Source organism: Mangrovibacterium marinum, from assembly GCF_003046625.1.
GTDB classification, from domain to species: Bacteria; Bacteroidota; Bacteroidia; order Bacteroidales; family Prolixibacteraceae; genus Mangrovibacterium; species Mangrovibacterium marinum.
This window is the reverse complement of sequence record NZ_QAAD01000001.1, coordinates 1-57,671: the sequence shown is the minus strand read 5'-3', so window position 1 is coordinate 57,671 and position 57,671 is coordinate 1. Positions and strand designations below refer to the sequence as shown.

At 47.5% G+C, this 57,671-nt stretch carries 42 protein-coding genes and 2 tRNA genes (1 of these 44 running past the window's edge); 21 read left to right on the top strand and 23 right to left on the bottom strand.

Annotated features, from left to right (window positions below; translation table 11 throughout):
* On the top strand, window positions 1-262 hold the 3' portion of the coding sequence (locus C8N47_RS00245; protein ID WP_107820512.1) for a SulP family inorganic anion transporter. The gene continues 1,337 nt to the left of window position 1, outside the view; the window shows 262 of its 1,599 coding nt (coding positions 1,338-1,599); the start codon falls outside the window, past its left edge; its stop codon occupies window positions 260-262.
* Between the two features lie 68 nt (window positions 263-330).
* On the opposite strand, the gene C8N47_RS00240 is transcribed toward C8N47_RS00245, so the two are convergent.
* Window positions 331-1,098 (bottom strand): TIGR00266 family protein, encoded by a 768-nt coding sequence (locus tag C8N47_RS00240; RefSeq protein WP_107820511.1) that lies wholly within the window; start codon window positions 1,096-1,098, stop codon window positions 331-333.
* Between the two features lie 205 nt (window positions 1,099-1,303).
* Here C8N47_RS00240 and arfB point away from each other — a divergent pair, with 205 nt between their 5' ends.
* A complete protein-coding gene (gene arfB, locus C8N47_RS00235) occupies window positions 1,304-1,720 on the top strand; it encodes an alternative ribosome rescue aminoacyl-tRNA hydrolase ArfB (RefSeq protein WP_107820510.1) in 417 nt (138 codons plus the stop codon).
* Window positions 1,721-1,722: 2 nt separating this feature from the next.
* Window positions 1,723-2,361, top strand: coding sequence for a YiiX/YebB-like N1pC/P60 family cysteine hydrolase (locus tag C8N47_RS00230; RefSeq protein WP_107820509.1), 639 nt, complete (start codon window positions 1,723-1,725; stop codon window positions 2,359-2,361).
* Between the two features lie 14 nt (window positions 2,362-2,375).
* Here the strand turns inward: C8N47_RS00230 and C8N47_RS00225 are convergent, their stop codons facing one another.
* Window positions 2,376-6,038, bottom strand: coding sequence for a sensor histidine kinase (locus C8N47_RS00225; protein WP_107820508.1), 3,663 nt, complete (start codon window positions 6,036-6,038; stop codon window positions 2,376-2,378).
* Window positions 6,039-6,047: 9 nt separating this feature from the next.
* Window positions 6,048-6,521, bottom strand: coding sequence for a 23S rRNA (pseudouridine(1915)-N(3))-methyltransferase RlmH (rlmH, locus tag C8N47_RS00220; protein WP_107820507.1), 474 nt, complete (start codon window positions 6,519-6,521; stop codon window positions 6,048-6,050).
* A gap of 193 nt (window positions 6,522-6,714) precedes the next feature.
* Here rlmH and C8N47_RS00215 point away from each other — a divergent pair, with 193 nt between their 5' ends.
* Both C8N47_RS00215 and C8N47_RS00210 read left to right on the top strand, forming a co-directional pair.
* Window positions 6,715-7,107 carry a DUF4783 domain-containing protein gene (locus tag C8N47_RS00215; RefSeq protein WP_170111239.1) on the top strand — a complete coding sequence of 131 codons (393 nt, stop codon included), beginning with the start codon at window positions 6,715-6,717 and terminating at the stop codon, window positions 7,105-7,107.
* Between the two features lie 2 nt (window positions 7,108-7,109).
* Window positions 7,110-8,105 (top strand): YihY/virulence factor BrkB family protein, encoded by a 996-nt coding sequence (locus C8N47_RS00210; protein WP_107820505.1) that lies wholly within the window; start codon window positions 7,110-7,112, stop codon window positions 8,103-8,105.
* A 40-nt stretch (window positions 8,106-8,145) separates the two neighbouring features.
* Here C8N47_RS00210 and C8N47_RS00205 read toward each other — a convergent pair whose 3' ends face one another.
* The 5 genes from C8N47_RS00205 to C8N47_RS00185 all read right to left on the bottom strand — a co-directional run bounded on the left by C8N47_RS00205 (window position 8,146) and on the right by C8N47_RS00185 (window position 12,982).
* A complete protein-coding gene (locus C8N47_RS00205) occupies window positions 8,146-9,024 on the bottom strand; it encodes a rhomboid family protein (protein WP_107820504.1) in 879 nt (292 codons plus the stop codon).
* 3 nt (window positions 9,025-9,027) lie between these two features.
* The gene (locus tag C8N47_RS00200; RefSeq protein WP_107820503.1) at window positions 9,028-9,768 is read right to left on the bottom strand and encodes a rhomboid family intramembrane serine protease; all 741 of its coding nucleotides are present in this window, start codon (window positions 9,766-9,768) and stop codon (window positions 9,028-9,030) included.
* An 81-nt stretch (window positions 9,769-9,849) separates the two neighbouring features.
* A complete protein-coding gene (gene mutL / locus C8N47_RS00195) occupies window positions 9,850-11,751 on the bottom strand; it encodes a DNA mismatch repair endonuclease MutL (RefSeq protein ID WP_107820502.1) in 1,902 nt (633 codons plus the stop codon).
* Between the two features lie 9 nt (window positions 11,752-11,760).
* Window positions 11,761-12,057 carry a hypothetical protein gene (locus C8N47_RS00190; RefSeq protein ID WP_107820501.1) on the bottom strand — a complete coding sequence of 99 codons (297 nt, stop codon included), beginning with the start codon at window positions 12,055-12,057 and terminating at the stop codon, window positions 11,761-11,763.
* Between the two features lie 118 nt (window positions 12,058-12,175).
* Window positions 12,176-12,982, bottom strand: coding sequence for an ion transporter (locus tag C8N47_RS00185; protein WP_107820500.1), 807 nt, complete (start codon window positions 12,980-12,982; stop codon window positions 12,176-12,178).
* A 278-nt stretch (window positions 12,983-13,260) separates the two neighbouring features.
* Here C8N47_RS00185 and C8N47_RS00180 point away from each other — a divergent pair, with 278 nt between their 5' ends.
* From C8N47_RS00180 to C8N47_RS00165, 4 genes are all read left to right on the top strand, one after another.
* Window positions 13,261-14,799 (top strand): YifB family Mg chelatase-like AAA ATPase, encoded by a 1,539-nt coding sequence (locus C8N47_RS00180; protein ID WP_107820499.1) that lies wholly within the window; start codon window positions 13,261-13,263, stop codon window positions 14,797-14,799.
* Between the two features lie 123 nt (window positions 14,800-14,922).
* Complete coding sequence (locus C8N47_RS00175; protein ID WP_107820498.1) at window positions 14,923-20,484, top strand: alpha-2-macroglobulin family protein; 5,562 nt, start codon at window positions 14,923-14,925, stop codon at window positions 20,482-20,484.
* Between the two features lie 3 nt (window positions 20,485-20,487).
* On the top strand, window positions 20,488-22,842 hold the full coding sequence (gene pbpC / locus C8N47_RS00170) for a penicillin-binding protein 1C (protein WP_107820497.1): 2,355 nt from the start codon (window positions 20,488-20,490) through the stop codon (window positions 22,840-22,842).
* A 172-nt stretch (window positions 22,843-23,014) separates the two neighbouring features.
* The gene (locus C8N47_RS00165; protein WP_107820496.1) at window positions 23,015-23,680 is read left to right on the top strand and encodes an inorganic pyrophosphatase; all 666 of its coding nucleotides are present in this window, start codon (window positions 23,015-23,017) and stop codon (window positions 23,678-23,680) included.
* Between the two features lie 371 nt (window positions 23,681-24,051).
* Here C8N47_RS00165 and C8N47_RS00160 read toward each other — a convergent pair whose 3' ends face one another.
* From C8N47_RS00160 to C8N47_RS00140, 5 genes are all read right to left on the bottom strand, one after another.
* Window positions 24,052-24,546 (bottom strand): dihydrofolate reductase, encoded by a 495-nt coding sequence (locus C8N47_RS00160; protein ID WP_107820495.1) that lies wholly within the window; start codon window positions 24,544-24,546, stop codon window positions 24,052-24,054.
* Window positions 24,547-24,620: 74 nt separating this feature from the next.
* Complete coding sequence (locus C8N47_RS00155) at window positions 24,621-25,415, bottom strand: thymidylate synthase (RefSeq protein ID WP_107820494.1); 795 nt, start codon at window positions 25,413-25,415, stop codon at window positions 24,621-24,623.
* 150 nt (window positions 25,416-25,565) lie between these two features.
* Window positions 25,566-26,561 (bottom strand): substrate-binding domain-containing protein, encoded by a 996-nt coding sequence (locus C8N47_RS00150; RefSeq protein WP_107820493.1) that lies wholly within the window; start codon window positions 26,559-26,561, stop codon window positions 25,566-25,568.
* A gap of 205 nt (window positions 26,562-26,766) precedes the next feature.
* Window positions 26,767-28,263, bottom strand: a complete 1,497-nt coding sequence (locus tag C8N47_RS00145; RefSeq protein WP_107820492.1) for a NupC/NupG family nucleoside CNT transporter — start codon at window positions 28,261-28,263, stop codon at window positions 26,767-26,769.
* A gap of 22 nt (window positions 28,264-28,285) precedes the next feature.
* The gene (locus C8N47_RS00140; protein WP_107820491.1) at window positions 28,286-28,873 is read right to left on the bottom strand and encodes a bifunctional nuclease family protein; all 588 of its coding nucleotides are present in this window, start codon (window positions 28,871-28,873) and stop codon (window positions 28,286-28,288) included.
* 342 nt (window positions 28,874-29,215) lie between these two features.
* Between C8N47_RS00140 and rplU the strand changes: the two genes are divergently transcribed.
* The 3 genes from rplU to serS all read left to right on the top strand — a co-directional run bounded on the left by rplU (window position 29,216) and on the right by serS (window position 31,287).
* Window positions 29,216-29,527: a 50S ribosomal protein L21 gene (gene rplU / locus C8N47_RS00135; RefSeq protein WP_107820490.1), complete on the top strand. Its 312-nt coding sequence runs from the start codon at window positions 29,216-29,218 to the stop codon at window positions 29,525-29,527.
* 22 nt (window positions 29,528-29,549) lie between these two features.
* Window positions 29,550-29,816, top strand: coding sequence for a 50S ribosomal protein L27 (gene rpmA, locus C8N47_RS00130; RefSeq protein ID WP_107820489.1), 267 nt, complete (start codon window positions 29,550-29,552; stop codon window positions 29,814-29,816).
* 196 nt (window positions 29,817-30,012) lie between these two features.
* Entirely contained in the window at window positions 30,013-31,287 is a 1,275-nt protein-coding gene (gene serS, locus C8N47_RS00125; RefSeq protein WP_107820488.1) for a serine--tRNA ligase, read from the top strand.
* 592 nt (window positions 31,288-31,879) lie between these two features.
* Here the strand turns inward: serS and C8N47_RS00115 are convergent.
* Window positions 31,880-32,311, bottom strand: a complete 432-nt coding sequence (locus C8N47_RS00115; RefSeq protein ID WP_107820796.1) for an FKBP-type peptidyl-prolyl cis-trans isomerase — start codon at window positions 32,309-32,311, stop codon at window positions 31,880-31,882.
* Between the two features lie 426 nt (window positions 32,312-32,737).
* On the opposite strand from C8N47_RS00115, the gene C8N47_RS00110 reads away from it, so the two are divergent.
* Window positions 32,738-33,751 carry a glutamine synthetase beta-grasp domain-containing protein gene (locus C8N47_RS00110; protein WP_107820486.1) on the top strand — a complete coding sequence of 338 codons (1,014 nt, stop codon included), beginning with the start codon at window positions 32,738-32,740 and terminating at the stop codon, window positions 33,749-33,751.
* A 564-nt stretch (window positions 33,752-34,315) separates the two neighbouring features.
* On the top strand, window positions 34,316-35,452 hold the full coding sequence (locus C8N47_RS00105) for a pyridoxal phosphate-dependent aminotransferase (protein WP_107820485.1): 1,137 nt from the start codon (window positions 34,316-34,318) through the stop codon (window positions 35,450-35,452).
* On the opposite strand, the gene C8N47_RS00100 is transcribed toward C8N47_RS00105, so the two are convergent.
* Genes C8N47_RS00100 through C8N47_RS00090 form a run of 3 tightly spaced genes read right to left on the bottom strand, consistent with a single transcriptional unit; the run spans window position 35,449 to window position 38,735 of the window.
* Entirely contained in the window at window positions 35,449-36,297 is an 849-nt protein-coding gene (locus C8N47_RS00100) for an HAD-IIA family hydrolase (RefSeq protein ID WP_107820484.1), read from the bottom strand. The genes C8N47_RS00105 and C8N47_RS00100 overlap by 4 nt on opposite strands.
* A gap of 2 nt (window positions 36,298-36,299) precedes the next feature.
* Window positions 36,300-37,343 carry an aminoglycoside phosphotransferase/kinase family protein gene (locus C8N47_RS00095; protein WP_107820483.1) on the bottom strand — a complete coding sequence of 348 codons (1,044 nt, stop codon included), beginning with the start codon at window positions 37,341-37,343 and terminating at the stop codon, window positions 36,300-36,302.
* Window positions 37,344-37,382: 39 nt separating this feature from the next.
* Complete coding sequence (locus C8N47_RS00090) at window positions 37,383-38,735, bottom strand: glutamine synthetase family protein (protein ID WP_107820795.1); 1,353 nt, start codon at window positions 38,733-38,735, stop codon at window positions 37,383-37,385.
* 539 nt (window positions 38,736-39,274) lie between these two features.
* Between C8N47_RS00090 and C8N47_RS00085 the strand changes: the two genes are divergently transcribed.
* The 3 genes from C8N47_RS00085 to ilvA all read left to right on the top strand — a co-directional run bounded on the left by C8N47_RS00085 (window position 39,275) and on the right by ilvA (window position 46,717).
* Entirely contained in the window at window positions 39,275-41,464 is a 2,190-nt protein-coding gene (locus C8N47_RS00085; RefSeq protein ID WP_107820482.1) for a glutamine synthetase III family protein, read from the top strand.
* Window positions 41,465-43,341: 1,877 nt separating this feature from the next.
* Window positions 43,342-45,339, top strand: a complete 1,998-nt coding sequence (gene porE, locus C8N47_RS00070; protein ID WP_107820479.1) for a PorE family type IX secretion system protein — start codon at window positions 43,342-43,344, stop codon at window positions 45,337-45,339.
* 124 nt (window positions 45,340-45,463) lie between these two features.
* Entirely contained in the window at window positions 45,464-46,717 is a 1,254-nt protein-coding gene (gene ilvA, locus C8N47_RS00065) for a threonine ammonia-lyase (RefSeq protein ID WP_107820478.1), read from the top strand.
* Between the two features lie 344 nt (window positions 46,718-47,061).
* Here the strand turns inward: ilvA and C8N47_RS00060 are convergent, their stop codons facing one another.
* Complete coding sequence (locus C8N47_RS00060) at window positions 47,062-47,661, bottom strand: hypothetical protein (protein WP_107820477.1); 600 nt, start codon at window positions 47,659-47,661, stop codon at window positions 47,062-47,064.
* Window positions 47,662-47,754: 93 nt separating this feature from the next.
* Complete coding sequence (locus C8N47_RS00055; RefSeq protein WP_146161392.1) at window positions 47,755-48,333, bottom strand: hypothetical protein; 579 nt, start codon at window positions 48,331-48,333, stop codon at window positions 47,755-47,757.
* A gap of 802 nt (window positions 48,334-49,135) precedes the next feature.
* On the opposite strand from C8N47_RS00055, the gene C8N47_RS00045 reads away from it, so the two are divergent.
* Window positions 49,136-50,305, top strand: coding sequence for a MalY/PatB family protein (locus C8N47_RS00045; RefSeq protein ID WP_107820474.1), 1,170 nt, complete (start codon window positions 49,136-49,138; stop codon window positions 50,303-50,305).
* A gap of 218 nt (window positions 50,306-50,523) precedes the next feature.
* Here the strand turns inward: C8N47_RS00045 and atpC are convergent, their stop codons facing one another.
* From atpC to C8N47_RS00025, 4 genes are all read right to left on the bottom strand, one after another.
* Window positions 50,524-50,766 (bottom strand): ATP synthase F1 subunit epsilon, encoded by a 243-nt coding sequence (gene atpC / locus C8N47_RS00040; protein ID WP_107820473.1) that lies wholly within the window; start codon window positions 50,764-50,766, stop codon window positions 50,524-50,526.
* A gap of 17 nt (window positions 50,767-50,783) precedes the next feature.
* Entirely contained in the window at window positions 50,784-52,295 is a 1,512-nt protein-coding gene (atpD, locus tag C8N47_RS00035) for a F0F1 ATP synthase subunit beta (RefSeq protein ID WP_107820472.1), read from the bottom strand.
* Between the two features lie 113 nt (window positions 52,296-52,408).
* Complete coding sequence (locus C8N47_RS00030) at window positions 52,409-53,362, bottom strand: polyprenyl synthetase family protein (protein WP_211315994.1); 954 nt, start codon at window positions 53,360-53,362, stop codon at window positions 52,409-52,411.
* 53 nt (window positions 53,363-53,415) lie between these two features.
* A complete protein-coding gene (locus C8N47_RS00025) occupies window positions 53,416-55,848 on the bottom strand; it encodes an efflux RND transporter permease subunit (RefSeq protein ID WP_245915639.1) in 2,433 nt (810 codons plus the stop codon).
* 234 nt (window positions 55,849-56,082) lie between these two features.
* On the opposite strand from C8N47_RS00025, the gene C8N47_RS00020 reads away from it, so the two are divergent.
* The 3 genes from C8N47_RS00020 (at window position 56,083) to C8N47_RS00010 (ending at window position 57,343) form a co-directional block, all read left to right on the top strand.
* Complete coding sequence (locus tag C8N47_RS00020) at window positions 56,083-56,847, top strand: hypothetical protein (protein ID WP_107820469.1); 765 nt, start codon at window positions 56,083-56,085, stop codon at window positions 56,845-56,847.
* A 185-nt stretch (window positions 56,848-57,032) separates the two neighbouring features.
* A tRNA-Asn gene (locus C8N47_RS00015) sits at window positions 57,033-57,106 on the top strand.
* Between the two features lie 163 nt (window positions 57,107-57,269).
* Window positions 57,270-57,343 (top strand) — tRNA-Asn (locus C8N47_RS00010).
* Window positions 57,344-57,671: the final 328 nt, after the last annotated feature.

Below are 57,671 nucleotides of genomic sequence, written 5' to 3'. Positions count from 1 at the left end.
GCAGGATGATCCGGAAGAGGTAATTATCGATTTTAAAGAATCGCGCATTATGGATCAGTCGGCCATTGAGGCCATTAATAAAGTGGCGGAGCGCTACCAAAAAGAAGGAAAAAACATTCACCTTCGCCATCTGAGCCGCGACTGTACGCGTTTGATCCGTAAAGCCGAGAAGATTTGTGATGTGAATATTGTCGAGGACCCGAACTACTTTGTGGCCATCGACCACTATAAAAAATTGACCGGCCCAAATGCCGTGTCCTAGTTTTTTTATTATTTGGTTTAGCCCGGCCCTAATCTCCTTAGGGGCCGGGTTTTTTATATCCTGAAGTTTTAGTCTTGTAGAAACTGATTTAGCAAACCGCCCGATTCTTTCCGTTGGTTGCCTCCCCGGGGACTTAGCTCGCGGATCAGTTTGCGGATAGGCATCGATTGCAGCCACACCTTGCCGGTTCCCCGCAGGGTGGCCAGGAAAATACCTTCACCACCGAAGACCATCGAACGAAGGTTGCCGGCTTGTTCAACGCTAAAATCAATTTGGGGTTCATAAGCTACAATGCAGCCGGTATCAACACGCAGCACTTCGTTATTCAGCTGTCGTTCAATCACCGTTCCCCCGGCATGAATAAAGGCTTTGCCATCACCCTCCAGCTGTTGCATGATGAATCCCTCGCCACCAAAAAATCCCGCTCCCAGGCGGCGGTTAAAGGTGATGGATATTTTGGTGCCCAGGGCAGCACACAGGAAAGCATCTTTCTGAACAATGATGCGGCCACCCATGCGGGCCAGGTCAAGCGGAATAATTGTTCCCGGATAAGGAGCCGAAAATGCCACGTGTTTTTTACCCCAGCCCTGGTTGGCAAAATGTGTCAGAAACAGCGACTCGCCGGTAATCAGCCGAGATCCGGCGCTTAAAAGCTTGTCGAAAAAGCCAGCCCGCGGATTGGAGCCATCGCCTAGTTTGGTTTCGAAGCTAATACCATCTTCCATATAGATCATGGCACCGGCCTCGGCAATTACTTTTTCTCCCGGATCCAGTTCAACCTCAACTAATTGAACATCGTGCCCAATGATTTTGTAGTCAATTTCGTGTGATTGCATTGTTGTTTAATTTTTTTTGTTTGCTGTCCGAATTTATAAAATTGTTGCCCTTCCTCCGATAAAAATCGATGAATAGCCGTTAGAAAAAGGTAAACGATTACCTGGCTGCAGGGGCGCATATCAACGATTTTCAAACGACCATTCATCTTGAATTTAACCTGTAAATGCCCTTCAGCTTGCTTTATTGGCTTATCTTTGTCTACTCATGGAAAGTAAAATCGTTTGCATACCGGATCTAAGTCCGGAGTTTGTATTTCAGGCATCACGAAGCAGTGGCCCTGGAGGGCAAAACGTCAACAAGGTCAATTCGCGTGTTGAATTACGGTTTGATGTGGCGAATTCGATCTTACTGAGCGAAGTTCAGAAGACCATTTTGTTGACCAAGCTTGCTGGCCGGATAACATCGGAAGGTATTCTGATTCTGACCAGCCAGGAGGATCGTTCGCAATTGAAAAATAAGGAGCTGGTTGTGACGCGCTTTTATCAGCTGCTGCGCGAAGTGTTGAAGCCGGTTCGCAAACGCCGCAAGACACGACCAACCCGAGCTTCGGTGGAGAAGCGCTTGCAGCGCAAAAAGCAAAAGTCGGAACGAAAATCAAGCCGTGGAAAAATCAGATTTTAAAGATGAAAGTAAGTTTGAATATCATGAGCGTTGTTCTCTGTATAGCGCTCTTCTCGTGTAGCCATCCGACAAAGAAGATGAGCTTGCAATCCGGTGATTTATTATTTCAAGGTGCCAGCTCCGGTAAATTGTCGGAAGCGATTGATAAAGTGACTCAAACCCACGCTGAAACGCACTTCTCGCATGTAGGGCTGGTTGAACAGGCCGAGGATGGCAGCCTGTGGGTACTGCATGCCGACATCGAGGGAGGGTGCTGCCGTGTGAGCCTGAACGATTTTCTCGAGCCCGACGGAGATTCTCTGCAAACCGTTTGTTATCGGTTAAAGGAGCCCTGGCTGTCGGCCATAGAACCGGCATTGGACAAAGCCCGCAGCATGCTTGGCTTGCCCTATAATTTCAGTTACAAGCTTTCCGATTCGAGTCACTATTGCTCCGAGTTTATTTATAAGGCATTTCAGGATGCTGCTGTTTTTAAGCTCAAGCCGATGACCTTTAAAGATCCCCAAACCGGTGAGTTTTTTCCAACTTGGGTGGATTACTATGGCCGGCTGGGAATTCCGGTTCCCGAGGGAGAACCCGGTTGCAACCCCAATGGTATGGCGGCCTCCGATAAGCTGGAGTGCCTGGGCGAGTATGATTAGCCGATCCTTGCGGTTTAGCTGCTTTCCGTGTAGAGGGGCAGCTCCACATAGAAGGTTGTTCCCTGGTTGAGCTCACTTTCGAACCAGATTCTGCCGTTTGCCGACTCAACGATTTTTTTAACAATAGCGAGGCCTAATCCCATTCCACTCGATTTGGTGGTAAAGTTGGGCTGAAAAAGTCTGCCGCGGATGTCCTCCGGAATGCCTGCTCCGTTATCCTTCACCTGGATGATTGCCTGTGTTTCGTTACAGCTCAGCGCCAGCTCAACGAGCCCCTGTTCTCCGGTGGGGATCGATTGTATGCCGTTTTTAATCAGGTTGATAATGGCACGCGAAAGCTGCTCTTTATCCCCTTTAATCATCACGGTTGAAGGCTTGCAATCCAGCAGCTTAATTTGCATTGTTTTGCTCGAGTCAAAGAGTTCCGTCACCTGTTTCAGTCGTTCAGCAAGGTTGAAAACTTCATTCTTGGCATTGGGCATTTTGGCGAAGTTCGAGAACTCGGTGGCAATGCCCGAGAGGGTGTCAATCTGCTCAATAAGCGTTCGGGTTACGCGGTTAAAGATCTCGTCGTACTGCTCGCTGTTCGACGATTTGGCGCGCTGTAAATGCTGAATGTGAAGCTTCATGGGCGTGAGCGGATTCTTAATTTCGTGAGCAATCTGCTTGGCCATCTCGCGCCAGGCCATTTCCCGTTGGGTGCGTGCTAAAAGTTCGGCACTGTTGGATAGTTCTTCAACTTTGCGGTTATATTCCTTCACCAAGGCACCAATTTCGTCGTCGGCATTATAGCTGATCTGTTCGTTTTGCTTGTCCAGCTGCATCCCTTTCAGGCGTTCGCGAATCAGCGTTAGCGGGCGGGTAATCTGGTTCGCCAGCAGCAAGGCGACCACCACACTGATGAAGAACAGCAATACATACAGGTTGATAAAAGCAACAATGAAAGTGGTCACCTCCTGCCGCAGCTCATCCCCCCGCGTAAAATAAGGCAGGTTAATAAATCCGAGGTACTCGCCGCGGTTGTTGATGATCGGCTCGTAGATGGATAAGTACGATAAGTTGCCGATTTTCTCGGGCTGGGTGATGCTGATTTGATAGTTCTCGGTGAGTTCGTAAAATGCCTGGGCATCCATTCGTGCCGAGATAATCCCGCGGTTAAAAACTTCGGGTCGCGACGAGGCAATCAACTCACCGTTAAAACTGTAGATGTTAATATCGGTGCGGAAGATATTCGAAAGCTCACCCAGGTCCTGCCACAACCAGTCGAGCACATCAGGCGTAAACTGATCGACATTTTTCAGACGCAGATTAATTTCTTCGGCGATGGACTTCATCTTTTCGTTCAGGTCGTGCTGATGCTTGTTTTTGTATTCGCGCAGGTTGTAGTAAATGGTTCCGGAGGCCACCAGCAACAGCGAGAACAGAACGATGGCAATAATGGAAATCTGGATCCGGAACTTCAGGTCGTAAACCAGTGCCTGGTTGCGGTATTTCGCATTGCCGATCAGCACAATCAGCAGGATGAACACAAAATAGAAAACAAACAAATAGGGGAACGAGATCAGGTATTGGCCGAAGCCGAATGACTTGGTGCTGACGATGATGTAGTTGTCATTTCCCAGGTTGTAAATCAGGTGGTCGTAGCCATCCCAGCTACGCTGGCTAAGCTCTTTGCTGCTGTTGCCAATATTGTAGGTACTGATGTAGTAATTGTATTGGTAGTCGCCGCTGAGGTAAACCAGCTCGTTTTTGTAGTACTTGGCATACGAGAAGTTTCGGTAACGGCTGGGTTCCTGCAGCGATTTGTCGAGCAACAGCTCGGGGAAGCCAACGCCCTCGGGAAGTAATTTCGACTTCAGCTCGATAAAGATGGATTGTCCCAGGGGTTTGGAGGGAAGGGGAAGGGTAAAACGCCCGAAATACGAAATCCGCCCATCCATATTGTTCATGTAATAGAAGCTGGTTCCCGGGATCTCGGTGCCTGATTCTTCAATCATCTGCTCGAAAAACGGATAACAAGGTACCAGCTGATCGTCGGGCTGCACCAGCAAGCTGTCGTTGCCATCGCACACGGTGATCCAGGCATCGTACTTTTTAAAATAGCCGTTAAAGTAATTTCGGCTGATGTAGTCTTCCAGTTGCTGGTAGGCGTTGCCCAACAGTAAGGGAGGGATGACCGTGTCGACACTAAACTGTTGCTGTATTTCTTTTAAAAACACCTCGGCTGCCGGGTCGTGTTCCGAGTACTGGGTGATAGCCATCAGCCGCTGGGTTTGCTGACGGCGCGCATTGTTGTGCGATTGAATAATAATAAGCGAGAAAAAGGTGTACAGCGAAACAAAATAGATGATGAAGGAGAGCGAAAAGCGCTTTAGCTGCGTTTTCTGAAGCACAAACACCGAGAGATTCGTGATCAGATAAAGGGTGATGATATAAATTTCTGTCTGCTTGAGGTAGATACACAGCGTTCCGCAAATGATAATGAGCAACAGATGGGTATAAAAGAACAGCTTCCGGCGGATAATACGCTCGCTGTATTCAACCACTTGCAGGTTGATAATAAAGGCTGAGAAGAACAGCAAGGCAATGATGGAGTAGCCAATCAGACTGTATTTGTTAACGTCGTCGATCCGGTTCAGCTGAAAGGTGAAACTTGAATTGCGAATCAGGTTTTCGATCAGGAAATTAATTGTCAGGTAAAAAATCAGAATGAAGGTAAAGGCAGCGGTCAACTCCCATTTCTTCCGACTCCTCGAGAGGGTGAAATCTTTCGCAAAGTTAAAGCTCCAGAAAAACAGCAGAATGCTGAATAGCAACAAGTCGCCTAAGGACGGAAGCCAGCTGGAATAGGCATACAACGAAGGACCAAACAGACTGAACTGCTTGCATATTCCCGGAAAATGAAAGAGGATGCGCACCCAGTACAGGGCAAACAGCACCAGGCCTAAAATGAACACCCGCAGGATAAAATGCTCGTGTCGGAAGGACTTAAACATCTGTCGGGCAAAGATCAGGAAACACAACAAGGCCAGCAGATAGAACGATGCCGGCAGAATAAGGGAGCTGGCACGGATGGTCGTGTTGTTTTGCGGAACCAGCGAAAACAGAAACTTTCCGTTTCGATCGTGTACCGATGCACCAGTCGGACTTTCAGCCGGTTTTACCGCATAGTTTTCCGGCATTCCATATCCCGGATCAAAGTTGTTCCGGATAAATTCGTTCTCAATGGCATAGTTGTTTTTTATGTGGATGAGCCCGTAAATGGTGTACGCGTCGGCTTGTCGCTTTTCGAGGAAGAATACGCCGTTGGGCAGAAACAACAGCTTGCCGGCTTGCTCCTGATCCAGGATGCCCGAAAATGAGAAATGATTGCTCGACCAAAACAGTAATTCGTCGCCGCGGCTAATCAGAAAACCGAGCCCTTCCTGCTTGTAAGCCGGAAAAAGTTTGTTGAAGTGATTCTGAAGGTTCCCGCTGAACTCGGGCGATTCCAGCGTCTCCGAGATCTCGTCCATTGTATTTTCGAGCGTGCTCAATCGCTCCAGGAATACTTTTTCGAACTTCTTTTCCAATGGTAGCTCGTGATCTTTTTGCAGGGCAAACTCTTCGGAGATGATACCAAAGGCAAGAAGCAGGACTGCCAGCAGCAGAAAGGCATATTTTTGCAGGGTCTTCATAGTGGCGCTTTATTCATGATGATAGGGCTCACCACGCAGGATGGTCAGAGCCCGGTAAAGTTGCTCACAAAAAATAAGCCGAACCATCTGGTGCGAAAAAGTCATTTTCGAGAGGCTGACCTTTCCCGCAGCTGCCTGGTACACGGCTTGCGAAAACCCGTAGGGGCCGCCAATGCAGAATATCAAGGTTTTTAGTCCACCCAGCATTTTCTTCTCCAGGTAAGCGGCAAAGTCCACCGACCGGAATTGTTTACCGCCTTCATCCAGCAAAATCAGTTCGTCGCCCGGTTTCAGCTGCGCCAGTATCAGTTCTCCTTCTTTTTCTTTTTGTTGCTCTTCCGACAGGTTTCTGGTATTTTTTATATCCGGAATGATCTGATATTCAAAGGGCAGGTAGTGGGGGATGCGCTTTTGAAACAAATCGATGCCCTCATTTAAATATTTTTTATCAGTTTTACCGATAACAACCAGTTTTATCTTCATAGGTAGACGCGTTGGAAATTTGTTAACTTTACAAAGTTAAATATCTAAATTTACTATTTTCGGTTGTTTGGTACAATTTATGCTTCTATTGAGCGATTCGCTATTCGAAAAGATAGCGGTATTTCGGCAAGGAAACGATATTTATTGTAATTTGATTGTGTTAACAGCGCAGATAGAAAACTCAGAGGAAGGAATGAAACTGAAAATTAGAAAAATAACACTGGTGGTTCTGGCTTTTGTGTTCAGCACCATGCTCGGTATGGCTCAAATTCCCGACGACCTGGTCTTGAGCTTTAAAACCGGCAATGCGTCTACCTTATCAGGTTATTTTAACCAGAATATAGAACTTTTTATCCTGGAGCAGGACGATGTTTACAGCCGGGCACAGGCCCAACAAATTGTGTCGAACTTTTTTGCTCAAAACCGCCCCAACGGATTTTCAATAATCCACCAGAGTGGCAAGGAAGATTCGAAGTTCGCTATCGGAAAACTGTCAACATCGAAGGGCGACTACCGGGTTTCTTTTTTTGTGAAGAACGAAGGAGGAAAGCCTGTGATCCATCAATTGAGAATTGAAAAACAGTAGCGATGAACAACCGCTTACATCGGTTTAAGCGTATTTTTCTCACCTGGATGATCCGAGCACGTAAGGTGACTTTGCCTGGTTTCGACCGGGTGCCGCTTTACGATGTGATGCTGTTTTTTTACCGAAGTATCGAAAACGGAGCGATCACCACACGGGCCTCGGCCATTGCTTTCAGCTTCTTTCTGGCCATCTTCCCGACAACGATTTTCCTGTTTACCCTGATTCCCTATGTCCCGATTGAAAATTTTCAGGACGAGCTTTTTACGCTCATTCAGGGAATTTTGCCGCCCCACACCTTCGAGGCTGTCGACGAAACCATTAAGGATATCCTGACCCAACCGCGGGGAGGATTGCTGTCTTTCGGGTTCTTCATGGGGATGATCTTTTCGACTAATGGACTGGTGTCGATGATGAATGCTTTCGATGCCTCTTTACATATTTTCGAAACCCGTCCTTGGTATATGCAACGGCTGATGGCCATTGTCCTGTTAATGATTTTGGCCTTCCTGTTAACCATCGCCATTGGCTTAATAACCCTGGGGCAGCTAAGCATCAACTACCTGGATGCACACGATCTGCTGGGCGGTTCGTTTACCTATTATCTGCTGTCGGTGGGGAAATGGGTGGTCATTATTGCTTTGTTCTTTTTTGCCTATTCGTTTTTGTTTTACCTTGCCCCGGCCAAGAAAACCCGTTGGCGCTTCATCTCAGCGGGGGGAACTATGTCGACAATCCTAAGTGTTATTGTGCTGCTGGGATTTAACTATTACATTGTACGTTTTAGCCAGTATAACAAGCTGTATGGCTCTATTGGTGCCTTGCTGGTTGTGCTTCTTTTGCTATACTTGATCTCCCTGGTTTTGCTGTTTGGCTTCGAGCTGAATGCCAGTTTACTGGCTGCACGGCGAAGCGGCAAACGCTTAGTTAAAAAGGAAGAAGTGAAACGAATTATCCGGCGACGTTTTCGCTTAAAACGACGTAAAACCCACGACGATTAGCGGTGTTGGTTTTGGTCGACTGGCTTGATTTGCTGCGCTGCTATTTGCCCATTTTAAACAGCAGTTCTTTTTCCTCTTTGGTGAGTGAGTCGTAGCCCGACTTGCTGATTTTATCCAAAACGCGGTTAATTTCCTCTTGTTTTACATTTTGTTTGCGGTTATACTCAATGTCCATATTGGCCGAGTTTTGGTTACGATAGCTCACTTTTACCCGTTGTTTGGGCTTGAAGAGTTTTTGCAGTTTGTCGGACAAAAGGGTGATCACCGAAGTAAGATCGTGATTTTTGCGCAGCAGGTACACAAACAGAAAGCCCAGGAAAGCGCCTCCCAGGTGTGCCAGGTTGCCGCCCGCATTGGAGCTGGCAATGCCAATGGTATAAATCACGATGGAGAAAATCGCGACGTGCTTCATCTTCACTTGCCCGATAAACAGCAGGTTGATGGCATGGTTGGGGGCGTAGGTGGCTACAGCAGCAATAATCGCCAGTACCGATGCAGATGCACCTAACAAGCGCGAAAACTGCAAGTGATTGGCAAAAGCCGGGAACAGGTTGTAGCCCAGCAGGAAGAATATGCCGCCAAACAAACCACCCAGAATGTATACACCAAGCAGTTTCTTTTCATCGAAATAAATGAGGAAAATCTTGCCCATCCAATAGAGCCAGAGAATGTTGAAAAGGATATGCAGGAAGTCGAAATGCAGGAACATGTAGGTGAAGATGGTCCACGGGTGCTGCAATAGTGCCTCCTGCGAGGCCGGTAGGGCCAACCAGTTGATTAACCCAAAGTTCTCATTCATCAAAAAGAAGATCACATTAATCAGGCGTAGCAGTACAAATACCCCAATATTAACGTAGATCAGACGCGTAAGTACTGAACCTTTTCGGAACGATTCCTTTATTTCGTCAACGATGTTCATTTGCTAAAAGAAATGTTTGCTGTTTTTATTCCAGTATTTAATCAGCAAGTAGCCAAACAGGGCACCTCCAAGGTGAGCAAAGTGGGCAATATTGCTGGCCGACTGCGTGAAGCCCAGGTAAACCTCAATCAGGATCATTCCGGCAATGGCATATTTGGCCTTAATCGGGATAGGCGGGAAAATTAACATCAGCATGGTATTGGGGAATAACATTCCGAAACCAATCAGCACCCCGTAAACAGCGCCCGAAGCTCCTACGGTAGGGATGTTTAAAATTTCGTTCAGTTGTCCCATGACCGGGTCTTTATAATTTTGCCCTTGTTGCCAGATGTCGACCCCTTGCTGCATTACGAGGCTAAGCTTTTCCGGACTTAGTTGAGAAGCAAGAGATTGAAATTCGAGGTAGTTCACAAAGGTGTGCAGTGCGGCAGCTCCCAGGCCTGTTATAAAATAGAAGGCGAAGAAACGCTTGGGGCCCCACACATTCTCCAATACCCGGCCAAACATCCATAAGGCAAACATATTGAACAGCAAATGGGTAAACCCCGCGTGCATAAATATATGGGTTACCAGTTGGTAGGGTTTAAATGCCGGCGATCCAATATAGTGGAGGCCCAAGGTGGAAGCCAGGTTAACACCGCGCGATTGCAGTACCCAGGTTGCCAGCAACATGAGCACGTTAATGATTACCAGGTTTTTTACAACCGGAGGCGTATTTGCAAATGGCGATCGCGTATAATTCATAGTCAAAATTTAGGTGAAGGCTTACAAGAGCCTTGCCAAACTGTTTATTTTTTATAAAGAAAGCAAATACAGGTCACATTGTCACTTCAACAGTTTTTCAAACTGTTCAATGGGCATGATTGTTAACACCTGTTTGCCCGAAGGCGAAAAGTTGGGTGTTGAACATGCAAACAACTGATCAATCAATTGGTTTAGCTCTTCATCGCGCAAAAAGTGACCGTACGAAATGGCCGATGCAGCAGCCAGCGAAGCCGCGATTTTTTCCTTGGCTTTTTCATGCAGATCGGTTGCGGTATTTTTCAGATCCTCCAGTAAACTGTCCACGATTTCCATCGGCGAAATGTTCTCGATGATGCTTGGAAATCCGTTAATCACAAATTGATTGTTCTCTGCTTGCTGGATGTCAAATCCCAATGATCTCAAATCCGGGACAACCGACCGGAGCAGCTCTGCATCCGATGCGTCAAGCTCGAAGGCGTGGGGAAACAGCAACTGCTGACTGGCAATTTGTTGTTGCGCCAGCATGGCCATAAAGTTCTCGAACAGGATGCGCTCGTGCGCCCGCTTTTGGTCAATGACCATCAAGCCGGATTTGACCGGAGTGAAAATATACTTGTTCTTAAACTGAAAGCAACTGCGTGCTGTTGTCGATTCGGCCTGTTGAATGGGTAAGCGGTGATGCTCATCTTGTGGCAGCTGCTGCGCATTGAACGGCGACAACGGGTTGTTGTTCTCTTCCTCATCGCTTGAGTGGTTAAAGTCGTTGTAGAGCTTTTCCCAATGCTGTATCTGCTCGTGCTTGCTACTTGCGTTTTGGTAGTTGCCAATGGTCGCTCCTCGTGTTCCGCTGGGAAACGATTTCACTTCGACATTAAACGGATTATAGGTCGGGTCCACCTCAATGCGCGGAGCTTCGATGCTACCGATGTCCTTGGGTGGCGGAGGAATATCGATGCTGCCGGCCTGGTCAAAATCAATCGAGGGCATCACGTTGAATTTCCCCAGGGCCTCGCGTACCGACGCCTGAATGATTTGCCATACCGCCGATTCATTTTCGAACTTAATCTCGGTTTTGGTGGGGTGGATGTTAATGTCGATGCAATCCGGATTTACCTCGAGATACAGAAAATAAGCCGGATAGCTGTCGGGAGCCAAAATTTTCTCATAAGCCTGCATCACTGCCCGATTGAAAAAGGGATGCTTCATAAATCGGTTGTTCACAAAAAAGAACTGCTCGCCGTAGGTCTTACGGGCATATTTGGGTTGTCCCACAAAACCTTTGATGCTTACCAGGCTGGTCTCGGTATTTACCGGAATGAGGTTTTGGTTAATTCCTTTCCCAAAGATCGAAACAACGCGTTTGCGAATGTTGTCGCCGCTGGCCATTTCGTAAACCGGATCCTGGTTGTGAATTAGCGATATTCCGATTTCCGGATTTGCCAAAGCGATACGTTGTACTTCGTTGATGATATGCTTCAACTCTGTAGAGTTCGATTTCAGAAACTTGCGTCGCGCCGGGACATTGAAAAACAGATTCTTAATCAGAAAGTTTGTTCCGTTGGCACACTGTGTAACTTCTTGTTTTTGCACTCTGGAACCAACAATGTTGATAAAGGTACCCACCTCGCTGTCGTGTTGCTTGCTGTACAGCTCAACATCGGCAATGGCTGCAATAGAGGCTAAGGCCTCGCCACGAAATCCCATGGTGCGAATGTTGAACAAGTCGTTGGCCTCGCGGATTTTGGAGGTCGCATGTCGCTCAAAGGCCATCCGGGCATCCGTTTCGGACATGCCGCAGCCATTGTCGCTCACCTGTACAAGGGTGCGCCCGGCATCTTTAATGTTGATTGTGATTTGCGTTGCTCCCGCATCAATAGCATTCTCAACCAGCTCTTTGACAACCGAGGCCGGGCGTTGAATGACTTCACCCGCTGCTATTTGGTTGGCTACCGAGTCGGGGAGCAGTTGGATTATATCTGGCACAGAATTACTTTAAAATTTAAAAAACAGGTAAACAGCTAAAGCTAAAATCATGACGAAAAAGATCAGACGCGTGTTGGAACGGCGTCGGGCATCCTCAGCCGACTTGGAAAAACCGCCCATATTTTGTCTGAAAGTACCGCGAATATTCGCCCGGTGGTTGCTATTCCACTCTTTCTTCTCGTTCAGTCCTAATTCTGCTTTAATCCGGTCTTCCCGATCTCTCAACTCTTCCTTTTCCGCGTCGTAATAACGGGTTGTAATATGGAACCGCTTTGCTCTGGGAGTATGGAAAAACTTTCCAATCATAGTTACTTCAATATTAGATTGATCAGCAAAAGTACAAAAATCACACCAGACCATGAAGGTCTTTCGCTAAAGGAGACAAATTTTCATGAGCTCGCTCTGTATCTGATTCTACGGGCTGTTAATGGTCTTCGTTTAGCCGACTGCCACATTTCTTGCAGTACACCGCATCATTGTCATGCTGATCGTGCAGGCAGTGGGAGCATACCTGGGTGTTGTTGTTGCGCGAACCGCGGATCATCTCGGAGGTGACAATACCTGTTGGAACGGCAATAATGGCATAGCCCACAATCATCACGAAGCTGGCCATCAGCTGTCCGGCCGGTGTTTCGGGCGAGATATCGCCGTAGCCCACCGTGGTCATGGTTACAATTGCCCAGTAAATGCTCGACGGGATACTCCGAAAGCCGTGTTCCGGCCCTTCAATCAGGTACATCAGGGTACCCACGATAATGACCAGGTTGATGACAAAAAACAGGAACACGAAAATCTTTTCCCGGCTGGTCCACAGCGCTTTGCCTAGCGTATTGCCGGCCTGGGTATAGCGGCTGAGCTTTAAAATACGGAATACCCGCAGCAGACGAATGGCGCGAATAACCATCAGGCTGTGGCTTCCGACCAACACCAGACTGAGGTAAGTAGGCAGCACGGACAATAAATCGATTATTCCGTAGAAGCTGAAAACATAACGCCAGGGGCGTTGTACAACCGCGACCCGCATGATGTATTCGATACTGAAAATTAAGGTGATCGCCCACTCCAGGATATGCAATGTGTGGCCGTATTTCAGGTTGATGTCAGGGACACTTTCCAGCATCACCAGAATGATGCTGGCCAGGATGATCAGCAGCAGAGCGATGTCGAACGCTTTGCCTTTAGGACTGTCGGCTTCAAAAATGATCTCGTAAAGTTTTCGTCGGATACGCATAGATAGCTCGAAAAAGTGAAAACGAAAGATACAAAAAAACAGGCAGGGTTTGCGCGAATCGCTGCTTTGGATTTGAGTTGGCCCGCCTTCAGTATTGTCGGTTGCAGCTCTGGGGGGAAGAAATATAGCCGAAGTTTGCCGCGTTCGAACCGTCGTTGGCGAATGTATTGAGCAACATTCCTCTAAAAAGGCGCTTCTTCGAAAATGAATTTGCGATTTTCAGTCAATAGCTTTAAATTTAGATAAGATAAATAGAGTCCATCAAAACCGATAAGCTCATGATGATTAAAACTTTTGCATCAGCGGTTCATGGCATCGATGCAACAACCATTACCATTGAGACCGATGTGTCGCAGGGAATCAAGTTCTCCCTGGTCGGACTTCCCGACAATGCAGTGAAAGAAAGTCAGCAGCGCATAGAAGCTGCGTTGCGCCTGAATAATTACAAGTGGCCGCGGCAAAAAATCATCATTAATATGGCGCCTGCCGATTTGCGCAAAGAAGGTTCTTCCTACGATCTGCCTTTGGCTATTGCCGTGTTGGCTGCTTCGGAGCAAATTAAGAATGAAAAGCTCGAACGCTTTCTGATGATGGGCGAATTGTCGCTGGATGGAAACTTGCAGCCTATTAAAGGTGCATTGCCTATCGCCATTAAAGCTCGCGAAGAAGGTTTTGAAGGCTTTATTCTGCCAACACAGAATGCCCGGGAAGCGGCAGTGGTGGATCAGCTGAAGATTTATGGCGTGGACAACCTCATGCAGGTCGTCGATTTTTTTAACGATGATGTTGAGTTGGAACAAACCATTGTCGATACCCGGGAGGAGTTTTACAAGATGCTGAATCATACCGATCTGGACTTTTCGGATGTGAAAGGGCAGGAGAATGTGAAGCGTGCTCTGGAGATTGCTGCCGCTGGTGGGCATAATTTGATCATGATCGGGCCCCCGGGAGCCGGTAAGACCATGCTCGCCAAGCGAATACCGACAATTTTGCCCCCTTTTACCTTGCACGAGGCCTTGGAAACCACTAAAATTCACTCGGTGGTGGGACGGATTGATAAAGATACTTCCTTGATGACCGAACGTCCCTTTCGCTCGCCGCACCATACCATCTCGGACGTTGCCCTGGTGGGCGGGGGAACCTACCCGCAGCCCGGCGAGATCTCTCTGGCACACAACGGCGTGCTCTTTCTGGACGAACTTCCCGAGTTTAAAAGAACCGTGCTTGAAGTGATGCGACAACCCTTAGAGGATCGGAAGATTACCATTTCAAGAGCGAAGTTCTCGGTTGAATATCCGGCAAGCCTGATGTTGGTGGCCTCCATGAATCCGTGCCCTTGCGGCTATTACAATCACCCGACAAAGGAATGTGTGTGTGCACCGGGCATGGTTCCCAAGTACCTGAATAAGATATCCGGACCTTTGCTTGACCGGATTGATATTCACCTGGAAGTTGTGCCGGTTCCGTTCAAAAAATTGTCGGAACTGAACGAGACCGAAGGAAGTGCTGCTATTCGGGAACGGGTGATCAAGGCGCGGCAAATACAGTCGGACCGCTACCAGGGCATGGATGGCATCTTCTGCAATGCACAGATGTCGTCGCGGCAGATTCGCGATTATGTACAGCTCGATTCAACCAGCAATACCTTACTGAAAAATGCGATGGAACGCCTGGGCTTATCGGCTCGCGCTTACGATCGGATCCTCCGGGTTGCCCGAACGATTGCCGATTTAGAAACCTCGGCCGGAGTTGAAAGCCATCATATTTCCGAAGCAATTCAATACCGCAGTTTGGATCGGGAAAGCTGGGGAACTTAAGTTGTCGGCTTCGATTACTGTCGGCAGCCTGTCGCCGGTGATATGCTAAAAACATTTGCATCGTGTTTGATATTTCGACTTTAGTGTTGCTTTGGAAATCTTGACTATCGAATTTAAAAATCTATGAAAAAATACCTCCGATTGTTTGTCTTGCCAATTCTATTGTTGGCTCTAATTTCTTCCTGTGGAAATAAAAAAACTAAACCCGATGCCTCGGTTGATAGTGCTTTCACCCAATATGTTCGTAGTTACACGAGCGGAATTGTATCGTGTAAATCTCCCGTTTTGATTGAGTTTAATCAGGATCCGATTCATCCGGAGCAACCTGGAATTGATGTTGATAAAGAACTGATCCGTTTGTCACCCCAGGTAAAAGGGAAAGTGCAGTGGATTGATGCGCACACCCTTGTCTTTATACCGGAGGAGCGCATGAAATCCGATGCTGAATATACAGTGTCGGTTGCGTTGGGAAAGATTCTGGAGGTGCCGGACGATTACCAAACCATGGAATTTGTGGTGAAGACAATCAAGCAATCCTTCAGTTTGAATAACCTGGCGGTTAAAGCATACAACAGTCAGGACCTGAAACTACAATACCTGTCAGGTGTGGTTTATACCGCCGATTGTGCTGAAAATAAACAGATCGAATCGCTTGTTCAGGTTCGCAAGGAAGGTGAGAAACTGAGTCTGAGTTGGCAGCATAGTGCCGACGGGAAACAGCACAACTTTCAGGCGGATAGTCTGGTGCGGACCGGAGATACTCAAAAGTTACTGGTGAAGTGGGACGGATCAGCTATTGGGGAGGATAAAAAAGGTGAGGAAGAAATTGAGCTGGCAGCTCTGGATGTTTTTAAGGTCGTTGACGTCAGGGTGGTTCAACAGCCTGAACAATATCTTCTTGTTCGGTTTTCGGATCCATTGGCTGCCGATCAAAATCTACAGGGATTGATTACGATTGATAAGATCGATGGTCTTCGATACCAGTTGGAGAACAACGAACTGAAAATTTATGTGCCGTCGCGATTGGCGGGCGATCACGAAGTCTATATTTCCAATGGAATTCGGAATGCACTCAACTTCAAATTGAAGGAATCGACTACGATGCAGCTACGTTTTGAAGACTTGAAGCCTGCTGTTCGCCTGGTTGGAAAAGGAACGATTGTACCTTCATCCGATGAGCTTGTTTTTCCTTTTGAAGCGGTGAATTTGCAGGCTGTAGATCTACGGATAATCAAGATTTTTACCAATAATATCCACCAGTTCTTCCAGGAAAATGATTACGATGAAAGCTCTGAAATTAAACAGGTTGGTCGCCTGGTGGTCGATAAGAAGATTGATTTGAATGTCGCCTCTTTTTCAGAGTTAAAGAACTGGAATACTTACAGTGTTGATTTGACGAAACTGATACCGATAGAACCTGGTGCAATTTATCGGATTCAGCTTCGCTTTCGTAAAGATTATTCGCTTTACGGAATGGAACAATTGCCGGAAGCGAAAACGGTGTCGCCGGTTGATCAGCTGAAAGCTAAGCAACAGATGCAGGAAGAGATGGAAGAATGGGACCGCCCGGGATGGTATTCCGATTACGACTACCCGGACGATTACAAATGGAGCGAACGAAATAATCCGGATCATGTTTCATACTTCAATTCAGACCGCTTTGTCGAGCGAAATCTTTTCGCAACCAATCTTGCAGTAATTGCCAAAGGTGGCTCCGATGAGCGCATGAACTTCGCGGTAACAAACTTGAAGACTGCGGAGCCGGAGTCCGGAGTGAAACTAAAAATTTACAATTTTCAAAAACAGTTGATGGAGACTGTCGTAACAGGCTCGGATGGCTTGGCTAAAGTAAAATTGAAGTATAAGCCTTTCCTTTTGGTTGCTGAAAAAGACGGGCAGCTTGCTTACTTGCGGCTGGATGATGGTTCATCTCTTTCGCTCAGCAATTTCGATGTTACCGGTAATGTCGTTCAAAAAGGAATTAAGGGCTATGTGTACGGAGAGCGAGGTGTGTGGCGTCCCGGTGACCGGATTTATTTGACTTTTATTTTGGAAGATAAGCAAGATAACTTGCCGGATGATCACCCTGTTATCTTTAAGTTGATTAATCCGAAGGGCCAAAAAGTCACCCGCCAGGTGAAAACGAGCGGATTGAACGGTTTCTATTGTTTTAATTGTGAAACCGATTCGGAAGCCCCAACCGGAAACTGGACCGCTGTGCTTAAGGTAGGAGGACAAACCTTTGCAAAGCGAGTGAAGGTTGAAACCGTAAAACCAAATCGCTTGAAAATCGGCCTGAAATTTGATGCTGATCCCTTATGCATTTATCAGGGATACGCAGAGGGGACACTAAAAACAGCTTGGTTACATGGCGGAACAGCAAAGAATCTGAAAGCGCAGGTGGCGCTCAGTTTCTCCAAAGCTAAAACCAGTTTCAAAGGCTATTTCAATTATAATTTCGACGATCCGGCAAAGAATCTGTATTCCGAAGAGCAGGAAGTGTTTAAAGGAAAGGTGAATGAGCAAGGAGTTGCTGCAGTCAATTTTAAACTGCCGGAGATTAATTCGGCCCCGGGAATGTTGAATGCCCATTTTTCGAGCCGGGTGTACGAGGAAACCGGCGATTTTAGTATCGATGCAAAAACAGTGACTTATGCTCCATATTCTTCGTTTGTCGGTGTTAAGTTGCCGTCTTCCGATTCAAATTGGTATAAAACAGATACTTCTTATCCGCTCGATATTGTAACGGTTGGTTACAACGGGAATAAAATTGATCGGAAAGGATTGGAGGTAAAAGTCTATAAAGTTGACTGGCACTGGTGGTGGGATTCCGGTGAGGATAACCTGGCTCGCTATGTGAATAATTCTTACAAGAAACCGGTTTTACGGACGACTATAGACACACAAAATGGTATTGCGAGTTTGCCGCTTAAAATCAAATATACGGATTGGGACGACAATGGTCGTTACCTGATTTATGTGAAGGATCCGGAGAGCGGTCACAGTACAGGCCTAACTGCTTATTTCTCGAAGTGGGGTTATTGGGCTTCCGAGGGTATGCAGGGAGCTGCAACGATGCTTTCGTTCAAGGCGGACAAAGAAAAATATAATGTAGGGGAGAAGGTTACGGTGACTATTCCTTCGGCTAAAAACGGTAAGGCTTTGGTTAGTATTGAAAACGGGACGTCGGTTCTGGACTTGTTTTGGGTAAATACGAAGGAAAAAAATACGGTGTTTAGCTTTGATGCAAAGCCGGAAATGGCTCCCAACGTCTATGTTCATATTTCTCTCATTCAGCCTCATGCCCAAACGGAGAATGATGCACCAATTCGTTTGTATGGCGTTGTCCCGGTCATGATCGAGGATCCGAATACACATTTGAGTCCGGCTATTAAAATGGCCGATGAACTGGAACCTGAAAAGACTTACGATGTAAGCGTTTCGGAGAAAGATGGTAAAGAAATGACCTATACATTGGCGGTTGTTGATGAAGGCTTGCTTGATTTAACCCGATTCCAAACGCCGGATCCCTGGCCTTCATTTTATGCCCGCGAAGCTTTAGGTGTTAAAACCTGGGACTTTTACGATGATGTAATTGGCGCTTACGGAGCCCGCCTGGAAAGAGCTTTTGCTGTTGGTGGTGATGAAAATTTGGCAGCAGCAAAACGTAAAAAGGTAAATCGGTTTAAGCCTGTCGTCTCGTTTGTCGGGCCGTTTAAACTGGAAAAAGGAAAAACAAATACCCACCAGCTTAAAATGCCGAACTATGTTGGTGCGGTTCGGGTGATGGTTGTTGCAGCTGATCACGGGGCTTACGGTAATACCGAGAAGTCGGTAAAGGTGCTGAAACCGCTCATGCTGCTAGCAACTTTGCCCCGTGTGCTGGGACCGGGTGAGGAAGTGAAATTGCCGGTGAATGTTTTTGCGATGAAGCCGGAGGTTAAAAATGTTACGGTGAGCATTCAAACAAACGAATTGTTGACTCCGGTTGGTGGCAGCTCACAGCAAGTCCGGTTTTCTGAAGTTGGTGACCAAATTGCCGGTTTTAATCTGAAAGTGGCCGAGAAGACTGGAATTGGCAAAGTAACGGTTACCGCGGAGAGCGGAAAGTTCAAGGCTACCTATGAAATTGAAATCGTAGTTCGACCATCGAACCCGCGTGTTGTTAATGTGAAAGATACGATTTTGCAGGCCGGCCAAGCGTGGAGCGCAATGGTAACAGCACCCGGAATGGCAGGAACGAATCTAGCTCGTCTGGAACTCTCGGGGATTCCGCCATTGGACTTAAATCGTCGCTTAAATTATCTGATTCGTTATCCGCACGGCTGTATTGAGCAAACTACTTCTGCCGTTTTCCCGCAATTAATGTTGAATCGACTCACTGTTGTTTCAGCTGAGCAAAAGCAGGAAATCGAGGATCATATCCGGGAGGCTTTAAATAAGTTTACGCGCTTTCAAACATCGGAGGGTGGTTTTGCTTATTGGCCCGGAGGAACTTATTCTTCGTCCTGGGGCACGAACTATGCAGGCCACTTCATGCTAAAAGCTGAAGAAGCTGGATACTCGCTACCGTATGGGATGAAGGACAAATGGTTGACCTATCAGAAAAATGCCAGCCGCAACTGGCAACGATCCGAACGCAGATATGAACGCTCGGAATTGACTCAGGCATATCGATTGTACACCTTGGCTTTGGCTCAGTCGCCCGATTTTGGAGCAATGAACCGTTTGCGCGAAGAGAAAAATATGGATCAGTTGGCTCAGTGGAGATTGGCTGCTGCTTATGCAGTTGCCGGTCAGCCGGAGGTGGCTGCTAAAATGATCGCCAATTTGAGCAAGACCATAAAGCCGTTCAGGGAGCTGTCTTATACTTATGGCTCAGATATTCGGGATAAAGCACTGATTATGGAGACATTGGTTTTGCTGAAAAGACAGACTGAGGCGTTCCCGCTGTTAAAAGAGATATCAGCAGAGTTGTCGTCCGACGCTTGGATGAGTACGCAAACGACGGCCTATTCACTGCTGGCAATTTCGGAATTTGCAGGTGCAGGTAAGCTCACCGATAATCCTTTGAACGCAAAAGTTGCCTTTAATAATGCAGCCGTTCAGGCTGTTTCGGCAACTACTCCTGTTTGGCAAAGCAATGTTGAGTTAAAGGAGAATAAGACCGCTCAAGTAATGGTCGGGAATACGACCTCGAAATTGATGTATGTTCGGGTGCTGAGTGAGGGGATTCCGGTAACAGGCGATTCTACTTCAAGCCAGCGTAATTTGTTTCTGGATGTGCATTATACAAATATGCAGGGACAAAAGGTCGATCCGAAGAAGTTGCCACAGGGAACTGATTTTGTTGTGGTGGTTAGCGTGCAAAATCCGGGACAGCGCGGTGTCTACAAAGAAATGGCCTTGACGACTATTTTCCCATCGGGATGGGAGATTATCAATTCACGCTTAAATGATGTGGAAAGTCAGTTGAAGAGTGATGCTTTCACGTATCAGGACATTCGCGATGACCGGGTGCTGACTTATTTCGATTTGAATCCGAATGAACAGAAAACGTTCCGGATTTTATTGAATGCAACCTACGAAGGGAAATTTTATTTGCCGTCAGTACAGTGTGAGGCGATGTATGATAATAGTATCAACTCTCGCAAACCGGGTCAGTGGATTGAGGTGGTGAAGTAAAAAATGAAAGGATTATCAAAACGCATAAAACGTAGATACGGGATAGGAGCTGCTGTTTTTCTGGCAGCTCTTGTCTTTTGGTGGTTCAGTTTGCCCTCGCCGTTATTCTCCGATCCAACGTCAACGGTTATCGAGAGCAAAGGAGGCGAACTGTTGGGAGCACACATCGCTGCCGATGGGCAATGGCGATTTCCGAAGGTTGATGACATCCCGCAAAAGTATAAGACTTGCGTATTGGCTTTTGAAGACCGGCATTTTTATCATCATCCGGGATTTAACCCGGTTTCTTTGGTCAGGGCACTCGTTCAGAATGTTCGCAGCGGCCATGTCGTAAGCGGTGGAAGCACGATCACGATGCAGCTGATTCGTTTATCGCGCAAAGGGAAACCACGAACGATATGGCAGAAATTGATTGAACTTTCGTTGGCTGTTCGTGCAGAATGTTCGTATTCAAAAGAGTCGATTCTAAAACTATATGTTTCAAATGCTCCCTATGGCGGAAACGTTGTTGGCTTGGATGCTGCTGCCTGGCGGTATTTCGGACGAAATACGGCAGATCTTTCCTGGGCCGAGTCAGCGACCCTGGCAGTTTTGCCTAATGCGCCCTCGCTGATTTATCCGGGAAAGCGGAATGAAGCGCTTTTGCTGAAACGAAACCGACTGCTTGATAGGCTTTATAAGCAGGGAAAGCTGGATGAAACAACATTGAATTTGGCGAAGTTGGAGCCGTTGCCACAGCAGGTTTACGCTATTCCGCAAATTGCAACCCACTTGCTGAATCGTGTTATGGCAGAACATCCGGGGCAACGGATTCAAACGACTGTTGACGGGCAGTTGCAGCGTCATGTAAACGAATTGGTTCGGCAGCATTTAATGAGTCTGCGGGCGAATGAAATTCATAATGCAGCTGTTCTGGTAATGGATGTTGAAAAGGGTAGGATATTAGCCTATGTCGGTAATTCGCCCGATAGGGGAGATGGTCAGCATGGCCAGCAGGTAGATGTGATTGCCTCTCCGCGAAGCTCGGGAAGTATCCTCAAGCCCTTTCTGTATGCCGCGATGCAGGATGATGGTTTGATTCTGCCTCATACCCTGATTCCCGATATCCCAACGCAGATTGGCGGATTCAGCCCCCAAAATTTCGATTTGCAATTTGAAGGAGCGGTGCCGGCATCCATGGCTCTTTCAAAATCGCTGAATATTCCGGCAGTTCGGATGCTTCGTGATTATGGCGTTGATCGTTTTTACAGTGTCATGAAGAAACTTCATTTCTCGACCTTGAATAAACCGGCCAACCATTACGGATTGTCCTTGATTCTGGGGGGAGCAGAGGTTAATTTGTGGGATTTGGCCGGCGCCTATTCGTCGTTAGCACGCATGTTAGTTCATTACGAGTTGCATGATGGTGTTGTTTACAAGGATGATTTCAGGAGTCCCTCCTATCAGGAAGGAAACTATAGCAGTGATGAGTTAATAGAGAAGCCCATCTCTCCGGGAGCAGCCTGGTTGACTTTCGAAGCTTTGTTAAAAGTTAATCGCCCGGATGAAGAATCGGGTTGGGAGTCCTTCTCTTCTTCGCGTCGGGTAGCCTGGAAAACGGGAACCAGCTTTGGTTTTCGCGATGGCTGGGCTGTCGGTGTCGATCGGAAATACCTTGTCGCTGTTTGGTGCGGAAATGCAGACGGCGAGGGGCGCCCGGGCTTGACCGGAACTTCAGCTGCTGCTCCAATACTGTTTGATGTTTTCAACTTGTTGCCGGCTTCAACATGGTTTACCCAGCCGGTTGACGAGATGGTGCAAATTCCGGTATGTCACGAAAGTGGTTATCGGGTTGGGCCATATTGCGAACAGGCGGATACCGTATGGGTATTGCCGAAAGGGCTCAGCAGCTCTGCATGCCCGTATCATAGGTTGGTGCATCTCGATCCAACCGCTCAATGGCAGGTAACCGCACAATGTTGCTCGGTCGAAGAAATGGTACATCGGTCCTGGTTTGTGTTGCCTCCTGTAATGGAATGGTATTACAAGCGGCGAAACCTAATGTACCGAACATTGCCTCTATTTAAGTTAGGATGCGCAGAGGAGGCTCAGGTCGTGATGGAGATGATCTATCCCCGTGAAAACAAGCAGGTGTTTGTGCCGGTGCAGTTGGATGGTACACCCGGACAAGTTATTTTGGAAGCAGCTCATTCTTCATCGGATGCGATTATTTACTGGCATCTCGACGATGAATATCTTGGTCAGACGAAGGGGACTCATCAGATGCCTGTTAGTCCGTTTTCGGGGAATCATATTCTGAGCTTGATTGATGATCAGGGAAACACTTTTTCTTTGCAGTTGACCGTCGTCGCTCGATAGAAGTTATAAGCGTGGGTTTGCGGAGGCTGGTCTTTTTTCGAAATTCTGTTCGTTTTTCGTTTTTAGAATATGTTGAGCAGCATCTTTTTCGTAAATTTGGTCAGTTCTTGTAACTGATGAAAAACTTTTCTTCAACTATGCGGTTACACATTTAAGTTTTAAACAAAAAGTTATGGTAGATAGATTGTCTGATCCAATCGGCCGGCTGATGGGCCTGCGTTATAAATCGCATCCCTGGCACGGTGTTGCAATCGGGAAGGAAGCTCCTGAAAAAGTTACAGCATTTATTGAAGTTGTGCCGACGGACACCGTAAAGTACGAAATTGATAAAGATAGCGGCTATTTAAGGCTGGATCGTCCTCAGAAATATTCGAATGTAGTTCCGGCTCTCTACGGTTTTATTCCACAGACCTTTTGTGGCGATGAGGTGGGAGCATACTGCATGGAAAAAACCGGAAAAGCCGATATTAAAGGCGATGGTGACCCGATCGATATTTGTGTGCTGACCGAGAAGGACATCACGCACGGTGATATCCTGGTTCATGCCCGCCCGATTGGTGGCTTCCGGATGATCGACGGCAATGAGGCCGATGATAAAATTATTGCCGTGCTAAACAACGATGTGGTTTACGAGGGCTATAAGGATGTGAAAGACCTTCCGGACATCGTGGTGGAACGTTTGAAACACTATTTTCTGACTTATAAAGATATGCCGGGGCGCGATAAGGACACCGAGATCACGCATTTGTACGGTGCCGACGAAGCTTTTACCGTGATTAAACGGGCAATGGACGATTATCAGAAAAGATTCGATAACCTGGGGAAACTACTTTATTAGATAGCTGAGAGTCCGGTGAAAGCCGGACTTTTTTCGGAAAGTCTTTTCTGTTTTTCCTTCGATCGAATGTACCCACCCTGGCCCTCCCTCGTGAGGGAAGAAAATTCCGACTTTGTCGGAATGGGAGGGTCAATCTAATTCAAAAGAATCCACTTTCATTCCTGTTGGTGATTCCCCGAAATTATGAAGGTTTTTTCTGAAAGTCTTACCTGCCACAGACACTAAGTTGCAATGCCAACAACTGGTTTTGATTAGATGTGGAACGACAACCCGACAACTGTTGAAAACGACGACAACCGTATAGTTGAAAAAAAACAGTATTTTCATTTCTGTTGGAGACTCCCAGGAATCATGAATGTTTTATGAGCGATTTACTTTCGGCTCAGGTTGATGTACGAATAGTCGAAATCGTTTTTCTCGTCATGCAGATCCTCGCGGCTGTCAACGGCCCAGTCGTCTTCATTGAAAACAGAGAAGAAGGTGTCGCCTGCAAAATCCTGTTCTACTTTCGTCAGATAAAGCTTGGCGCATAGCGGATAAAACTGCTCGTAGATTGTTCCGCCGCCAATCACAAAGGCTTCTTGTTCTCCTTCAACCTTGGCAATGGCCTCGGTAATTGTGTTGGCTGTTTCGCAACCTTCAAAACGGGCATGCGGGTCGCTGGTAATAACGATATGCCGGCGGTTGGGTAAGGGCCATTTGGGCAGCGAAAGCAAAGTTTTCCGCCCCATGATAATGGTGTGTCCGCTGGTAATGGCTTTAAAACGTTTTAAATCGCCGGGCAAATGAAAAAGTAAGTCGTTGTCTTTACCAATAGCGCCGTTCTGCGCCATGGCTACAATCATTGAAAGATTTGGATGAATCATTTATACTAAAGCTGAATTTGAGCACGATTATCATTTCTTGAGGGTTTCACTTAAAGTGAAGCCCTCAAGCGCTGTTAAACAGCTACTTTCCCGGGAATATGTGGGTGAGCATTGTAGTTGATCAACTCAAAATCTTCGTATTTAAAGTCGAAAATCGATTTGATGTCCGGGTTTAGTTTCATCTGAGGCAAAGCTTTCGGCTCGCGGGTGAGTTGCAGCTTCACTTGTTCCAGATGGTTTTGGTAAATGTGCGTATCGCCACCGGTCCACACAAAATCTCCCGCTTCCAGGCCGCAAACCTGCGCCATCATCATGGTCAGTAAAGCGTAGGAGGCAATGTTGAAGGGCACGCCCAGGAATACGTCGCAGCTCCGCTGGTATAATTGGCACGATAGCTTGCCATCGGCAACGTAAAACTGGAATAGCAAGTGACAGGGTGGAAGTGCCATTTGATCGATTTCACCAACATTCCACGCGCTGACAATGTGGCGGCGTGAGTTGGGGTTGTTTTTGATCGACTCAACAACTTCGGCGATTTGGTCGATGTGGCGTCCGTCGGGAGTGGGCCACGAGCGCCATTGGTAGCCGTACACATGCCCCAGGTTGCCGTTTTTATCAGCCCATTCATTCCAGATCCGTACACCGTTATCGGTTAAATATTTAATGTTGGTGTCGCCTGCCAAAAACCACAGCAACTCATGAATGATGGATTTCAGATGTAGCTTTTTAGTCGTTAGCACCGGAAAACCTTCGGCCAGGTTAAAACGCATCTGATGCCCGAAAACGCTGATGGTTCCGGTGCCTGTACGATCTTCCTTTTTTGTGCCGTTTTCTAAAATATGATCCAGTAAATCAAGGTATTGTTTCATGATATGCTCGTGGTTACAGAATGACTAATTTTAAGGGTGCAAGATAAAGTTTTTAGACGAACGAGTAAAGTTGGCCTATGAAAATACAAAAACAAAAGAAGCGCATACCAGGTGTATGCGCTTCAGCAAAGGGTTCACGGATAGATTGTATTACTCAAATATCTCCTGTTCTTCTACAAACCCTTCAGAAACTACCGTCATACGTATGTTTTGCTTATTCACCACTTGTCCGTTCAGGAGAATTGCCGGGACAAGATGGTTGCCATTATTTACGGTGAAGCTCATGTTGTCGGTAGGGGTTTTGCCTTTGGCCATCTTGATGGCCGCATCGGCGGCATTGTAGGCCATGGATACCACTGGTTTGTAAACCGTAATGGTTTGATCGCCCAGGATAATGTTGCGGATAGCGCTGATGTCTGCATCTTGTCCGGCAACCAGTACTTTGCCCGCAAGTCCTGCTTCCTTAAGCTCCTGAATAGCGCCTTCAGCCAGGGCATCATTCCCGGCAATAATGGCATCGATGGTTTCGCCACTGTCGATGATACTTTTTATCATTTCGTAACCATCCTCAGAATCCCAGTGGTCAACAAATTTGCTCCCGACAATTTTGATGTCTCCGCGGTCAACCAAGGGTTGAAGGATGTTCATCCAGCCCAGGTACAGCTGGTAGGAGTTGTTGTCGCTTGTGGGTCCGCCAATGAGGGCGTAGTTTCCGGCAGGGGCGATGGTGGTGAGGAATTTCGCTTGTTTCTCACCAATGTCAATGGCGTCGGTCGATACAAAAAAATCGATCTCTGCATCACGGATCAGACGGTCGTACGAGATGACCGGGATATTCTGGTTTTTGGCCATTTTAACGATGCCTGCCGCCACCACCATATCCACCGGAATGATGACCAATACATCAACACCCTGGTTGATGAGTTCCAAACCTTGCTGGAATTGAAGATCAGGATCGGAATCGGCGACTTTGACAATCACAGATCCTTTGTTTTCTTCTATTTTTTCAACAAAAGCGTCGCGGTCTTTTACCCAGCGTTCCCTGGCAGTTGTGTCCATTAATAAACCAATTTGAGGTTTCTGATTACAGCTGGCAAGAAGCAAAAAGACCAAGAAGATCTGAACGAAAAATTTGATTTGCTTCATAACGGAGAGATTTTGATTAATACTATCCTCTGTTACGAATATTAAAACCAATATGTTAAGGCTTTAAAAACATCTGAATTAATGTAACCCTCTTTCTGTTTGCAGTTGTTGCCTTTTGTATCCTGTTAGATCGTAAGAATGAGTGGTTTCACGCTGTGTTGGGCAGGCTGGTCGTACATCGATCAATATGTTATTTTCACTAATTCTAGCCGAGTATCATCCCAATAATGGTGGCCGACATCAGCGAGGCCAGGGTGCCGGCCAGCAAGGCGTACATTCCAAGGCGCGAAAGCACCACCCGTTTGCCGGGTGCCAGGGCGCCGATTCCGCCAATCTGTATGCCGATGGAGGCGAAGTTGGCAAAGCCGCAAAGGATGTAGGTTGCCATGATGATGGATTTTTGTTCCAGGAAAGCACCCGCTCCTTTTAAGTCGGAAAGGCTGATATAACCGATAAATTCGGTGAGGATTAATTTTTCACCCAGCAGTCGGCCAACCAGCATGATATCCTGCGAGCATATTCCGATGAGCCACATGATGGGGGCAAACAGATAGCCCAGCAGAAACTGAAGCGACAATTCGTTGAAGCGCCCGTCGGTGTTGGTTTCAATGATGGCATTCAGATGGGTGAGTGAACCTATAAAACCGAGTATATAGTTGATCATGGCAATTAAAGCCAGAAAGGCTAAAAGCATACCTGCAACATTTACGGCCAGTTTCAATCCTTCGCTGGTGCCGTTGGTGATGGCATCGAGCAGGTTACTCCCGATCTTATCCTTACTTACTTCAACATCCCGGTTGACTGCTTCCGTATTTGGAACCAGCATTTTCGAGAAGATTACGGCTGCCGGTGCTGCCATAACCGAGGCGGTAAGCAGGTGTTTGGCAAATTCGAGCCGTAACACCGGGTCGTTGCCCCCCAGCATGCCAATATAAGCGGCCAGAACACCTCCGGCCAGGGTGGCCATGCCGCCGGTCATCACCAGCATCATCTCCGAATTGTTCATCTTGGCCAGATAGGCCTTGATCATCAGCGGCGACTCGGTTTGCCCTAAAAAGATGTTCCCTGCAACCGATAGCGACTCCGCGCCCGATAATTTGAGCAGCCGGGTAAAAACCCAGGCCATGGCCCAAACGACCCGCTGGATGATTCCCCAATAAAATAGCAGGCTGGTTAAGGCCGAAAAAAAGATGATCGTGGGCAGAATCTGAAAAGCAAATATGCTGCCGAAGGTTGAACTGTCGACCAGTGAGCCAAAGAGGAATTGACTGCCTACGTTGGTGAAATCGAGTATTTTGACAAATATTTTTCCGAAAAATTCGAAGCCCGAACGAATAAAGGGTACATAAAGCACTCCAATGGCCAGGACCACCTGGAAGGCCAGGCCAACGCCAACGGTTTTCCATGGAATATTTCGACGGTCTTTCGAGAAAATCCAGCCAATAGCCAGCAGTACGAGCATTCCCGCAAAGCCTCGGAGAATAGTTGTCAGGCTGAAACCGTGCCCGGGCGTTTGTGAGAGCAGGATGTTGGCATTTGTTGTTGCCGAAAGCTGTTCGCCAGCTGCTTGGTCGGGCGCCTGTGTTTGTATTGTCGTCTGGGAATTGGGTTGAACCGGATTGGTTTGCTGTGCCAGACTTAAATGCGGTGTGGTGCTGATCATGCTGATGAGCAGCATAATCCAAAGGCAGAGGTGTTTCATGGGGCTGCGATTTATGATCGTCTTATTTTTTACGTCGGTTGAGTTCGTCTCGAATTCTGGAAGCCCGCTCGTAGTCTTCGTTGTTAATCGATTGATCCAGCATTTCATTCAGCTCCGTTTCGTTGTATCGTTCAAACTCCGATTCAGGCTTATTTTCGTTGGTCTGTTGTCGGGTAAATTCAACATCCGAGGGGCTCTCCGGATCCAGAATAATTCCCGCTTTGCGCAGGATCTCTTCGGTCGTATAGATGGGGCACTTAAAACGCAGTGCCAATGCAACGGCATCCGAGGTGCGCGAGTCAACCCGAATTTGCTGGGCTCCGGTTTCGCAAACCAGTTCCGAAAAGAAAATGCCTTCTTCGAGTTTGTAAATAACCACTTCCGAAACATGAATGTCAAAAGCAATGGCGACATTTTTAAACAAATCGTGTGTCAGCGGGCGTGGTGGCTTTAGTCCTTCCAGCTGTATGGCAATGGCCTGTGCTTCAACCGGGCCGATGATGATCGGGATGCGGCGGTCGCCCTCTTCTTCGGCCAACACCAAAGCATAAGCACCGGATTGTGTCTGACTAACGGATAGGCCTAAAATGTTTAATCGAACTTTATGCATAAGCTTTCTAGCATCGGGGGATGAATGCAACAAATATAACAATTGTTTTAGTGAATTAAAGCCGTTCAGGGGCTAAAATGCAGCGACTGTGGTGCTGCTAAACAGCTTCGCAGAGCTGGCTTTGAAGTCAATGCCCGGGCGTGGCGTATTAACCGTCTTGAAACCAGTGTTTTTACGGATACACGAAAATAAACCGCAATAATTAAAAAACTTGCTAATTCTTTGGTAGTCATTAAAAAATATCTACTTTTGCAGTCCGAAAGTTTCGAGTAGGCTCAAAAAAGCGGATCTTTAACGAATCAAAGTCCCGCCTTCCGGACAAAATTATTAAACGTTCAATTGATGTACGCTATTGTAGAAATTGCCGGACAACAGTTTCGTGTTGAAAAAGACAAAAAATTGTTTGTTCATCGTCTTGAGACAGCTGAAGGCGAAAGTGTAGAGTTTGACAAAGTACTTTTAACCGACAATGAAGGAACGATCGCAATCGGTACTCCTGTTGTTGAAGGTGCAAAAGTGAAAGCTAAAGTATTGGAACACCTCAAAGGTGAAAAAGTGATTGTTTTCAAAAAGAAACGTCGTAAAGGCTATAAAAAGAAAAACGGTCACCGTCAGTACTTGACTCAAATTCAAATTGAAGAAATTATTGGATAACCCTTAAAAACATTTATTAACCATGGCTCATAAGAAAGGTGTCGGTAGTTCGAAGAACGGACGCGAATCGGAAAGTAAACGACTTGGCGTAAAAATCTACGGCGGTCAGGTTTGCAAAGCTGGTAATATTTTGGTACGCCAGCGTGGTACAGCTCATAATCCTGGTAATAATGTAGGTATGGGAAAAGATCATACTTTGTTTGCCTTGATTGATGGTACTGTTGTTTTCAAAAAGAAAAGAGACAACAAATCGTATGTGTCTGTTGAACCCGTTGTGGCAGCAAACTAAGACGATATTATAATACGCGATGAGAATCTCCTGTCTTGTTTGAGGCAGGAGATTTTTTATTTTATACATTTGCCAAGCAAAATTGAAAAGCGATCGTTTTCATTGTTATCGCAGTTATCGTAAGTTGTCTTTGTTGAAGCAATAAGATAACGGCGGGAAACAAGACAACAAAGACAATAATAAAAATCAGTGCCCTATGCTCAACTTACGATTTATTCAGGAAAACCCGGAATTGGTCATTGAAAAACTGAAGAAAAAAAATTTTGATGCCAGCCAGATTGTTGGCCAAATCATCGATTTATATCAAAGTAAAAACGAAATACAGGCGAAAGCCGACCAGATGAAGGCTGAGATGAATAAGCTTTCTAAAGAGATTGGTCAATTGTTTCGCGAAGGAAAACAAGCTGAAGCCAATGCTGCCAAAGAGCGAACTTCGGTTTTGAAAGACAGCATTAAACAACTGGACGAGGATTTTGCAAAAATTGATGCACAGGTGTTCGATTTGCAGGTTCAGTTGCCCAACATCCCGGCAGATATCGTTCCGGCGGGAAAAACAGCCGATGATAACCAGATTGTAAAAACAGGCGGGGCGGTTCCGGAATTGGGCGAGCATAAATTGCCCCACTGGGAGCTGGCTTCGAAGTACGATTTGATCGACTTCGAGCTGGGTGTGAAAATTACCGGTGCCGGATTTCCGGTCTACAAAGGCAAAGGTTCGCGCTTGCAACGTGCCTTAATTAACTTCTTCTTAAATGAAGCCGAAAAAGCCGGTTATCTCGAAATTCAACCTCCGCTGGTGGTGAATGAAGATTCTGGTTTTGGAACCGGCCAGCTACCCGACAAAGAAGGTCAGATGTACCACGTTACGGAGGATAACCTGTACCTGATTCCAACGGCTGAGGTGCCGGTGACTAACTTGTATCGCGATGTGATTGTGGATGCGAAGGAGCTACCCATTAAAAATACAGCTTACAGTGCCTGTTTCCGTCGCGAAGCCGGTTCGTATGGTAAGGATGTTCGCGGGTTGAACCGTTTGCATCAGTTTGACAAAGTTGAGGTGGTGCAGGTTGCTCATCCGGATAAGAGCTACGAAATTCTCGATGAGATGGTCGCTCATGTTGAGGGGCTGGTTCAGAAACTGGGCTTGCCTTACCGCATCTTACGTTTGTGCGGTGGCGATATGAGTTTCACGTCGGCCCTTACCTACGATTTTGAAGTTTATTCGGCTGCCCAGGAAAAATGGTTGGAAGTGAGTTCAGTTTCCAATTTCGAATCCTTCCAGGCCAATCGCTTAAAACTGCGCTACCGTGACGAGCAAACCAAGAAACCGGTTATTGCCCATACCTTGAACGGCAGTGCGCTGGCCTTGCCACGTATCGTAGCGGCCTTGCTCGAAAACTACCAAACAGCCGAAGGTATTAAAGTGCCGGAGGTGCTGGTTCCTTTCTGTGGTTTCGATCTGATCCAATAGAAATACACCGCATAGATAGAATAGGGAAGGTAGTCCAACAGGGCTGCCTTTTTTTTGTCTGAAAGTCTCTTCGGGTGATGTGGTTTCCAAACCGCATCGGGGAGGTATTGAATAGCGGTTCAGCTTCAACCAGTAGCCAGGCTTCTTTTGTAGCAAACCAGCGCTGATGAGAGTTGCCCCAAAACTGGCTGTTTTCACGCCTACTTTTGCGCAATTCGGATCTTTTGTCTTACCGGACGGTTTTTACGCTTTCAGCAATGGCGCTAGCCATTCAATTCGGGTAGCACGCAAGTTGACACGACGGATGTACCGTCCCGTACGGGACGGAATTATCCTCGCGGAAATGCTAAAAGCTACCCAAATGTTATCCCTCCGGGATTATGCCATTCAATCTTGAGGTGTTACTGAGAAAGTCGATGAATGCCCAGATGCCACTCCACCGAATCATCAAGTGGCTTTGATGCTTTAGGAACAACAACCCGACAACTTCGGAGAACAACGACAACAAGACAACAGAAACCCCGAGCCTTTCGGTCGTTTTTTGCAACGCTAAAGGCTCATCAAAGGCTTTTGTATAACTATCATCACGATGCTAGCAGATCTCCACCAGACGAATGTCGAAGGCCAGTACGGCAAAGGGCGGAATTTTGTTCGATGTTCCTTTGCGGCCCCAGGCCAGTTCGGCCGGCACCCAGAACTTGTAGCGGCTGCCAATGCTCATTAGGGGAAGTCCTTCCTGCAAGCCTTCAATCATTTCGTTCAGGGCCACCTCGTCGGGCTTGTTCTGGCGGTAAGTGTCTTCCAGTATTTTGCCATCCAGTAGTTGGGCCCGTTGGTGAATCCGCACTGTAGACCATTCATCCGGTTTGTCGCCGTTGGTTTGCTCAACAATTAAATACTGAAGTCCACTTGCTGTTTCAATCACACCTTCTTTGTGCCGGTTCTGTTCCAGAAACTCTTCGCCCATTTTGCGATGATGGCCGGCAGCTCCTTTGTTCTTTGTCTTTGATTCGCGTTTTGCCAATTTGATCGTTATCTTCTTGTTTATCGGGTAAAAATATTGAATTATTACGAACACCGAAAACACAAGGATTTGCATTGGCAAACATTGGCGGAAAAATGATGCTAACCGTCCCGGAATCTGGCAGTCCCGGTTTTTTGCCTTATTTTAGAAATGCAGAGGGGGGATGAAACGGGGGTGTTTGCTCCGAAAAAGAAGAAATTATTTTGACCCTCTCGGATTTTTGACGTGTCAGGTACCGAATAAATTTATATTTTTGAGGCCATACCCCGTCAAAATAAAGGCGGAGTTTAAAATCAAATTTTAATATGAATTTATCATTAACTCTTGTCCGCAAGTTAGTGTTTAATTTATAAATTTGTCATTCTGTTCTATTTTTGACGACAAATACAGAGAAAAACAATTCATTAACTTATAATTTGTAACACGATGAAAACGAAATTGGAGTACATTTGGTTGGATGGATACCAACCAACCCAAGGTTTAAGAGCAAAAACAAGAATTGCAGAGAACTTCAGCGGTAAATTGGAAGATTGTCCAATTTGGGCCTTCGATGGTTCTTCTACTCAACAAGCTGAAGGTGGTTCTTCTGACTGTTTGTTGAAACCAGTTGCTTTATATCCTGACCCAACACGCAAAAATGCTTATGTTGTGATGACTGAAGTGTTGAACGCAGACGGTACTCCTCACGCTTCAAACGGTCGTGCGACAATCGAAGCTGATGATGATGACTTCTGGTTCGGGTTCGAACAGGAATATTTCCTGATGGATATGGATACTAAACTGCCATTGGGCTTCCCGGTTAACGGTTACCCGGCTCCTCAGGGACCTTACTATTGCGGTGTAGGTGCTAAAGCTGCTTTCGGTCGCGATATCGTTGAAGAACATTTCGATGTTTGTTTGGAAGCTGGTTTGAACGTTGAAGGGATCAATGCTGAGGTGGCTGCCGGACAGTGGGAGTTCCAAATTTTTGCCAAAGGTGCACACGATGCTGGTGACCAAATTTGGGTAGCTCGTTACTTCCTGGAAAAAGTTTGTGAAAAATATGGTGTTTATGTAGACTGGCATCCGAAACCACTGGGTAAAGACTTAGACTGGAACGGTTCAGGTATGCACGCTAACTTCTCGAATGGTTTGATGCGTACTTGTGGCGACAAAAAAGTATTCGAAGCAATTTGCGAAGAATTCGGTAAGCACATCGAAGAGCACATTTCTGTTTACGGTGCCGGTAACGACCAACGTTTGACTGGTAAGCACGAAACGGCTGCTATCACTGACTTCAGCTATGGTGTATCTGACCGTGGTTCTTCAATCCGTATCCCGGTAGGTACTGTTGAAGATGGCTGGAAAGGTCGTTTGGAAGACCGTCGTCCTGCTTCAAACGGTGACCCATACAAAATCGCTGCGGTGATTATCAGCACAACGAAAAAAGCAATCGTATAATTCACCTGATTATAATATTGAGAAGGAGCTGCCCGCATTTTGGGCGGCTCTTTTTTTTGAAAGTCGATGAACGCCAAGACGCCGAGTCGCAAAGGTATTTGTTGTTTCGAAGCAGCCCCAATCAGCGGTTCAACAATTCAATATCCCTCAACAATTCAACAACCGTCTCTCATTCCAGTTGGTGATTCCCTCCGAATCATCTGTTTTTTTTGTTTTTGAAAGTCTACCACGCAAAGACACTAAGGAGCCATGTCCAATAACTGGTTTTGATTAGAAGTGGAACGACAACCCGGCAACTTTTGACAACAATGACAACAGCATCGTCGAAGAATAGGTGACCTTTCATCCTTGGTGGTGAGTCCCCGGAACCAGGAAGGTTTTTTGACAGAATGGTTCGTTGAATCGTTATAATAGCGTGGTGTTTCGGGGTGTGTGCGTTTATTGGATATTTTCAGAGTGCTTTAATTTAAGGTATTATAGATGGCTGATAGTCTAAAATCTGAAAATCGAACGATCTATTGTGCCCCTACTAATAATGTTTATTTTTGCCCAAACTTTTGAACGATGACTCAGCGCAAATTCCCGGTAAAGAAAGAACTGTTTCTGGAAACAACACACTCGCCCGCTTTGGTGGACATTGTTGGCGAAGAATTTGTTCCGCAGGTGGTTGATTTCTGTTTTATAGCCAACCCGTATTATCCAACTCCGGAAATGATGCGTGAGCTGCTGGCCAAGATTCCGGAGATTATCAAGGCATACCCGTCCAGCAACCCGCGTCTGGCTCGGGAGCAGCTGGCTGAAGTTCTGCATATCAATCCCGACTTTCTGATCCTGGGAAATGGTGCAACCGAGCTGATTACCCTGATTGAACAGGAGCTGATCGACGATATAGCCATTCCTGTTCCCACCTTCAGCGAGTACCTCGAGAAGCTCCGGAAGCCGGCGGCAGCACGTTTGTTTCAGCTGCCGGAGGATCAGAATTATGATCTCGATCTGAATGCGTTCGGCGATTGGATTGATCAACAGCAAATTTCATCAGCCTTGATTATCAATCCAGGGAACCCCACCGGGCAGTTTATTGCGTTGGACGAGCTGAAAGCCTTTTTGACAAGGATGGCACACCTGAAGGTCGTTCTGCTGGATGAGTCTTTCATTGATTTTAGCGGGGTGGAACAGCCCTCGATCATGCCATTTTTGGAAGCGTTTCAAAACGTAATAGTGGTGCGTAGTATGAGCAAGCATTGTGGTGTTCCCGGTTTGCGGCTCGGCTATTGTTGCACGGCAAACCCCGATTTTGTGAGCCGTTTGGGGCAGTTGCTGCCAATCTGGAATATTAACACCATTGCCGAATATTTCTTGCTGATGTTGCCGCGAACCGATGCCGAATACCAGGACTCGGTGCGGCGCGTAGTGGCCGACGTACAGCTGCTGTACCGGAAGCTGAAGGTGCTTGATGGCTATAAAATCTACCCAACAGGAAGTAATTTTATCCTGATTCGGATCGATTATTCCCTAAGTGCACGGGCACTGCAAATGCGCCTGCTCGAAGATTACGGCCTTTACGTGCGGGATTGTTCAAACAAAATAGGGCTCGACGATTTTCACATCCGCGTAGCGTCGCAGGGCGAGCGCAATGACGAACGCCTGGTGAAAGCGCTCGCTGAAATACGGCGCGATTATGAAGCCAGCCCTAAAGGCTAGCTGATCACAACCGAGTCGCAGATATAGTTGGGGATAATCCCCGAGCTGGTAATTCGGATTTTTGCCATTTCCGGAAGCGTGTTTCCGGATAGCACCAGCGCCGTATCCACGCCAAATTTGTTTCCGCCGATAATGTCGGTATAGAGTGTGTCGCCTACCATCAGGATCTCGTTTCGTTTGACGGGTTTAATTTCGCAGGCCTTTTCGTAGGCAAACATAAACATCTGGGCGTCGGGCTTTCCGAAACGGATAAAGCTTTTGCCCAGCACTTCCTCAATCAGGTCCGAGATCCCTCCGATAGCCACAGCCACGTCGTTCTTGCTCACGGGGTAGTGGATGTCGGTATTGGCAACGACCACCGGCATATTTCGTTTTCGGAGCAGGTTAATCACCCGGTTGATGTCCTGGTTCCAGTCAAAACCTTCATCATCCAGAAATACCAGGCATTTAATGTGGTCAATATCCTCCAAATCAACCTCGCGAATGGGAAGCGTTTCCAGCCCGGCGGTTTCAATATAGTGCGCCGAGTCGCCTGTGCCCAGGTAAGCCACGGTGCCTTTTTTTATTTTCAGCTTCAGCCAGTCGTGCGCCAGCATCCCCGAGGAGATGATTTTGTCGGGAGTGATGCTTTTGATGCCCCGGCGGATGTATCCGTTGGCCAGCCCCGAAGGACCCCGCGACGAGTCGTTGGTAACCACGAAATAGTTGATGCCATGCTCGTCCAGAAAATCGAAGGTGCGCTCAATTCCCGGAATGACCCCTTTATGGTTTTTCAACACACCAAAGGCATCAAAAAAGATGGTTTTGTATTTGAGGGCTACAGTTCTGAAATCTTTTGTCTTCATAATTAGAGTTTTAAGGCGCGTAATATTTTGTCAGCATCAAAATTTCGGTTGATGGCAGGAATGTAGGCTTCGTAAGCTTCTTTTTGCAGCTTGCGGGCATACGAGGATCTGAAAAAGTAATTGCCGTCTTTGATGACGTAATTTAAGATAAAAAAGCGATAACACTCTTTTATTAACCGAACTTCGGGTTCGGTGAGCGGGTAAATTTTATGGTATTCCTTTAGAAACATGATAAAACGATCTTCAGTAAGCGTATCGATCACGTAGCTGAAAACCGTGCGGTCGCCAATGTCGGAGCATACGCGGCTGAAAAAGTAAAAGTCCATGACCCGGGTCGACATCCGAAACCAGTCGTAGTCCCAGCGGGAATAGAACTTCCCGTCGGGGGTGACCGAGAAGTTACCAATGTTCCAGTCGACAAAAACCGGGATGATGTCGATCTCGGTCATATAGTTGTAATGGTCGGCGTTTTTCAGAAAGATATCGCATTGCTCCAGAATCAGATCTTTGTTTTCGGGCGAGGCACAAAATTTATCCTTCCGGATTGTTTTCATCAGTGCATGAATGTCGGTAACCACGCTTTTGGAGGCGATCGGGAGCTGCGCGCTGATGTTGTAACAGGCTTTGTGGAAGCGAGCCAGCTCACGGCCCATCTTTTTAACGTGCTTATCTTCGAGTCGGCGGGGCAGCTTGCTTTTCACCTTAATTGGATTGTAGAAAACAACCCAGGCGCAATGATCTTGCGAGAAGTACCGGTAAATATACAGATCGTTGCGTTTGACCAACGATTGGGCCAGGAAGGTTTCGTAAGGAATTTCGAGGTTGTTGGCCAGGTTGTTGATGATAATGTGATCTTCCTTAAAATCTTCGAACCGCCCGTAGTCCGATAGTTTGGCAAACACCGGCTGGCGGTCGTAAAACGAAACTTTGTAGACCGAGTTGGTCGACACATGGGCACTAACATCATAGATGCCCTTGATCTCGTGGCGATCGTCAAATTCTTTCCAGGCTTGCCTGATGATATGGTAATTGTCCAGTTGTTCCATTATATCGTGTGTGTTTTTTTGCGTTTACAGCTTGTTCTGTCAGATAATCTCGAAGTAGCGTTTGAGCTCCCAGTCGGTAACCGCTTTGCCGAATTGGCGCCACTCCCATTCCCGGGTTTTGGCAAAGTGCTGAACGAAGGCTTCGCCCAAAATTTCGTTGGCAACTTCCGATTGAGCCATCTGTTGCGTTGCTTGCCACAGATTGGATGGTAGCTTGGTGGCCGTGCTGTTGGTGTATGCATTGCCGACGATGGCGGGGCTGTCGAGCTTCAGTTCATTTTTGATGCCGTAGAGTCCCGAGGCCAGCGAGGCAGCCATGGCCAGGTAGGGGTTGGTGTCCGAACCGGCAACGCGCATTTCCAGCCGGGTGGCTTTGGGGTCGCCGTTCAGCACCCGGACAGCTGTTGTGCGGTTGTCGTATCCCCAGGTTACCGTGGTGGGCGCCCAGGCTCCGTCGCGCAAGCGTTTGTAGCTGTTGATGGTGGGCGCGTAAAGCGGCAGCACCCAAGGTAAACAGTGCAGGATGCCGGCCAGGTAGCTCTCCATGATGGCACTCATGGGCTTTTGAGGATCACCCGAGTAGAAGAGGTTTTCCGTTTGATCGGGGTTCCACAGGCTTTGGTGCAGGTGTCCGCTGCAGCCGGGAAGTTCCTCGTTCCACTTGGCCATAAAACTGGCCATGATGCCGTGTTGGTAGGCAATTTCTTTGACCGCTGTTTTAAAAAGGGTGGCCTTATCGGCGGCAGCCAAAACTTCATCGTAACGAATGGCGGCCTCATACACGCCCGGGCCGGTTTCGGTGTGCAAGGATTCCAGCGGAATGTCGAACTGATACAGCAGGTCGAACAGATCGTTGAAATAAGCTTTATGCAGGTTCGGCCGTAGCTGTGAATAGCCAAACATGCCGGGGGTCAGGGGTTGTAAGTTGCGGTAGCCGGAGGCATCAACTTCGCTGGGCGTGCCAATAAAGTTGAACCATTCAAATTCCTGAGCAAAAACAGCTTTAAAGCCGATCTGTGCAGCCTGTTGGCGGATTTTCTTCAGCAAGCTTCGCGGACAGGCCGGAACATCGCTTTCATTTTCAAAATCACCCAGAAAATAGGGGATGTCGTTATCCCACGGAACATGGCGAAAGGTTGTGAAATCCAGGTGGGCTTTCTTATCGGGATAGCCCGTGTGCCAGCCGGTCATTTCAACATTGTCGTAGCAGGCATCGTTCGAGTCCCAGCCAAAAACCACATCGCAAAAGCCGGTGCTTTTTCGCGATATTTCAATGAATTTTTCAATCAACAGTATTTTCGAACGAAGGATTCCGTCGATATCGCAAACGGCAAATTTTATTTTTCGATGTCCGGCTTCCTCCAGCCTTCCTACAATTTCTTGTTTTCCCATATTTCCCGGTTTCGTATACATTCTTTATGCGAAGGTATTAAAATTAGCTTAAGCCTAAATTATTAAAAAATGTCAGATCAAACAATCGGCCGAGGCCTGTGCGTACCGAAGTGGTGACGAAAACTGATGATTCCGGGGAGCGAGTTGTCGTGGTTGTCGCAAGTTATCAGGTTATCAGGTTGTCTTGTTGTCGTGGTTGTCGGGTTGTCGTTCAAAACACGATGAGGGCCTTGTGATGATTCTTACAGAAAAAACGGATGATTGGTATTGATAGCTTCCTGTTAGCTGACAACTGTTGGGCAGCACGGAGTTTTTGGGACAGAGGGTCTGTTCGTTTCGGGGGGGACATCAAAAATGACTTGTTTTTGGGCATAAAATGCGTGTCGCAATGGAGCTTATACTAAAAAAGATCTAATTTTGACGGGTGAAATATTCGCGGGTTTATTTCATATTTTTTGCTTCGGCCGGTTTGAAAATCGAAACGCTTGCCGCCGGAGCAAATTCGATTGAGCTAACAAATTAACGATTGAATTAAGGAAATGGCTGTATTTAGATTCAAAGCGCTCGAAGAAGTGCTCTCGCGCAAGCCGCTGGAGGTGATCCGGGAACATAACCTGACTTCCGATTATTACGGCAATAAGGTGTTTGACCGCCCCAAGATGAAAAAATATCTTTCGCGCGAAGCCTATCGGGCCGTTTGCGATGCAATAGATAACAGTTCGCCCATCGACCGGAAGATGGCCGATCAGGTGGCACAGGGCATGAAAGCCTGGGCAACAGAAAATGGTGCCACCCATTACACCCACTGGTTTCATCCGCTGACCGACGGAACCGCCGAAAAGCACGATGCCTTCATCATTCACGGGGAAGATGGCGGCGTTGTTGAAGCCTTTTCCGGCAAATTGCTTTCGCAGCAGGAGCCCGACGCCTCGTCGTTCCCCAGTGGGGGGATTCGGCAAACCTTCGAAGCCCGGGGCTACACGGCCTGGGATGCGTCGTCGCCGGCCTTCATTGTTGACGGAACCTTGTGCATTCCTACTGTTTTTATTTCGTATACCGGCGAAGCGCTCGACTATAAAACGCCTTTCCTGCGGGCTTTGTCGGCTGTTGATAAAGCCGCTACCGAGGTGTGTCAGTATTTCGACAAAACGGTGACCAAAGTGCAGGCAACCCTGGGCTGGGAACAGGAGTATTTTTTGATTGATGAAGCCTTATATATGGCGCGGCCCGACTTGGTGCTGACCGGTCGTACCCTGATGGGGCATGCCTCGTCGAAAGATCAGCAGCTCGACGATCACTATTTCAGCTCCATCCCCACGCGGGTGTACCGTTTTATGGAGGATTTGGAGAACGAAGCTTACAAGTTGGGAGTGCCGGTGAAAACCCGCCATAACGAGGTTGCTCCGAATCAGTTCGAGGTGGCGCCGCTCTTCGAAGAGGCCAACCTGGCAAACGACCACAACCAGCTGCTGATGGATATCATGAAGAAGATTGCCCGTCGGCATAAGTTCATGGTGCTGTTTCACGAAAAACCTTTTGCCGGGGTGAATGGCTCGGGCAAGCATAACAACTGGTCGCTGGTGACCGACACCGGCGTTAATTTGTACTCGCCGGGAAAAAACCCGAAGACCAATCTGCAGTTTCTCACCTTCGTGGTGAATACGCTGAAGGCTGTTTATGACAACCAGGATGTGATTCGTGCAAGCATCATCTCGGCGGGCAATGCACACCGTTTGGGCGTGAACGAGGCTCCGCCGGCAATCTTGTCGGTTTTTCTGGGCTCGGAAGTCAGCAAGATGCTCGACCTGATGGAGCAAGCCGTGGTTGAACGCAAGATGACCCCGGACGAGAAAACAGCGCTGAAGCTGAATATCGGGCGAATCCCGGAAATTATCCTGGATACCACGGATCGTAACCGGACATCGCCGCTGGCCTTCACCGGCAATCGCTTCGAGTTTCGTGCTGTGGGCTCGTCGGCTAACTGTGCCGCTTCCATGATCTCGTTGAATGCGGCCCTGGCGGCTCAACTGAAAAAGTTTAAAACTGAAGTTGATGCCCTAATCGAGAAGAACGTGAAGAAAGATGAAGCCATCTTCCAGGTTCTCAAACGTCTGATTATCGAAACCCGGCCTATTCGCTTCGACGGGAACGGCTATAGCGACGAATGGATTCAGGAAGCCCATAAGCGCGGACTGACCAATGTGACAAGTGTGCCCGAAGCCATTGCAGCTTACACACGTAAGGATGTGCTGAAGTTGTTTGCCTCGGTGGATGTGCTGAATAAAAATGAGTTGGAGAGCCGTGCCGATGTCGAGTACGAAAAGTATACCATGAAAGTACAGATCGAGGCCCGGGTGCTTGGCGACCTGGCGGTTAACCATATCGTGCCCATTGCCGTCCAGTATCAAACCAGTTTGATGGAAAACGTGGCGCGTCTCCGGGACTTGTTCTCGGCTGAAGAGTTTGACAGTCTGGCCGAGGGCCGCCTGGACCTGATTCGCGAAGTTGGTGGTCACATTTCGGCTATCAAGCAAAAGGTGAAAGATATGGTCGAAGCCCGCAAAAAAGCCAATGTGATCGACGATCATGCGGCTAAGGCCAAGGCCTACGAGAAAAACGTATACCCCTTTTTGGATGAAATTCGCTATCATATCGATAAGCTTGAGCTGGCAGTGGATAACGAGTTGTGGCCCTTGCCCAAATACCGCGAATTGCTGTTTGTGAAGTAGCCTAACCAGCCAACAGGCTTGGGAAAAAGGATTGTGGCTGGCGCTTGCCGGTAGCAGTCCTTTTTTTGTTGAAAGTCCCTTTGGGTGATGTGGTTTCCAACCGTATCGCGGATGTTTTGAATTGCGATTGAGCTTGAATCAGGAGCCACTACTCACTTTGTAGCAAACCTGTAAGTGAGCCTTTTCCCAACCTTTGGTGTTTTTCTCGCCTACTTTTGCGCAATTCGGATCTTTTGTCCTACCGGACGGGTTTTCATTTTTGTAGTGACACAAAAACGAAACAAAAAGGTCATGGCTGATTTTTATCTTCAACCGCCATCTGCCGAAAAGCTAAGTTCAACCGGGTGATCTCCGACTCGCGTCGGAGCTTCCCGGGTTCACTAAGCTTTTCGTTTGATTTCGGCTTCGATAAAAATAGGCCAACCGCCTTCCGGCTTTTCCTCATTGTTCGTTTACTGTCAATTCCAGTTTGTTTTGATTTCTCCCCGCTCTGCCCGCAGAGAGGGGACAGAATTGAATTAATCCGCCAGGATTGGTTCAATTCAGGGGAGAGTTTCAGAGGGCTGCTGGTATGCACTTTGGAAGTTCCTTCCATGGCGTTTCAGAGCCTGCTTTTTTCTCTTCTACTTTTGATCTAATAGGAACCTTGTCCTACCGGACGGGTTTTCATCTTTTTTTGCAATGGCTTTAGCCATGCAATACCGATTAGCTTCAAAAGTATCGCATCGTATCACTTCGTTCCAATGCTCCTTTTTCAGTCTATCGGCATTATACCGTCCTATGTCATAGCATAAATTAGCCTGTAAAACGGTATAATTTGGGTAGCACCTAAGGCAACACGAAGATTCTCCCGTCCCGTACGGGACGGAATTTCGCCCTTGTCGTCGTTATGCTACCCAACTAGCATCCCTCCGGGATTGCAGGAAGCTTTTCGTTTGATTTCGGCTTCGATAAAACCAGGCCAACCGGTTCCCAACGTTTTGGCATTGATCGAACGACCTTCTTATGAGCTGATGGCGTCTTGGATGACAACCCGATAACTTGTGACAACCATGATAACCTGTGACAACAAGACAAGCTGCTTCAGTCAATTGAAAAAAACACAAGGCTAAAAACAGGGAGTAGAACGCTGCTTATTAGCGAAACCAGCAAAGAGAAAAAACAACCACCAAAAAACAGGATAAAGAAAATGAAGTATGAACGCAATCAGGAATTAGAATCTTATTAGATTTGTAAACCAGTAAATGAAATGAAAAACATTTACATCCTACCAAATAAAGTATAAATCTGTCAAGCTATTTTAGGAAAAGACATACCAAAATTTTGAAACGCCCGGTTGACGCGTCCCCCGAGCAGGTTTGACCCTCCCCTGAGGAGTTTGACCCGTCCCTGAGCAGTTTGACCCTTCCCCGAGCAGTCTGAAGCCTTCCCCGAGCAATTTGGAGCGTCCCCTGAGCAGTTTGAGCCATTCCCTGAAAGATTTGACCGTCCCCCGAGCAATATGAAGCCGTCCCCGAGCAGTTTGACGCGTCCCCCGAGCAGTTTGACCCTTCCCTGAGCAATTCGACCTGTCCCCGGAGCAATTTCTCATCGTTCACGAGCAGCTTCACCTCCCCCTGAGCAGTTTGACCCCTCCCTGAGCACCCGGTTCCAATAAGGAGGAAGGGCACAGTCATTTTAAGCGTTGTTTTTCAGCGGAGCCGGACAAGGAGCTGTTCGCTCAGCCCTTCAAATTTTGCTGTTAATATCAAGCCACTTTGGTTTGATAGGCGGCTCGTGCAGCCCGCAGAAAATGGTTCGTGAAAATACTTTAACTTTAAAATTTGCGTTTCAGCTTAGTAGAAATCAATATTTTTAGCGATAAATCACCGGCATTCATGAATCGAGCATTATTATCACCATTGCTAAGCATCCTGTTGTTATTCTTCATAGCTGCCTGTACATCCCAGAAAATGTACAACGCGGGTCTGTCGTCGGTCGAGCGGGGCGAGTACTACCGCACGGCCGAAAAGTTGCGCAAGGCCTACCGGAAGGATAGTAACCCGCAACATCGGGTGGAGATGGCTTTTCAGCTGGCGCAGGCTTATCACAAGCTGGGCGATTACGGACGGGCGGCCATCTGGTATAAGAATGCCATTCGTCGCGACTATCCCGATAAAAAAGTCATTTTCGATTGTGCCGAGTGTTTGCGGGCCTATCAGAATTTTGAGGAGGCCAAACTATACTATCAGCAGTATTTGGAGCTTTTCCCCGATGATGAGCGAGCCCGGCAGGGACTCGAAGCCTGTGATTATGTGCCGCTTTGGGAGAAAAATCCCAGCCGCTATATTGTTAGTCCGGTGCGGGAGCTGAGCTCGCGCTACAGCGACTATGGTGTGGCTTATGTTGGGGGACGCGATAATGAGGTGATTTTCTCGTCGATGCGGGAAAGCGAAAATACCGGCAAACAAAAGAGTGCTATTACCGGCGAGCACTTTGCCGATTTGTTCCGTTCGGAGTTTCTGCTGCAAAAGCAAAAATGGTCGGAGCCCGAACTGCTGGACGAAAGTCGGATTATTAATACCGAAGATGAAGAGGGAGCGCCCGCCATATCGCCCAACGGCGACCTGATGGTGTTTACCCGTTGTCGGTACGATAAATCGAAAAACATGGGCGCCAGTTTGTTTGCGACCCGTATGTCGCGCGGAAACTGGTCGGAACCCATGCTGGTGCCTTTGGCCGACGATAGCCTGATTGTGGCGCATCCGGCATTCTCGCCCGATGGCAACACGCTGTATTTTGTGTCCAACAGGGGTGGCGGACTGGGAGGCACCGACATCTGGATGGCCAGCCGCGAGGGAAATTCCTTTGGCAATCCGGTGAATCTGGGCAAAGAGATTAACACGCCGGGCAACGAGCTGTTTCCCTCCATGGATTATGAGGGTAATCTGTACTTCTCGTCCGACTATCATCCGGGAATGGGCGGACTCGATATTTTTAAAGCAACGAAAGATGAAGATGGGCAGTGGCAGGTCGAAAACCTGCAAGTGCCTGTCAACTCGTCGGGCGACGACTTCGGCATGACCTTTATCAATGCGGAAGATCCGCGGGGCCTGTTTGCGTCCAACCGCAAGGGATCGCGCAGCGACGATATTTACTCCTTTTACCTGCCCCCGAAAGTGTATCGCATCACGGGTGAGATTTACGATCAGGAAACCGGACAACGGCTGGATGGCGCCCGGGTGCGCGTGATTGCCACCGATGGCACAAACCTGAGGATGCGGGCCAACGACGGCAAGTTTCAGCTTAAGCTAAACCCCGAAACCGAATATGTTTTTGCGGCTTATCGCGATGGTTATCTCAGTGATAAACTGCGCGAAAATACCATTGGCTTAACCGACAGTAAAGACTTCAATGTTCGCTTGTATCTGCGCCCGATCGACGAGCCGGTGAAGGTTGAAAATATCAGTTATGCCTTTGGTGCCTGGGAGCTGAATGAGGCTTCGAAGCATTCGCTGGACAGCCTGGTGCAGATCCTGAATCTGAATCCGACCATTACCATCGAGCTGATGTCGCACACCGACCATGTTGGCTCCGATAAATTTAACTTCGAGCTGTCGCAGAAGCGTGCTCAGGCAGCTGTCGACTACCTTATTCAGCGCGGAATAAGTCCCGATCGTCTGGTGGCCAAAGGTTACGGCGAAACATGGCCCAAGAAAGTGACCCGCGAGTTGGCGCGACAATACGACTTTCTGCGTCGCAACGATGAGTTGACCGAGGATTATATCAACCGGCTGTCGGTTGATCAACAGGAGATTGCCAAGTCGATCAACCGGCGCACGGAATTCCGGGTGCTGTCAACCGATTACCAGGAGGAGTATCAACCGGAGCGTTAAACGTAAAACATTCGGTTCGGCCAGTCAGTATATGCTTAAAAAAGAAGGATGGATGCCGGAAAAGCGGTACTTTTGCGGCTGTGTTCGAAAACACCGATCACTTCTTTTTTTTGAATTGAAAATTATGGCAAAATATTTTCCGACTTTACAGGCGATCAATCGCGCCAAGTTGACAATAAACGAGGTTTTGAGCGGCACTCCGCTGGCCGAGAACCTCAATCTTTCCGAACAGTTTCAGGCTCGTGTCATGTTGAAAAGGGAGGACCTGCAGTTGGTTCGTTCCTACAAAATCCGGGGGGCTTTCAATAAAATCAGAAGCCTTAGCCCCGAGCAGTTGAAAAACGGAATTGTCTGTGCCAGTGCCGGCAATCATGCCCAGGGGGTTGCTTACTCGAGCTATAAGCTGGGAACACAGGCGAAGATTTACATGCCGACCACAACGCCCAAGCAAAAAATAAAACAGGTGCAGATGTTCGGTCGCGAATTTGTCGAGATTGTCCTTTGTGGCGACACCTACGATCAGGCCAGTGCCGAAGCGCTGAAAGATTGTGAGCAGAACGGCAAAACCTTTATTCACCCCTTCGACGACCCGCTGATTATTGAAGGACAGGCGACCGTAGCTCTGGAGATCATCCAGGACTCAACCTGCCAGATCGATTACCTTTTTGTGCCTATTGGTGGCGGGGGGCTGATTGCCGGTGTAGGCAGCTACTTTAAACAGGTGAGCCCCAATACTAAAATTATCGGGGTTGAACCGGCCGGAGCGCCCTCCATGTCGGCCTCGTTGAAAAAGGGCGAGCTGGTGAAACTCGAGAATATTGACAAGTTTGTCGACGGAGCTGCTGTTCAGCGGGTGGGAGAGTTGCCTTTTCAGATCTGTCAGGAAATTATCGACGATGTGGTGCTGGTTCCCGAAGGACGAATCTGCACCAAGATCCTGGAGCTTTACAATCGCGATGCCATTGTTGTTGAGCCGGCTGGTGCCCTGTCGATTGCAGCGCTGGACTACTATGCCGATAAAATTAAAGGGAAAAATGTGGTGTGCATCGTTTCGGGCAGCAATAACGACATTACCCGAACAGAAGAAATTAAGGAGCGTTCGATGTTGTTCGAGGGCTTGAAACATTATTTCATGATTCGCTTTCCGCAGCGCGCCGGCGCATTGCGCGACTTTCTGGACAATGTGCTGGGACCCAACGACGACATTACCCACTTCGAGTATTCGAAAAAAACCAACCGCGAAAAAGGACCTGCCTTTGTTGGCATTGAATTAAGCGATAAAAAGGATCTGGAGGGCTTGCTGCTGCGAATGACCGAACATGGTTTCGTGTATGAATACATCAACGATAAACCGGATTTGTTTCAGTATCTGATCTGATCAGAATACGGCCAAAACGGCCAGCTCCCGGGAGGTTATCGTAAGGGGAAAGTTGGTCGTTGACAGGTTGTCAAAAGTTGTCGCGTTGTCAGAAGTTGTCGTGGTTGTCATGGTTATCGTGGTTGTCATGCTTGTCGTTCAGGATTGCATCAAAGCGAACCGGCTTTATTTCATCGATAGCGAGAAGGGAACCGGAGGCTGTGCTCCCGGGGGGGGGGATGGCATTTTATGCCATTGCCTTTTCAGCCTGAGCCTTAAGCGAAACGCGGGAATCACGACTTTTTAGGGCAAAAAAAATGCGGTTTCTCGTGGGAACCGCATTGGATTTCATATCGTTTAGTTTGTTATCTGATCGTTACCGGATAGGCAAATTTCTTGGATCCTGCCGCAAGCACTATTTGATATTGTCCGGCCTGGAGTTTCGATAAATTAAGTCCTTCGTTTACTGAAAATGAATTATCCAATGCTTTATTGTAAATAAGTTCATTTCCGTCGTAAACTTTAAGCTTCATTTTTTCGCCAGGGTAGTTCAAATAAGCAATTCGCAGGATGTCATCCTTATCGCTGTAGCAGAAAAAGGGCTCCATGGTCATCTGCTTCTCACCCAGACTAACTTTCTTGTCGGCAATGGTCAGCTGATGTTCAGTAACCACGTTATTGCTGGTTACAATCAGGTCGTAAACACCAGGCTTGTATTCCGAAAGATCGTAAACCTTTTGGTACGATTCGGTTTCCGGCTCGGTGAGGCTGTAATATACAATCTCGCCCGACTTGTTCTGGAGAATGATTTCCAGTGTTGCACTGGTTGCGTCGTTCACCTCCAGCAAGGCATTGGAGCCTGCCAGGGGCTTAATCTCAACCTTTGGGGTATCCAGGGCTAAGCTTAGTTTTCCTGAGGCTATCAGGAGAACGACGATGCTAAAAAGTTTCATTGTTGTTTTCATCTCTGTTCTGTTTCTAATCCGTTCAACTTTGAAATCTTTGATCTTGGTATTCGCGGTTGCCCGCGTTTTAAGTCGTTTGGTTGAAGCCCGTAATTACTTACGAACTGTGTAGTCGAATACTTCGTTTTCGCTGGCAAGTACAACCTGGTAGTTTCCGCTTCTCAGTTTCGACAGGTTTAAGCCTTCGTTTACCGCAAATTCGCTGTTGATTGCTTTGGAATAGATCAGCTGGTTACCATCGTAAATTTTCAGGTCTACTTGTTCGCCCGGGTAGTTTAAGTAAGCTACGCGCAAAACATCATCTTTGAATGTAAATACCGGGTCGGCAACATACTTTAGTTTACCTACAGCAATTTCGTTCGATCCTACGGTGAATAAACGCTGGCTGGTAGCACCGTCAATGGTTGCGATAACCTTGTATTCGCCTTGCTCTAATTTCGAGAAGTCGTAAACTTTACGGTAATCTGTAACGTTTCCTTCCGTTTCTTTGTAATAGATTACTTCGCCGTAAGCATTTTCGATGCTGATTTCGTATTGAGACTCTGTTTGGCTTGAAACGGCAACAACAGCACGTTCTGACGACAAAGGTAAAATATCAACACGTAAGTTACCGGTTGCAAATGCAATGTTGGCCGAGGCTACCAAGGCGATCACTGCGATAATTGTTTTCATTGTTTTCATTTTTTAATCCTTTAAGGTTAAACATTAAGCACGCTACAAAGATAGACTGCGGGTATGAAATATGCTGCACAACACACGTTAAGCCTAGGTTAAAAAGTATGCTCTTCAGCATATTTGCAATCTTTGTGTCGTTTTGACAAAGATGGAATAGGCAATGGCTCAGTAAGATAGCGTGTGTGTTGTATGTCGTGGAGCATCTTGTTTTTTTAATGTTAAAATTTTGAAAAGTGTTTCGAAATTGTTATCTGTTAAGCCAATATTAACACTTCAGCGTCTTTTATTGGCCGGGTCATAACATTTGTTAACAGCGATGGAGTTTGTCAACGCTTCTTGTTGCTGTTTCTCTGTTGTCGGCGACATTTTGCGAAAAAATGGCTCAACAGCGGATGATCTCCGCATATTTGTTTCCCGGCTTATTCTCCCTTTCCTGAAAATAATACAGGAATTCCTCCGCTTGATTGTTTAGCTTTACCGTCCGGGTTTCGGTTTTTTGCAGGACGGAGCAAAAAACAATGCTGAGTATTGTGAATGCACACTTTTGTGAACCGCCTTGCTGTAGGCTTGTTTTTGATGCAGGATACGGCTTTGCGGCGGTCGGCGAGGCTGATGTACCCCGATGAAGCCGGGCAAGGCAGTGTGATACCGGTCGGTAGTTGAAACTCAATAAAAAGCAACCTGCGTTTGTAGGGTGATCAATTGCTAAGCGGTATGGCTCGACAAGAAAGAATCAGCCGGCTTTACGGGCCGACGAGCCAACGAAAACAGGGAGTATAAATAAAATTGAAGATACGAGATGAAGAATTATGATTTTGATGAAGCGATATTGCGCGATGGTACTAACAGTTTAAAATGGGATGCCCGGGAGCGAATTTTCGGAAAACCGGATGTGTTGCCACTCTGGGTGGCCGATATGGATTTTAAAACCCCCGACTTTATTCTTGATGCTTTGCGGAAACGGCTCGATCATGAAGTGTTGGGCTATACGTTCCGCCCGGACTCGTACTTTCAGTCCATAGTCGACTGGATGAAGCAGCGGCACGACTGGGCGATTCAGAAAGAGTGGATTTCCTTCAGCCCCGGTGTTGTGGCCGGCCTGAATTTGCTGATTGAGGCCTTCTCGGACGAGGGCGACGAAATCATCATCCAAAAGCCGGTGTATTTTCCGTTTTTCGAGTCGGTGACCGGCAACAAGCGGGTAGTGCTCGAAAATCCGCTGAAGCTGGTGGATGGCCGCTATACCTTCGATCTGGATGATCTGAAAACCAAAGTGACTGCCAAAACAAAAATGCTGTTGTTGTGTAATCCGCAAAACCCCGGTGGCATGGTGTGGACCCGCGAAGAGCTTTTACCATTGGCCAACTTTTGTGTCGAGCACAAGATCCTGATTGTGTCGGATGAAATTCACTCCGATTTGATTTTTGAGGGCTACCGGCACACGCCTGTACCAACCCTTTCCGATGCCATTGCACAAAATTGCGTGGTTTGTATGGCCCCCAGTAAAACCTTTAATCTGGCCGGGCTGACGACGTCCTTTTTGATTATCCCCAACAAGCGGCATTGGGCCCGCTACGAGCGCCGGTTAAATGTGCCGCATCTGCACATGGGCAATATTTTCGGACACATTGGCCTGGAAACGGCTTTTTCCCAAGGGGAGGCATGGCGCAAACAGTTGGTGGCTTATCTGGAAGCGAACTTCAACTTTATGGTCGACTACCTCGGGGAACAGCTTCCGGAGGTGAAGCCCATGAAGCTGGAGTCAACCTACCTGGCCTGGATCGATTTTTCGGCACTGGGGCTGACGGATGAACAGTTGCACCAGGCCTTGCTCGACGCAGGTGTGGGGCTGAATAAGGGAACTCAGTTTGGCAAGCAGGGCAGCGGCTTTATGCGCCTGAATTTGGGATGTACCCGTGCAACCCTGGAGGAAGCCCTTCGGCGAATGGTCGAGGTGCTGCGTAAGTAATTCCGGCCTGGTTTCCGGGAATCAGCAACAGGGATGAACGTGGATTCTTTTGAATTAGATTGACCCTCCCGTTCCGACAAAGTCGGAATTTCCCCTCGTGAGGGAGGGCAGGGTGGGTACATTAGATGGAAGGTAAAAGCAGTAGAGACTTTCACAAAAAGAAGAAACCTGAAGGATTTCCCCTTCAGGTTTCTTGCTTATCGTCATGAACGAACGTTCTAGTGTGCTTCGGCCAGCACGATGATTTTGTCATCCTGCGACTCAATAACCCCGCCCGAAATATCAATAAATGAAGTTTCATCGGCCGAGTCAATAACTTTGATTTGTCCTTTAACCAGGGTTGAAATAATGGGGGCGTGCTTGGTCAGGATCTCGAAGCCGCCTTGGGCTCCGGGGAGCTTGATCAATTTAACTTCGCCGCTAAATAATTTCTTTTCCGGTGTAATAATCTCAAGAAACATAGTTTCAGCTTTAGGGATTAAACGGCTGCTTCAGCCATCATTTTTTCACCTTTGGCAATTGCCTCGTCAATGGTACCCACCAGGTTGAAGGCAGCCTCGGGGTATTGGTCAACCTCGCCATTCATAATCATGTTGAAGCCTTTAATGGTATCTTCAATCGACACCAGTTTTCCTTCCAGTCCGGTAAACTGCTCGGCAACAAAGAAGGGTTGCGAGAGGAAACGCTGAACACGACGGGCACGGTGAACCACCAGTTTATCTTCTTCCGAGAGTTCATCCATCCCCAGGATGGCGATGATGTCCTGCAGCTCTTTATAGCGTTGCAGAATCTCCTTCACGCGCTGGGCACATTCGTAATGTTCCTTACCCACCACATCCGAAGTCAGGATGCGCGATGTAGAATCCAGCGGGTCGACAGCCGGGTAAATACCGAGCTCCGAGATTTTACGGCTCAGTACGGTTGTGGCATCCAGGTGGGCAAAGGTTGTTGCCGGCGCCGGGTCGGTCAGGTCATCGGCAGGCACATAAACTGCCTGCACCGAGGTGATAGATCCGTTTTTGGTTGAGGTGATTCGTTCCTGCATCACACCCATTTCGGTGGCCAGCGTCGGTTGGTAACCTACGGCTGATGGCATCCGTCCCAAAAGGGCTGACACCTCAGATCCCGCCTGGGTGAAACGGAATACGTTGTCAACAAAGAACAGGATGTCTTTACCTGATCCGGGGGTGCCGTCGCCATCGCGTAAACTTTCGGCAATGGTTAGTCCCGACAGGGCAACACGAGCACGCGCACCCGGGGGTTCATTCATCTGCCCGAATACCAGGGCCAGTTTGGATTTTTTCAGGCTTTCTTCGCTCACCTTATCCAACTCCCAGCTACCCTTTTCCATCGATTCCTTGAAATCTTTTCCGTAGTCCACAATGTCGGCTTCAATCATTTCGCGAAGCAGGTCGTTCCCCTCGCGGGTACGTTCACCAACACCGGCAAATACCGATAGGCCACTGTGTGCCAGGGCAATGTTGTTAATCAGCTCCTGGATTAAGACGGTTTTACCAACACCGGCACCACCGAACAAGCCAATTTTACCCCCTTTGGCGTAGGGCTCAATCAGGTCAATTACTTTGATCCCGGTGTAAAGTACCTCGGTCTCGGTTGTTAAATCTTCGTATTTCGGCGGTTTGTTGTGAATGTGCAGGCCATCTTTGGTCAATTGCTTCAGGCCATCCACGGCATCGCCGGTGACGTTGAGCAGTCGTCCCAGGGCAGCTTCCCCTTTGGGCATGGTGATGGGAGCACCCGAAGGCACTACTTCCATACCTCGTTTTAATCCGTCGGTTGAATCCATTGAGATGGCGCGAATGGTGTTTTCGCCAATGTGTTGCTGGCATTCTACGACAAGATTTGTCGTGCCCGGGCGAACAATCTCCAGAGCGTCATAAATTTTAGGAAGCTCGGCTCCCTCCCGGTCGAAACTAATATCGACTACAGGTCCGATCACCTGTACCACTTTACCAATATTCTGATCCATATTATATTAGTTTATATCCTGTGCGTCGGGAAATTACGAAAACCACCTTAATTCACCAAGCAGGTTAACATTTAAAAGCGGCTGGGAATTTCCTCCGGGCGACAACAGCATTGTTAATGTTCTCGTTTCAAAATCGAGTCGGCCAGATCGCGTAAGTCTTTTTTCAGGCTTTCGGCGATGGCTATATGTTGGATTGATTCGATTGCTTGTTTGTAATAGGCTGTGATGGCTTCCTGTGTGATTTCCGGCACAGCTGTGTTTCGGTAGATCGTTTTCACAGCTTCAATTTTTTCCGTTTCGTCAAACTGCGTTTTTTCCAGCCAGCCGATCAGTTCCTGCTTGTCGGCCTTGTTGGCGCGTTCCAGAGCATTGATCAGCAAAAAGGTTTTTTTGTTGGCCAGGATGTCGCCGCCAATGCGCTTGCCAAATTTGTCCTGGTCGGCATAGCAGTCGAGCCAGTCGTCCTGAAGCTGGAAGGCCAGGCCCAGGTTGATGCCGAAATTGTAAATATGTGCTGCATCAGCATCGCTGGCATTGGCCGCCAAGGCTCCCATTTTGAAGCTGCACGCCAGCAGAACAGCCGTCTTCAGGCGGATCATCTCCAGGTATTCGGTAACGGTGACATCCAGACGCGTTTCGAAATCCATATCGTATTGCTGACCTTCGCATACCTCGATGGCTGTTTCGGTAAACAGGCTCAGTATTTCTGATTGTCGGTCCAGCTTGGTCTTCAGCAAGTAGCGGTAAGCCATTATCGACATGGCATCGCCCGACAGAATGGCGATATTCTCGTTGTATTTTTTATGGACAGCAGGCTTGTTGCGGCGAAGCTCCGCCTTGTCCATCATATCGTCGTGCAGCAGGGTGAAGTTGTGGAAAATCTCAACAGCCAGCGCGGTGTTCATCACCTGATCCACCTTGCCGCCAAACAGCTCGGCAGCCAGCAGCACCATTACCGGACGCAAGCGCTTGCCACCCATGTTCAGGGTGTACTCTATCGGCCGGTATAAGTTGATGGGCGCCGTTTGGCCAATGGATTTGGCCTCGTTATCAAGATAGTGTATCAATTGATGTTGTAATGTTTTAACCCGCTCCATTGTCCTTGCTATTTATTGGATGTTTATTTGTCGTTAACTTTCTCTTTGTGCTGATCCTCTATTTCGAGTTCATCCAGATCAATATCTTCCTCTTCATTATAAATTTGAAGCAATGGCTCGCGGAACGAGCGCGTCGTTGTTAAGCGCTCCAGTCCGATTAATAAACTTGGAAGAAGGATCAGGTTGGACGTAATGGCCACCAAAAGTGTTAAGGATACCAGAACCCCCAGCGCTGCGGTGCCACCAAACTGAGAGATGCTGTATACGCCGAAGCCGAAGAAGAGTACCACAAAGGTGTACATCATGGAAACGCCGGTTTCGCTTAGCGCTATGCGTACCGACTTTTGGATGTTCCATCCCGTTAGCGACAGTTCCTGCCGGTATTTGGCCAAAAAGTGAATGGTGTTGTCAACCGAAATACCAAAGGCAATACTGAATACCAGGATGGTTGATGCTTTGATGGGGATGCCCGTGAAACCCATGATTGCCGCTGTAAAGATCAGTGGCAGAATGTTCGGGATTAACGACAGGATGACCATCCGCCACGAATAAAACATGATGGCCATGAATGCCGAGATCAGGAAGATGGCCAGGGCTAAACTGGAAAACAGGTTTTTAACCAGATATTGCGTTCCTTTAAAGAAGGTAATACTCGAACCGGTGACGGTAACATCATATTTCTCTTTGGGGAAGATTGAGTCCACCTCCATTTTAAAGTCGCCGTAAAGCTGCTCCATGCGCTTGGTGCCCACATCCTTCATGCGGATGCTCACGCGGGTTACCTGTTGCGTGCTGTCGATGAATGAATGCAGACTGCCAATTCCGGCGCTGCTGTTTTCGGTCGAGTTTTTGGCATAAGCCAGAATGAAATTCCGTTCGTTGTTGGTCGGTATGGTGTAATATTTTTCTTTCCCGTTGTAGAACGACTGTTTGGCAAACTTCAGAATATTCAATAACGACAGCGAGGACGATAGCTCATCGTAGGCTGATAAACGGTTCTCCAGCTTGTCAATCAGCTTAAAGGTTTGGATGTTCATGGCTCCGTTTGGCTTGCGGGTGTCAACAATAATCTCCAGCGGCATGATTCCGTCAATGTGCTTCTCGAAGAATTTCAAATCCTTATAAATTACATCGCTCTCGGGAATGTCGTCAACCATATAGCCTGAACTCTTGATTTGAGTGATGCCGTAAAGCCCCAGCAGCAGAACCAAAAAGGCCGAAAAGTAAACCCATTTAATATGATGGTAGGTGAGCTCAACCAGCTTGTCGATAATGCGGCGAATGGTTTTATTGTCCAGGTGTTGGATGTGCCGCTCATTAGGCGGGGCCAGAAAGCTGAAAATCGAGGGGATCATCAGGATCGACAATAAAAACAGTCCCAGGATGTTCAGCGAGGCTACCAGACCAAACTGCCGTAAAATTTCGCTGTTGGTAATCACAAAAGTTGCAAAGCCCGAAGCGGTGGTCAGGTTGGTCAGGAAGGTGGCATTGCCGATTTTAATAATTACCCGTTGCAGGGCTTTTATTTTATTGCCATGGGCACGAAACTCGTAGTGGTATTTGTTCAGCATATAAATGCTGTTGGGAATCCCAATCACAATCAGCAGGGAAGGGATCATGCCGGTGAGCAGGGTGATTTTGAAGCCCAGCAGTCCCATGGTTCCTACGGCCCAGATTACGCCGGTAAGCACTATGGTTACCGGAATGAGAACAGCCTTGAACGAACGGAAAAATAAAAACAGCACTAAAATACATAAGCCCATTGCCAGGGCCGAGAACAGATAGATCTCCTTTTTAATGCGGATGGAATTGATTACCCGAATGTAGGGGAGACCTGAATAGTGAAGCTCCAGTCCGCTGTCCTCGCTGAACTGATCGCAGCGTTCCTTGATGCTTAAAATCAGTTGCTCGCGTAGCTTCGAGTGCATCTTGTCTTTGTTCACGGTAATGGCCAGCATATACGCATCGGCTTTACCGTTATAAAGGAGTCCTTTGTAAAAAGGAAGCGACCGGAAGCTCTTGGCCAGGCTGTCGAGCTGGCTCTGCGAAGCAATCTGATCGGGAAAGATCGGCTGGGCTGTAAACTTGCGCTCCTGGCTGTTTTTGTCCAGGTTGTAGGCACTCGATACGGAAATCAGGTTTTCAACCCCGTCAATTTCGGTCAGGTCACGGTTCAGCTCCTGCCATTTTCTGAAATGCTGCAACTGGAAAAATTGCGGATCTTCAACACCTACAACAACTAAGTTGCCTTCTTCGCCAAACAGGTTTCTAAATTTTTGGTAATCCTGATAAGCTGTATCCTTTTTGGGGAGCAGTTGCGCATACTCGTACGACATTTCAACGCGTGTTGCCTGAAAAGCCATAAATACGGTAATTAAAGCAAGTATGGATAGTACGGCAACTCTGTTTCTAAGGATTAATCTTGAGAACTTCACCCACATAATCGAATTCTTCAAAAAAAAATGATTTGCGAAAGTAGGCAATTAAATTCGGATTAGAAAAGAATGCCTGCTACGGCTTATCGAATCCTTAACATCGTGCTCCGGGCCGTGGCAGCGAGAGGCCCTGCCGGCGTGTCGGCAGCGAATTGCTGTTCGGGGGCTGCTCCGGTAGCTTATTCGGGGCCGCTGGCGATTAACTTTTTAGCGGGCCAATTCGTATTTTCTACTGAAAACCAAAATCAATAAGCCATGAAAAAATACTATTATCTGGTGGCTACTCCCGAGTCGATGATTGTGTCGCACCTGGCACCGGTCGACTTTGGAAACTATCTGGCCGTGGGCACCAAAAAGCAGATCCGCGGGCAGGCTATCTTTTTCGAAATTGATCCCGACAAAACGACCATCCATCAGGATTATGTGAATCTGAAACTCAAACCTTACGAAAACAACGAGCCCAAGCGTTCGGTCTTTCTGTCCATCTATCGCACCTTCGAGAAAACACCGCTCGAAGCTTTGCGCAGTCTTTATCTGGTGACCGACGATGGCCGCGTTTTGGAGCTCAGCGCCAAGGACTATGTGGGGCATAACAGCGATCCGGTTCATTTATATCAGCAGCTGGTGCCTACAACAACCCGTGTGGCCAGCAAGCTGGGACCGCTGGATTTTATCCGCCTGCTGACCGACCAGTCCAAGCCGGTGTCGGCACCCAAAGTATTTTTGTGCGACCTGATCCTGAACGAACTGATGACCGATCCCTATGCGCCGATTCATAACCTGCCCTATCCCAATCCCGATCATCTGCGCGATTGTTTAATCAAGCTCAAGGAATCGGCAGGACGTCAAACAAAAACAGTGATGCGTTATTTGAGTGGCGATATTCCGTACCGAACCATTAAAACCGGATTTTATGTAGGCGACCAGGCGCATTATTTATTCTATCCTTTCCCGTCAATTCAGGAGCTCGAAGGGAAATATTACAGCTGGTGGCGATCGGCATTAACACGCCATTTCTAGGTCTAGTGTCTAAATGGCTTGCTTTGTGTGCAATAGGACGAGCTGTGGATGTGCCTGCAAAAAATACCCGCTCCGATGTGCTGATTTTTGATCAAAAAAATCGGTAAAAAGTTTTTTGTTTTCGAAAATGCTCTTATTTTTGCATCGCTTTTGAAAACAAGGGCAAACGTTCTGAGAACAAATATTCCCCAATAGCTCAGTTGGTTAGAGCGGCGGACTGTTAATCCGTAGGTCGTAGGTTCAAGTCCTACTTGGGGAGCTGAAAAAGCCGGTTAGTAATAATCGGCTTTTTTATATGCTTCGGAAATATTTTGACGATGAGTTTAGATCGAAATTGAAGCTTTTGATTTTTGAAATTCAAAAAAAAGCTTTTAGATTTGCACTCACCTTCAAACAAGGATACGAAGTTCGAAAATAATTATTCCCCAATAGCTCAGTTGGTTAGAGCGGCGGACTGTTAATCCGTAGGTCGTAGGTTCAAGTCCTACTTGGGGAGCTGAAAAGCCGGTCAGTAATGATCGGCTTTTTTTCTGAAAGTCACTCACCAAAATATAGTTCGGTTATAAAAGAATTATAATTTTTTCTACGTGCTCACAATGGCAACAACTGTTGGTTCTTAGCGTCTGATGTCAGTTTTTTCTACGGGATTTAATCACCAAAAAAACCACGACCTTTTAATTTCGATAGACGCTTTTTAAATCTGCTAATTGTCTTTCTAACCGTTGTATTCTTTTTAATCTTCGTTGTTCTTCAATTGCCTTGTTCTGGCTACTTAATAAGTAAGGTGTTTTTTCCCAGAGAACAAAGTAAGCAGCCGTCAGGAT

Bases quoted from the DNA above. Each gene is read 5' to 3' on its own strand.
- C8N47_RS00150 (WP_107820493.1), bottom strand. From the start codon at position 26,561: ATGAAGCAAATCAAATTTTTCGTTCAGATCTTCTTGGTCTTTTTGCTT.
- rplU (WP_107820490.1), top strand. From the start codon at position 29,216: ATGTACGCTATTGTAGAAATTGCCGGACAACAGTTTCGTGTTGAAAAA.
- C8N47_RS00180 (WP_107820499.1), top strand. From the start codon at position 13,261: ATGATGATTAAAACTTTTGCATCAGCGGTTCATGGCATCGATGCAACA.
- C8N47_RS00105 (WP_107820485.1), top strand. From the start codon at position 34,316: ATGACTCAGCGCAAATTCCCGGTAAAGAAAGAACTGTTTCTGGAAACA.
- C8N47_RS00055 (WP_146161392.1), bottom strand. From the start codon at position 48,333: ATGAAAACAATTATCGCAGTGATCGCCTTGGTAGCCTCGGCCAACATT.
- C8N47_RS00230 (WP_107820509.1), top strand. From the start codon at position 1,723: ATGAAAGTAAGTTTGAATATCATGAGCGTTGTTCTCTGTATAGCGCTC.
- C8N47_RS00155 (WP_107820494.1), bottom strand. From the start codon at position 25,415: ATGAAACAATACCTTGATTTACTGGATCATATTTTAGAAAACGGCACA.
- serS (WP_107820488.1), top strand. From the start codon at position 30,013: ATGCTCAACTTACGATTTATTCAGGAAAACCCGGAATTGGTCATTGAA.
- C8N47_RS00095 (WP_107820483.1), bottom strand. From the start codon at position 37,343: ATGGAACAACTGGACAATTACCATATCATCAGGCAAGCCTGGAAAGAA.
- C8N47_RS00205 (WP_107820504.1), bottom strand. From the start codon at position 9,024: ATGAACATCGTTGACGAAATAAAGGAATCGTTCCGAAAAGGTTCAGTA.
- C8N47_RS00140 (WP_107820491.1), bottom strand. From the start codon at position 28,873: ATGCATAAAGTTCGATTAAACATTTTAGGCCTATCCGTTAGTCAGACA.
- C8N47_RS00200 (WP_107820503.1), bottom strand. From the start codon at position 9,768: ATGAATTATACGCGATCGCCATTTGCAAATACGCCTCCGGTTGTAAAA.
- C8N47_RS00085 (WP_107820482.1), top strand. From the start codon at position 39,275: ATGGCTGTATTTAGATTCAAAGCGCTCGAAGAAGTGCTCTCGCGCAAG.
- C8N47_RS00190 (WP_107820501.1), bottom strand. From the start codon at position 12,057: ATGATTGGAAAGTTTTTCCATACTCCCAGAGCAAAGCGGTTCCATATT.
- C8N47_RS00110 (WP_107820486.1), top strand. From the start codon at position 32,738: ATGAAAACGAAATTGGAGTACATTTGGTTGGATGGATACCAACCAACC.
- rpmA (WP_107820489.1), top strand. From the start codon at position 29,550: ATGGCTCATAAGAAAGGTGTCGGTAGTTCGAAGAACGGACGCGAATCG.
- C8N47_RS00060 (WP_107820477.1), bottom strand. From the start codon at position 47,661: ATGAAAACAACAATGAAACTTTTTAGCATCGTCGTTCTCCTGATAGCC.
- C8N47_RS00225 (WP_107820508.1), bottom strand. From the start codon at position 6,038: ATGAAGACCCTGCAAAAATATGCCTTTCTGCTGCTGGCAGTCCTGCTT.
- pbpC (WP_107820497.1), top strand. From the start codon at position 20,488: ATGAAAGGATTATCAAAACGCATAAAACGTAGATACGGGATAGGAGCT.
- C8N47_RS00090 (WP_107820795.1), bottom strand. From the start codon at position 38,735: ATGGGAAAACAAGAAATTGTAGGAAGGCTGGAGGAAGCCGGACATCGA.
- arfB (WP_107820510.1), top strand. From the start codon at position 1,304: ATGGAAAGTAAAATCGTTTGCATACCGGATCTAAGTCCGGAGTTTGTA.
- C8N47_RS00215 (WP_170111239.1), top strand. From the start codon at position 6,715: ATGAAACTGAAAATTAGAAAAATAACACTGGTGGTTCTGGCTTTTGTG.
- C8N47_RS00045 (WP_107820474.1), top strand. From the start codon at position 49,136: ATGAAGAATTATGATTTTGATGAAGCGATATTGCGCGATGGTACTAAC.
- C8N47_RS00240 (WP_107820511.1), bottom strand. From the start codon at position 1,098: ATGCAATCACACGAAATTGACTACAAAATCATTGGGCACGATGTTCAA.
- C8N47_RS00185 (WP_107820500.1), bottom strand. From the start codon at position 12,982: ATGCGTATCCGACGAAAACTTTACGAGATCATTTTTGAAGCCGACAGT.
- C8N47_RS00160 (WP_107820495.1), bottom strand. From the start codon at position 24,546: ATGATTCATCCAAATCTTTCAATGATTGTAGCCATGGCGCAGAACGGC.
- ilvA (WP_107820478.1), top strand. From the start codon at position 45,464: ATGGCAAAATATTTTCCGACTTTACAGGCGATCAATCGCGCCAAGTTG.
- porE (WP_107820479.1), top strand. From the start codon at position 43,342: ATGAATCGAGCATTATTATCACCATTGCTAAGCATCCTGTTGTTATTC.
- C8N47_RS00210 (WP_107820505.1), top strand. From the start codon at position 7,110: ATGAACAACCGCTTACATCGGTTTAAGCGTATTTTTCTCACCTGGATG.
- atpD (WP_107820472.1), bottom strand. From the start codon at position 52,295: ATGGATCAGAATATTGGTAAAGTGGTACAGGTGATCGGACCTGTAGTC.
- C8N47_RS00175 (WP_107820498.1), top strand. From the start codon at position 14,923: ATGAAAAAATACCTCCGATTGTTTGTCTTGCCAATTCTATTGTTGGCT.
- atpC (WP_107820473.1), bottom strand. From the start codon at position 50,766: ATGTTTCTTGAGATTATTACACCGGAAAAGAAATTATTTAGCGGCGAA.
- C8N47_RS00145 (WP_107820492.1), bottom strand. From the start codon at position 28,263: ATGAAACACCTCTGCCTTTGGATTATGCTGCTCATCAGCATGATCAGC.
- C8N47_RS00020 (WP_107820469.1), top strand. From the start codon at position 56,083: ATGAAAAAATACTATTATCTGGTGGCTACTCCCGAGTCGATGATTGTG.
- C8N47_RS00165 (WP_107820496.1), top strand. From the start codon at position 23,015: ATGGTAGATAGATTGTCTGATCCAATCGGCCGGCTGATGGGCCTGCGT.
- rlmH (WP_107820507.1), bottom strand. From the start codon at position 6,521: ATGAAGATAAAACTGGTTGTTATCGGTAAAACTGATAAAAAATATTTA.
- C8N47_RS00100 (WP_107820484.1), bottom strand. From the start codon at position 36,297: ATGAAGACAAAAGATTTCAGAACTGTAGCCCTCAAATACAAAACCATC.